Source organism: Rhizorhabdus sp. P4_G5, assembly GCF_056401065.1.
Genome location: NZ_JBFUKB010000001.1, coordinates 341669 through 397634 on the forward strand (window position 1 = coordinate 341669; position 55966 = coordinate 397634).

A 55966-nucleotide genomic window follows, 5' to 3' on the forward strand; every position below is an offset into this window, starting at 1 on the left:
CGACCTGGGCGTGATGGGTGACGAAGGATTCTCCGGTCCACAGATGAAGCGCGACGCCCGGCGCTTCGGCAACGATCATCGGGCGCTCGTCGGGGGTCTCCGGATCGAGCGGCGCCATTTCGAGCGCGACCTGTGGGGCGGTCGATGGAGCGACCGCGAGCATGCGGCCGCGCCACTGCGTCGTGATCGAGCGATGGATATGACCCGCGATCATCAGAACATTCGGCCGGTCGCCGATCGCCTTGTCCAGCGTTACAACCCATGGCTCGGTAGGGTGCGCGGTCATCCAGGGAATGCCGGTCTCGATCGGCGGATGGTGCAGGACGATCAGCACCGGCTTGTCGGGAGCTTCGGCCAGTCGCGCCCGCAACCAAGCGGCGCGGCGGCGGCAGAAGGCACCGCCATGGTGGCCGGGATCGAGGGTGTCGAGCACGATGATCCGCACTTCGGGCTCGTCGATCACATATTGAACGAAGCCGTCCTCTGCCGGCAGATCGGGGAAGACCTGTTTCAGCAGTCCACGGTCGTCATGATTGCCCACGCATAGGTGAACCGGGAAATCGCAGCTGTCGATCAGGCCTTTGAGACGCCGGTAACTGGCGAGGTCACCATGGTCGGTGAGGTCGCCGGTCAGGAACATGCGATCCGGTGGAACCGCCAGCCCCTTCACATAATCGATAGCCGAAGCGACGCGCCGAAAGTTGAGCTCATCGACGTTATCGAGATCGAAGCCGATATGCAGGTCGGTCAATTGCGCGATCAGCATAGCGAAGTTCCCATTACGCCGCCGGTTTCGATACCCGGCCCAACTCCAACGCCCAACATCTGATCATGGCCCCTGCACTATCGCTGTGATCTTCTCCACAGTGGGCGAGAAATAGCGGTAATCAAAGGTCAAATCCCGCCGCCTGCCCTTTCCATCGCCTTTTCGTCGATATGCTCGACCGCCTTGCCGCGGGCGCGGTTGTCGCGAACCATCAGCGGCGCGAATCCGGTGCGGTGATAATCGTGACACATCGCGCAGGATGACGGCACCGCCTTGTGGGCGTCCTGACCGCCGTGACATTCCTGGCACTTGGCGATCTTCGGCAGGTTCACGTCGGCAGCCCAGCGCGATGTCTTCACCGCGTGGCAGCTGGTGCAATTCTCCGTGTCATGCGCTGCGTGGTCGAACCAGCCCTTGGTCATATAGCGGCGGGTCAGCGACACCGGCGTCACCGCGAAGGGCGTGGTCGGATTGCCGGTGGCGCGGACCATATGGCAGTCGAAGCAGGCGCCTCCCTTCGAGAAGACCGCGCGGATCGCCTGCTCGGCATTGCCGATGTGCATCGCGCTGGTCTGCGCAAAGGCGGTTCGTTGTCCGGAGGAAGCGAAGTCGCCCGGCCGCCGTCGTTCCATGCCCTGGAATGCGCCGTTGCGGGGCGCTCCGGCTCGGTAGAAGGCGCGGATATCGGCGATCACCTGGGCGGGTTCGCCGTGGCGCAGGGTACGGATCGTGCCGCCGACTTGATCGAAGGCGAGCGAATGGCAGGCTCCGCACGAATTCTCCATCTTCACGGCGGCAAAGGTGGTGCCGGTGGCATCGCGGGTGTGGCAATTCGCACATTCGAGCGGCGCGCCGTAGCCTTCACCCTTGCCGAGCGTCTTCGCCATCTGCGCGACGCCGTTGGTAGTCGACAGGTGTAGATCGTGCGGGAATTTGAGGCCGCTGTCCTCCTTGGGGTTCGCATCGAGCGAGACGCGGCGGAACATCGGCACGCCGTCCGCGCCGGCGAAGCGGATCGTCGGCTCGAACTGCGGGTGATTGTCGCCGAAATCGGCGGCATTCTTGAGCGGCGTATCGATCCGCTTGCTCATGTCGCCATGGCAATTGGTGCAGAAACGCTCGTCCGTCACCGGCATCGCGGTCGTGCCCTGATGCTCGGTGTGGCACTCGACGCAGCGGCCGGGCTGGATGCCGAATACGCCGCCGACCAGCTGCTTAGTGGCTCCGACGATGCCCAGCGAACCCCGGGCGTCCGCCAGTTTCTTCGGATCGGCGTGATCATGAACCTTGGTGTGGCAGGCCGCGCAGGCGGTGTCGCGCACGGCTTCCCCGGCCTTCACATGACAGGCCTGGCAATTATTCTCGAGGGTCTTGTGGACCTGCGACAGCTTGCCCGACGTCCACAGTTCGTCGGCGTGGAAGGCGACCTTGCGGGTCTGGTCGATCGGCTGGGTGTGGATCGATACCAGCGGCCAGACGAGGAAGATGCCGAGCACCAGGATCGCCAGCGCCCAGGCCAGCGGCCGCTTGCCCGGTAGCACCGTAGCGAGCGAGAAGACATGCGCCTCCTCCTTGTCCTCGGACGCGTTGGAGATCGCACCGACGCGAGAGACGGTGACGATGACCGACCCTTTTTCCTCGCCCTCGCCCGGCTCGATCTCGAGCGAGTGGCTGCCGATGCGGACATCGGCGCCCTGCGCCGCGGAAAAGCGCTGGTGCTCGGTCGACTTGCCGTTGACCACCAGCGGCAGCCCTGCCGTCGCGACGACCTCGACATAGCCGCCTGCAACGATGCGGATTGCCGCATGGTTCAGGGTCACTGCCAGGTCAGGCAGGTGGATATCGCTCGAAGGGCTGCGGCCGACGCTCAGCTCGGCCTTGTCGAAGCTCTTGGGGCGAACGATGTCCCGCCCATCGGCGGTGCGCGCTACCGTGCGAACAATGAAGCTCATCTGCGCGTTCTCACCAGTAATAGAAGACGGCGACGACATGCACGAACAGTGCGGCGATCAGCGCGAAGGTCAGCGGTATATGGATGTAGAGCCAGACCTCGAGCAGCGCCTTCAGCCGCAAGTGCTTGCGGATGCGGGATAGCGAGGAGCGCCGGCGTTCGAGCAGCACCTCGACGTGATCGAGCGGATCGGCCTCGGCCTCTCCGCGCGACGGATGCGCGCGGACAGCCGCCAGCGCCGCACGGGTGCCGCACTTGCTGTAGCGGCCGGTCAGCCGTGCCACGAGGCCGCCGCCGAAAGGATCGTCGGCGAGCGCCATCTGGACGATCGCCGCGCCGTCTGCATCGAGCGGCTGCGCCGACTCGTTGAGCTGCCGGTCGAGCGTTCGCAGATTGTCGAGCATCTGGATCTGGGTCGTCTCGCCACGATTGGCGGATAGTGCCTGCGGCAGCGACGCATAGGCCGCGATGCCGAATACGCCGGAACCAATCACCAGCATCATAAGGACATAGGCGAGGGTGTGGATATTCCATCCGAAGTCGAACCCGGTGTGCAACGTCGCGACCACGATCAGCGACAGGCCGAGATAGACATGGGCGGATGTCCAGCTCTTCAGCGACCAGCGTCCCGGCGTGATCGCCCGCTTCCTTACGCCGAGCATCGTCAGCCACAGGATCAGCAAGATGCCTATGGTTCCAGTGGTATAGCCGTAGATCGTCCCACCATTGGGCTTGGGCTGCACGTCGTTGAAGGCGTATATCAGCACTGCGACACCGCACAGCGTCAGCGCGATCTTGAGCCACTTATAGCTCTGATAGCGCAGGAACCCTTCATGCTCGGAGGCGCGTTCGCGACCGGTGGTCGCCTGTCGAAGCGATTTGGTGGCCATCAGGCGTCGTCCCGCTGCAGCCGGGCGACCGTCAGAAATTCCTCGGGAGCAACGCGGATGGCCGCGCCGGTCGGACAGGCGCGCACGCAGCTCGGACCGCCCTCGATGCCCGAGCACATATCGCATTTCACCGCGCGCTTGGCCTTTTCGACACCCGGCTCGGCATTGGCATAGGCCCAGTCATGACTGGGTTCGCCTGGCCCCGGCCCCTGCCCGAACAGGAACCACTTCCAAAGGCTCGGCTTCTTCGGCGGCTCCTTCTCCATGCGGATCACGCCATAGGGGCAGTTGCGCTGGCAGTTACCGCAGCCGATGCAGGTGTTGTCGATATAGACCTCGCCATCCTGGCCGCGGTGGATCGCGGTCGGCGGACAATCGGCCATGCAATGCGGATGCTCGCAATGGCGGCAGCTGGTCGGCACGTGGAGGTTCGCGAAGGTACGACCCGCCTCGCGGTCGAGCCGCGATATGCCGTCATGACTGTCCGCGCAGGCCTTCTCGCAATTGTCACAGCCGACGCAGAGATTCTCGTCGATCAGCAGCACGTCGGTGGCTTCGCCGACGCCGTTGTCGACCAGGAAGTTGGCAACCGACGAATACATGTCGACCACAGTCGCGAAGCTGTCCTTCTTGGCCTCGATGAACGAGGCGAGATCCTCGCGCTCGCCGATCGAAACCTTTGCCTTTGCGAAAAACTGGGGCTTGGCCTCAAGCAGGCGGAGGAAGGCCGCGCCATCGAGCTTGATCACCTCGGACTTGACCGCGGCGCGCACGGTCTGCTTGCGGACGCCATTGTCGAACAGCTCCAGCTCGCCGACATAATTGCCGGCAGGGATATAGGAGAGGAACACCGGCTTGCCGCCGATCGACTTCTCGACAACGACCGAGCCCGAGCGGATCACGAAGACGTCATTGCCTTCCTCGCCCTCGCGGAAGATCACCTCGCCGGCGCGCACCGCCTTGATCTCGGCGGTTTCCAGGACCTCGGCGAGATCGGCGGACTGCAGGCCGGACTGCCACATCTGGAGCAGCTGGCGCTCAGTCGAGATGCGGGTCACGGCGCGCTTCACACCGGGCACCGAAGCCATCAGCTTGAGGATCGCGTTGCGCGGAATCTCGACCACTATCGTGTCGGCGATCGAGCGGATCGTCGAACCGCGGCGGCGGCCCGACACCAGGCCGACCTCGCCGAAGATCGAGCCTTCGGGAATTACGATGCCGGTCGAACGGCCATCGGGCAGCGGGATATCGACCGAGCCCTCGACGATGCAGAACAGCGACGATCCCGGCGCGTTCTTTTCGAAGATCGTCTGGTTCTTGCCATAGGCCCGCACATCGGAGTCGAGCATGAACTCGCGCATCTGCAGCGGCGACAGATCGTTTAGGATGGTGACGTTGGTGCGGATCAGCTCGAGCCACTCGTCGACCGACTTCTTCTTCGGGAGATTGACGAACTTGCCTTCCAGGATCGGCTCGTCGGCCGGCTTCAGGTCGAGATTGCCGTTGATGAACTCGACGATGTCATAGCCCTGGTTCATGCAGTGCTTGATCAGCGGATAGCCGGCCAGCGCACCGATCACGAAGATGCCGGGGTTGGTCGTCTCGAACTGGGGCGACAGCTTTGGGAAGGCCTCGCGGTCGGCGCTGGTGAACTCGATCCCGCATTCCTCGATGAACTTGCGCGGCGCCGCGGAGCCCATGCGAGCGATGACCCGGTCGCAGCGAATGCGCGCCTCACCGTCGCGGGTGTCGAGAATGATGTGGCCCGGCTCGATGCGGTTGGGCGACGTATCGGTGACGATGTTCATCCGGCCTTCGTCACGCGCCTGCATCAGCAGCTTGACGTTGGCGCTCTTCGCCCGGCTGAAATCCGCCGTGCGGTTGATGATCGTGACGACATTGCCCTGCGCCACGTCCTGCGCGAGGCCGAGCGCATTTTCGATGCCGGCATCGCCCGCGCCGACCACCATGATATGCTCGTCGACATATTCGCCGGGGTCGTCGAGCTGATATTGGAGCTGAAGATAGTTCTGGTCCGCGCCGGGCACCCGCAAAAGGTTGGGGTTGCCCTGGGTACCGATCGCCAGAATGATGTTCTCGGCCTTGATCTCGGTCTTGTCGGTCAGGGTGATCGTGAAATCACCCTTGGCGCCGGTGATCGTCTTCACCTCGCTCTTGAGGCGGACATTCACCTTGGCGGCGGCGATCTGCTCATCCCAGAGGCCGAGGATCTTCTCGCGCTTGCCGGCATCGAAATCCACGTCCGAGCGCAGCACGAGCTGGCTCGGCGTCGCCATGACGTGCTTGCCCTTTTGATATTTGTAGATGGTATCGGAAAGATGGTCGGTCTTTTCGAGAAGGATGTGCGGGATGCCGAGCTGCGCGGCATGGGCTGCCGCGCTAAGCCCCGCCGGCCCCGAGCCAACGATGGCAATCCGGTAGGTATCCGCCACTGGTTCCCCCTGCCCCGTCATCATCACCGCCACGCCCGCGGCCTGTTTGTAACGGCGAAAACGCCTCGCCGGCCCCTAAGACCAATGAGATTTCGCCGTCTACCCCGAACCCACTCTACCAGCTTCGACGCGTTCCGCTAGACTTTCGTTACATTTGGAGATCAAAGCCTATTACGCTCAATTCCGGAGAGAAATGTGACGAAGGACGGTGCCGTAGACAAGGGGTTTTCACTGCCATTTGCGCGCATCGCGCTCGTGCTGGCAGCGCTAATCGCCATCGCCGCCATAGCCATCGCGGTCCTCCGCTCGCGCGGTGACACCGGCGCATCCGCGCCGCCCGCGGCGACGCAGCCGGTCGGCGACATCGCCTCGATGATCGGCGGGCTCGAGAAGAAGCTGCGCGACAACCCCGGCGATCCCAAGGGCTGGAACCTGCTCGGCCTCGCTTATTACAATGTCGGCCGCTACGCCGACAGCGTGCAGGCTTATGCGAAAGCGGCCGCCCTCGATCCCGACAATGCCCAGACATGGTCGGCGCTCGGCGAGGTTCAGCTGCTCTCCGGCCCGGGCGGAATCACCCCCGAAGCAGAAGCTTCATTCCGCAAGGCCCTCGCGATCGACCCCGGCGATTTCCGCGCCCGCTATTTCATGGCGGTGAAGAAGAACGAGGGCGGCGATCACAAGGGCGCCGTCGACGACCTGATCGGCATATTGCGCGACAGCCCGCCCGATGCGCCATGGGCCCAGCCGGTGCGCGAGTTGATCTCGAGCATATCCACCAAGCACAAGATCGACATCTCCGGCCGCGTTCCGGCACCCGCCGCCCCTGCCCCTGCCGAGGACAGCGTCGTCACCGGCGGCATCCCTGGCCCGACCGCCACCGACCTGAAGGCTGCGACTGCGATGACGCCGTCGCAGCAGGACGAGATGGCGCGCGGCATGGTTGCCCGGCTCGCCGCCCGACTGGAGGCCAACCCGCGCGACGCCGACCGCTGGATCATGTTGATGCGATCGCGGATGCAGCTCAAGGATCCGGCCGGTGCCCAATCGGCGCTGGCCGGAGCGAAGGCCGCCTTCAAGGACGATGCCGCACAGCGCGCGCGGTTTGACGCGGCGGCGAAGGTGCTGGGCCTGCCCGAGCGCTGAGCTGGCGTGCCCTATCGCTGACTTCATGAAAGGTTCGGCTCTCTCGCACCCCATGCTCGGCGACAGATCGAAAGAATATCCATCACGCCGAAACTGGAAAGGGCCGCCCGGTGCCCGGACGGCCCTTTCAGCTTATCTGGCGCGCGGGATCAGGCGGCGTCGCCGCCAGCCTTCTCCTTGCTCTTCTTCGCGAAGACACGAACCGGGTCCTTGCGGCCTTCGACCACGTCCTTGTCGACGATGATCTCGTCCACGCCGTCCATCGACGGCAGGTCGAACATGGTGTCGAGCAGCAGCCCCTCGAGGATCGAGCGCAGGCCGCGCGCACCGGTCTTGCGGGTGATCGCCTTGCGGGCGACCGCGATCAGCGCGTCGTCGGTGAAACCAAGCTTCACGCCCTCCATCTCGAACAGCTTCTGATATTGTTTGACCAGCGCGTTCTTCGGCGTCGAGAGGATCTCGACCAAGGCGGGCTCGTCCAGGTCCATCAGGGTCGCGATCACCGGGAGACGGCCGACGAATTCGGGGATCAGGCCGAACTTCAGCAGATCCTCGGGCTCGCACTGCTGAAGCGTCTCGCCGGTGCGGCGCTCGTCGGGCGCCGCGACATAGGCGCCGAAGCCGATCGACTTGCCCTGCAGGCGATCACCGATGATCTTCTCGAGCCCGGCGAACGCCCCGCCGCAGATGAACAGGATATTGGTCGTGTCGACCTGCAGGAACTCCTGCTGCGGATGCTTGCGGCCGCCCTGTGGCGGCACCGAGGCGGTGGTGCCCTCCATCAGCTTGAGCAGCGCCTGCTGGACGCCCTCGCCCGATACGTCGCGGGTGATCGAGGGGTTGTCGGCCTTGCGGCTGATCTTGTCGATCTCGTCGATATAGACGATGCCGCGCTGCGCCCGCTCGACATTATAGTCGGAGGCCTGGAGCAGCTTCAGGATGATGTTCTCGACATCCTCGCCGACGTAGCCGGCTTCGGTGAGCGTCGTCGCGTCGGCCATCGTGAAGGGCACGTCGAGCAGCCGCGCCATCGTCTGGGCGAGCAGCGTCTTGCCCGAGCCGGTCGGCCCGACCAGCAGGATGTTCGACTTCGCCAGCTCGACATCGGCACCCTTGGCGCCATGGTTGAGCCGCTTGTAATGGTTGTGGACCGCCACGGAGAGCACGCGCTTGGCCTTGGACTGGCCAATCACATATTGGTCGAGATGCTCGCAGATCTCATGCGGCGTCGGAACGCCACCGTCCTTCTTGCTGACGAGCGCACCCTTGGTCTCTTCCCGGATGATATCGTTGCAGAGTTCGACGCACTCGTCGCAGATGAACACCGTCGGGCCAGCGATCAGTTTGCGGACCTCGTGCTGCGACTTGCCGCAAAACGAGCAGTACAGGGTGCTCTTCGAGTCGCCGCCGGTCAACTTGGTCATAAACTAGATCCTGACTCCACTGGGGATCGCCCATATCCTAAACATGTCCCCCCCGATCCCACAACCTTCTTAAGAAGCCATGAGCGATATCGGGGTCCCCCGGAATATGGGGAGGGCTCTGCGGCGAACAAGCCGCCCGCGGCCATAACGGGCGGCTGACCGATCAGGCTGCCATCGCCTCGTCAGCGGGGCTTGGCCGCTTGTCGAACACCTCGTCGATCAGCCCGAACGCCTTGGCTTCGTCGGCCTCGAGGAACTTGTCGCGATCCATCGCATGCTCGATCGCCTCGATCGGCTGCTTGGTGTATTTCGCGTAGAGCGAGTTGAGCCGGTGCCGCATCCGCAGGATCTCGCGGGCCTGGATCTCGATATCGGCGGCCATGCCCTGGGCACCGCCCGACGGCTGGTGGATCATGATCCGGCTGTTGGTCAGCGCCACGCGCATGCCGGGTTCGCCGGCAGCCAGCAGGAAGCTGCCCATCGAGGCTGCCTGGCCGATGCACACGGTGCCAACCCTGGGGCGGATATATTGCATCGTATCGTGGATCGCGAGACCCGCCGTCACGACGCCGCCCGGCGAGTTGATGTACATGAACACGTCCTTCTTCGGATTTTCCGATTCGAGGAACAGCAGCTGGGCAGTAATCAGCGAGGCCATGTGGTCCTCGACCTGGCCGGTCACGAAGATGATTCGCTCGCGAAGCAGGCGCGAATAGATGTCGAAGCTGCGCTCGCCGCGGTTCGACTGCTCGATCACCATAGGCACGAGAGCGCCCGTCTCCGGATTGAGGAATTGGCCGGTTTCAAACGGATTGTGCATGGGAGGTCTCGGTCCTTCGTGCTTTGCCTTGAGATGCCAACATCGGCCTTTGCCGCGGGGGTTTCAAGGGCCCATCGCGCGCATGGGCATCAGCCAGCGCTGCTTCGAAATTGTCTGGCGCGCGCTCCGTCGATCGGCAAGATGGTCCGATGGGGGATATGCATCGATGCTCAAGACGGCCGACATCCGCTCGCTAGCCTGCCGCGGCGGGCTTGGCGCGACCATCGCGCTGCCGATCGCGGCGCTTCTGTTCGCGCTCTTCTGTCTCGCGAACCTTCATGGCCTCGGCCGCGATCTTCCGGCAGCGGAGGCGAATGTGCGGGCCGCCTATGCCTCCGGGGTCCTGCAGGATGTCGACTGGCTGCCCGGCAACACGGACATCGGCCGGCACCAGTATAACGACTGCCTGATTCTCTACATGGCGCTCGACCAGCAGGCAGCGGCTGCGCAGCTCATGGCCAGCCCGATCAAGCCGGTGCAACGGGGCACCGAGACGATGTGCGGGGCGCTGCGCGCCTTTGCCGCAGGCGACAAGGAGGCGGGCCGGACCGGCCTCTGGTATCACCAATATATCCACGGCCACACTATGCTCGCGCGCTATCTGCTGCCGCTCATGCCGGTCGAGGCGATCCGCAACCTCTATCACAGCATCGAAACCCTGCTGGTGCTGGCAGGGATCATGATCACCACGCTCGCACTCGCCGGCAGGCGCCGGCCGACCGAAAGCCTGTTCTGGCTGATCCTGTTCCTTGCTTTCTCGCGGTGGTTCGGGCTCGAATCCTATGGCCAGTCATTGTCACACGCGCCATCGGACGCGATCATCCTGGGCTATCTGCTGTTCCTGGCGATGGCGGCGGCGCGTGGCGGGCTCGGCCGGTGGAGCGCGACCATCAGCGCAGCTGTGTTCGGAAGCCTCGTCGCGATCTTTGAGTTCCTCACCGGCGGAATCCCGCTCGGCCTCGCCATTGTGGTAGGCGGCCTGCCCTTTGCGCTGCGCGACGGTGATCCGCGGAAAGTGCTCGACCAGATCGTCGAAGCCGCCGCAGCCTTCTGCACCGCGATCATAGCCTGCCTTGCGCTGAAGATCCTGCTCGCCCTCTGGGTGTTCGGGATCGAGTCTTTCCGCGAAAGTGCGGCGCAACTCGGCGTGCGGATGGGCATGGGAGGCGATCAGCCCGATCTCGGGCCAATGCACATGGCGAAGTCCCTGGCCAAAGGTCTCAATTCGCTCGCGGCGGGCATGCATCTGATGGCCGGGGCGATCCTGCTGATAGCCGTGGTGATCGGCGCCTGGGGTGCGCGAACCTTGCTGCGGACACAGGATTCGGTGCTGCGCGCGCGGGCCCTGCACCTGCTGGTCTCGAACGGCGTAATCGTCGGCATGCTGATGCTGCTATGGCAGCACACGATCATCCACGCCTGGTTCATGGATCGGATCTTCGTCTGGACAATCGGCACGGGCTTCGCGCTGTTCGCCCTCGGCGTGACGGCTCGGGGCTCGCCCGCGACCTGATCGCGCCGCACTACGCCCAGCCGTAATTTGCGCGGAAGCCGGATGGCACGCAGGGGAGCTGGCTCGAGCGGAAAACAAAAGGGCCAGGCATTGCTGCCCGGCCCTCTATATCCCGATGCAAACCGGCAGGTTACTCGGCGGCGGTCGCCTTTTTCTTGGCAGGCGCCTTCTTGGCAGGTGCCGGCGCAGCCTCGCCTTGGGCCGCAGCGGCCGCAGCCTTCTTCGTCGGCGCTTTCTTGGGCGCGGGTGCCTCGACGGGCTTCTCGGCTACCGCCTCTTCAGCCGCAGGCTTGGAAGCCTTCTTGGCCGCCGGCTTCTTGGCAGGCTTGGCCGGCGCATGATCATGGTCGTGATCGTGGTGGTCATGGCCACAGTCAGGACCATGGACATGCCCCTTGCCGATCGTGTCGTCATCGGCTTCGATCGCGGCTTCCAGCTCCTCGCGGGTCACTTCGCGGTCGCTGATCTCGGCCTTGCCGAACAGGAAGTCGACGACCTTGTCCTCGTACAGCGGCGCGCGAAGCTGGGCGGCAGCCATCGGGTCCTGCTGGACATATTGGATGAACCGCTCGCGATCCTTGGGGCCATATTGCTGCGCAGCCTGCATGATCAGACGCTGCATTTCCTGCTGGCCGACCTCGACGCCATTCTGCTGGCCGATCTCGGAGAGGAGCAGGCCCAGGCGCACGCGGCGCTCGGCGATCGCCTGATAATCGGCGCGATCATTCTCCATCTCGGCGCGGGCGGCCTCGGGATCCTCCTCATGGCCCGCCTCATGCTCGAGCTGTGCCCAGATCTGCTGGAACTCGGCCTCGACCATCGAAGGCGGAACCGGGAAATCATGGCTGGCAGCGAGCTGGTCGAGCAGCTTGCGCTTCATATGGGTGCGGGTGAGGCCGTTGAGCTCCTGTTCGATCTGGCCCTTGAGAAGTTCACGCAGCTGGTCGAGCCCCTGCAGGCCCAGCGACTTGGCGAACTCGTCGTCGACCGTCGCTTCGCGCGGCACGCGAACGTCGGTGACGGTGACTTCGAACACGGCGTCCTTGCCGGCCAGCGACGCCTCGCCATAATCCTTCGGAAAGGTGACGTTGAGGCTGCGTGCCTCGCCCTTCTTGACGCCTTCGAGCTGCTCTTCGAAGCCCGGGATCAGCCGGCCCGAGCCGAGCTCGACCGACATGCCCTCGCCGGTGCCGCCCTCGAACGGAACACCATCGACCGAGCCGGCGAAATCCATGACGACCAGGTCGCCTTCGACCGCCGGATGGCCTTCCATCGCGTCGTCATATTGTTTTTGCTGGCCGGCGATGCGCTTCAGCTGCTCGTCGATCACATCTTCCGCAGCCGGAACAGTGAGCCGCTCGAGCTTCAGGCCTTCGATCGAAGGCGCCGGAACGTCGGGCAGCACTTCGAGCTCGACCTTGAGCGCAACGTCCTTGCCGGGCTCATAACCTTCGTCGAGCTCGACCGAGGGCTGCATCGCGGGACGGAGCTTCTGTTCGGCGAGCAGCTGCTGGATGCCATCCTGCACGGTCTTGTTGAGAACGTCCTGCTCGATCGCCGGGCCGTGCATCTTCTTGACGAGGTTGGTCGGCACCTTGCCGGGGCGGAAGCCAGGCATCTTGATCTGGGGCGCGATCGACTTGATCTCCGCCTCGACTCGCTTGGCGACGTCGTTCGCCGGAATCGTCACGGAATAGGCGCGCTTCAGGCCCTCATTGAGCGTTTCGACAGTCTGCATGGGTCGTCACAACCTCTATCTCGAGAAAGCTTTTTCGGGTCCCGCCTCGCGCACTGGGAGCGAAGCTGGTGCGGGCGAAGGGACTCGAACCCCCACATCTTGCGATACCAGAACCTAAATCTGGCGCGTCTACCAGTTCCGCCACGCCCGCAAATAAGGACCGCCGGTCGGCGGGCTCTATAACAGCATCGGGATCGAGTACAACCCGCGCGATTCGCGTGCCGCGTTTGGGGAAAGCCTAAGAGGCGTATGTCAGCCTTGAACGGCTTTAGCGGGATTGTTCGTCGCCTGAAGATAGACGAACCACCCGGTTCCGGCCGCATCGCCCTTTGCAAGTTCCCCGGCCTTTTTCTGCTCCCGCCAGTCGTTGGCCAGCGTCTGCGCAGCAACAAGATCGTCCCCGGTCTGGCCCAGCATGTAGCGCAACAACGAGGGCCCCGCGATAAGCTGGTCGAGCGCTTGCCCGTCTCGGCTGATCGTCCCACCATTGCCTTCATAGCTATCCCAGCCCCGGCTCCTGCCCCACAGCTCCACCAGCCCCGCATAGCTTCGCGGCAAACGCGTGACGTCTCCCGCAGCATGGGCGATATGCTCCGCGCTCCATATGCCCACGGTATAGTTGGAGCCGTCCATCGTCTGGAGGTTCGCGCCTTCCAGGATGCGGCCGACGATCCTTTTGCGGTGCATGGCGACGAGCCAGTCGAGCACGGCACCGGCCTTGGCCGATCCCCTGCGCACGGCCGCGTTGAACCCCATCTTTTCGGCCGCCGCCAGGGCGCTGAGCCAATAGCCGATGCTGAATTCATGCTGGAACAGACTGGAATCATTGCTGCTCACAACGCCGAAATATTGGGCCGCGGCATAGGTCGCCAGGCGCAGGTCGGGTCGACCGTCACGCAGCAGGTTGGCCGGCGGGTTCAGGAAACCCGGGCTGCTGGCATAATAGCGGTCGTGAAACAGTTCGAAATCGAACAGCGTGAAATCGAGCACTTCGGCTCGGCTATAGAGCCGGGGCGATCCCGCGCTTGCGGTCTTCCAGGMGAGCGCCGCGTGTAGGAAAGCCCAGGCGCCTTCGCGGCTAGACCATAGGCTGAGCCACTGATCGCCGATGATGTCGTTCGAATAGAGCCGGTTCTGATCCCAGAAGCGGTGGCCGAGAAAGGCGAATTCGGGCGTGCGGAAGATCAGGCTTCCCCAGCCCGGGAACTGGTGGCCGTGGAGCTTGTCGATCTGGAACGTACCGAAATAGGGCGTCGAGGGTGTGTCTCCGGCGTAAGGCACGGTGACTTCGAGCGGCGCCGTGCCGCGCAGCCAGTTCGGGACGCGGCCGCCTTGCTGATACCAGCCCTGCGTCTCCGGCAGCGCAGCATTCCCCGGTCCATAATAATGGTTGCGCGCCGCGATCGACCGCCGGGCGTTGCCCTTGAACAGCGGCACATTGCGCCCCTTTTCGAAGCCATGCACCGGATCGGAGGCATAGCCGGTCAGATAGTCCAGCGAGATCGTCCGCCAGGGCAGACCGTCGTGCGGGCGGACGCTGTCTGGCAGGCTCATATACCAGGCGACCGGCTCAGGGATGATCTGCCGATCGTCGCGCATCCCGCCGGTCCCCGTGACCGGCGAGCGGCCCTGCACGTTGAACGGCGTATATTGCAGCCAAAGCGCCGCATTGGCCGCCATCGAACTTGCCGAATAGAGCAGCGCCCCGAAAGGATCGCGGGTCCGCCCGGCGCTGCCGACCATCGTCCGATAGTCGCTCTGCTTCCATGGAATGACCCGAATATTGCCGAAGCCGTTGGCCTGGCCTTCATTGCCCTGCGCGCCGCTGAAGATGCGCAGGTCATAACCATTGACCGAATAGTCGATGTGGCAGCCGAACGGGATGCTCAGGTCGAAGAGCGGCACGGTGCGTCGTATAGCCGCCTGTTCATGGCTGCCGGGATCGCGGCTGCGCCAGATCACCGCCGAGCGCACCGTGCCATGCGGATACCAGCCATCCTCCTTGCTGATCATCGCGCAGCCGCGCGGATCGTGCTGGCCCGCGAACAGGAACGGCTTGTCTGCGCCGTTGAGCGGGCCGCCATCGGGCGTCTCAACGGTCGCGAGCAGCCGGTCCTGAGGATCGTAGATCAGCCATTTGTGCGGCACCATATAGCTGTGCTTGCCGGCCGGATCGCCGAACGGATTGGCGGGCATCGTTGCCGTGTCCCAGTCATAGCCGAACTGGAACTGAACATAATCGCCGCAACGGATCGCATCGCAGCGATAATCGATGCCATTGATATTGGGGACCGGCCCCTGTGGCAGGCACTCGATCCACGCCGGCTGCGCGGTGCCGAGCCATTCATCCTCGAACCGGCAATTCTGCGCCACGATCCGGGTCATGACCAGGGCGCGGGGGTGTGCCACCCCCTGCCCGCTCGACCAGTCGACCAACACCGCCTTATAGGCCTGCCCCGGCGCCACATCGAGCGGCCCGACGGTGATATCGAGCGTTGACACCGCGCCATCGGGTGCTCGCCAGGCGAGGGTTTTCGCCGGCTGCGGCGCCACGACGCCGCGCGCGTCGATCACAAGGTCGCGCAGCACCGCGGCGTCCACCGGTCCGCTCGCCACCGGTGGGTAGCTATAGTCGATCACCGGCCGATCGAAACCGATCCGCAACTCGCGCACGCGGAGTCCGTCGATGGCCTGCCGGGTGTTGCCGAGTGCCGCGTTGACGGAGAAATCCATCTCCGGCGTCACGCGCAGCTTCATCTTCGTCCGGAACGGCCCGCCCGCCGGCTTGCCATCGATGCTGAAGGCGATCGTTCCGCCCATGGCACCCGGGCTGTCGCGCCACTCGACTTCTAGAAGCTGCTCGACGCCCGGTTTGCGCATCACCGTGCTGAAGAAACCGCCCTCGGTCCGGTCGCCGCGACCGATCGCGCATTCGAGCTGATCGCTGCCATAGCGGGTCGAGAGCATGATGCTGCCAGCGCCCCACCCGACCATCTCGACGAGCAGCGCGCCATCGACATGCGGGGGAACGATTCCCCTGAAAGAACAGCGCAGCCGATGCGGGGTCTGCGTCGTCGCCGGATCGGTAGTCGTGCCGAAATCGATACCGAGCGGCCCGGACTGGAGAAAGCTGGCACGATCGAGCGCGACCATCCCCGCCGCGATGCCGGCGAGCCCTTCCACGCGGATCGGCACGGAGGCGGCGAAGGCGTCGCCGCTGCTCAGCACGGGAGCCGGGGTGGAAAAGCGCCAGCTCGCGCTTGCGGCCCGAAAACCCGGGGTGGCGACGCGGCGCGCGGCGGTCGGGCCGGGCGGGACCGATAGCTGATGCGTACCCGGCTCGGCGACGATGTTAAGCGGGATGATAGTGCCGGGATCGCCGTAGATCATGGCGGCTTATAGCGTGTAGCGAGCCGGAGGCGGAAGCGATCAGTTATGCGCGACGGCCGTCACTCCGGCAGAGGCCGGAGTCTGGCTGTGATCGCGCGCGCTGCTCTCCAGAGATTCCGACCTCTGCCGGAACGACGGCGGAGGTGGGGGCGGTTAGCCCAGCGCCTTCTTCAGCAGGTCGTTGACCACGCCCGGATTCGCCTTGCCCGCCATCGCCTTCATCGTCTGGCCGACGAAGAAGCCGAACAGCTTGTCCTTGCCGCCGCGATAGTCCGCGACCTTGTCGGCATTGGCGGCCATCACCTCGGCGATCACCGCCTCGATCGCGCCGGTATCGCTCGTCTGCTTAAGCCCGCGCTCCTCCACGATCCTGCCAGGGTCCTCGCCCGTTTCCAGCATGATCTCGAACACCTGCTTGGCCAGCGTGCCCGACAATGTCCCGTCAGCCACCAGGCCGAGCAGTTCGGCGCCCTGCCTCGGGCTGACCGGGCTTTGCTCGATCGACTTGCCGAGCCGGTTGAGCGCCCCGAAAAGATCGGAAATCAGCCAGTTCGACGCCGCGCGGCCGACATCGCCGGCAGGCTTCCCGGTCGCCTCGACCAGCGCCTCGAACCAGCGCGCGGTCTCGACATCGGCGGTGATCACCGCGGCGTTATAGGCTGGCAGGCCGAGCACGCCCTCGTAGCGCGCGCGCTTGGCATCGGGGAGTTCGGGCAGCTCGGCGGCACAGGCCGCGACATAGTCCTCGGTCAGTTCGAGCGGCAGCAGATCGGGATCGGGGAAATAGCGATAGTCGTGCGCGTCCTCCTTGGAGCGCATCGACCGCGTCTCATTGCGGTCGGGATCGTACAGGCGGGTTTCCTGGACGATCCGGCCGCCGGCTTCGAGCACGTCGACCTGGCGATTGGCCTCGCCCTCGATCGCCGCCATAACGAAGCGGATCGAATTGACGTTCTTGGTCTCGGTGCGGGTACCCAGATCGTCGCCAACCTTGCGCACCGAGACGTTGACGTCGGCGCGCATCGAGCCTTCTTCCATATTGCCGTCGCAGCTGCCGACATAGCGGAGGATAGATCTGAGCTTACGCAGGTAAGCCCCTGCTTCCGAGGGAGAACGCATGTCCGGCTTCGACACGATTTCCATCAGTGCCACGCCCGAGCGGTTGAGATCGACATAGGAGCGGGTCGGATGCTGGTCGTGCATCAGCTTGCCGGCATCCTGTTCGACATGGAGGCGTTCGATGCCGATCCGCTTTGGTTCGGTGATGCCAGATTTCTCGTCGGCATCGATGGTGATCGCGCCTTCGCCGACCAGCGGATGGTAGAGCTGCGAGATCTGGTAGCCCTGCGGCAGATCGGCGTAGAAATAATTCTTGCGGTCGAAGCGCGACCAGCGGTTGATCTCGGCGCCCAGCGCCATGCCGGTCTTGACCGCCTGGCGGATGCATTCCTCGTTCGGCACCGGCAGCATGCCGGGCATCGCCGCGTCGATCAGCGAGACATTGGCGTTGGGCTCGGCACCGAAAGTCGCCGAGGCGCCCGAGAACAGCTTGGCCTTGGAAACGATCTGCGCATGGACTTCGAGGCCGATCACGACCTCCCATTCGCCGGTTGCGCCCTGGATACGATAGCTGCTCATTTTGCCCACCAGTTCTGCGGCTTGGCGGTGAAACCCGCGCGCGCCTCGATCGCGAGGCCGGCATTGAGCACGCCCTGCTCGTCGAGCGGGCGGCCGATGATCTGCAGGCCGAGCGGCAGTCCCTTGGCGTCGAGGCCGGCAGGCACCGACATCGCAGGCAGGCCGGCAAGGCTCGCGGGCACGGTGAAGACGTCGTTCAGGTACATTTCGAGCGGATCGGCGCTTTTCTCGCCGAGCGCGAATGCGGCCGATGGCGCGGTCGGGGTCAGCAGCACGTCGACCTTTTCGAACGCCTGCTCGAAGTCCCGCGCGATCAGCGCCCGGACCTTCTGCGCCTTGGTATAATAGGCATCGTAAAAGCCTGCCGACAGCACATAGGTGCCGATCAGGATGCGACGCTTGACCTCGGGGCCGAAGCCCTTGGAACGGGTCGCGGCATACATATCCTGGAGATTGGCGCCATCCGGCAGGTCGCGCAGGCCGTAGCGGACACCGTCATAGCGGGCGAGGTTCGATGAAGCCTCCGCAGGCGCGATGATATAATAGGTCGGCAAGGCGTAGCGGGTATTCGGTAGCGACACCTCGACGATCTCGGCGCCGGCATCGCGCAGCCACTCGATGCCCTTCTGCCAGAGCGCATCGACCTCCGCAGGCATGTTATCGACCCGATATTCCCTGGGAATACCGACCTTCTTACCCTTGAGATCACTCGTTAAAGACTCTTCCCACTTCGGAACGGCGACATCGAGCGAGGTCGAGTCCTTCGGATCGAAACCCGACATCGCCTCGAGCAGGATCGCGCTGTCACGAACGTCCTGCGCCATCGCACCAGCCTGGTCGAGCGAGGACGCGAAGGCTATGATCCCGAAGCGCGAGCAGCGGCCATAGGTGGGCTTGATCCCCGCGATACCGGTGAACGCCGCCGGCTGGCGGATCGAGCCGCCAGTGTCGGTGCCGGTAGCAGCGGGCACCAGCCGTGCCGCGATGGCCGAAGAAGAACCGCCCGACGAGCCGCCCGGCGCCATTGGCGCATTGCCGCCGTCGTTGCGCCGCCATGGCGAGACGACATTTCCGAACGCGCTGGTCTCGTTCGACGAACCCATCGCGAACTGGTCCATGTTGAGCTTGCCGAGCATGCCCGCTCCGGCCGCGAACAGCTTGGTGGTGACCGTCGACTCATAGGTCGGCGTGAAACCGCCGAGAATATTGCTCGCCGCCGTGGTCTGATAACCGGCCGTGCAGAACAGGTCCTTTATGCCGAGCGGCACGCCCGACAGCGGCAGCAATTCTCCCGCCGCGCGCGCCTTGTCGGCGGCTTCGGCCGCCGCGATCGCATGATCGGGCGTCTCGATGATGAACGCGTTGAGCGCCTTGCCGCCCGCGACAGCGTCGTTGAAGGCATCGGCCACTTCGCGCGCCGAGAAGTCGCCGGCGCGGAAGCCGTCGCGCAGGCCCCTGATGCCCAGATCGGTAATCGCGCTCATTATTCTATCACCTTGGGCACGGCGAAGAAGCCGTGTTCGGCCTGCGGCGCGTTGGCCAGCACCTTGTCGCGGATATTGCCGTCGGTGACGACATCGCTGCGCAGGCGCTGATGGTTGGGAATCACGGCTGCCAGCGGTTCGACACCATCGGTGTCGACCTCGCCCAGCTGTTCGATCCAGCCAAGGATATTGTTGAGCTCGGGCACCATCGCGTCGACATCGCCATCGGTAACGGCAATCCGGGCGAGGCTCGCGATCTTGCGGACGGTAGCGGCATCGACTGACATGGCGGGGCGGCTAGCATCCGACGCCGCCCGCTTCAAGGTCGACGTCATCTACTCCTGGCCATTGCACGCAAGGTCGATTGCCCGCTACGCACTTGCCTGCACGCATGTTCATGCTGCACTGCACAATCGGAGTTCATCGTGCTGGCTCGCCGTTTCCTCTATGTGATCGCGGGGTTGATCGTGCTTACCTTGGCCGCCGGAATCGGCTGGAACCTGTTCCAGGACCAGCTCATGCGCCTGGCCTTCGTGCCGGGCGGCAGGTTCGATGCCGCCGCGGCCGGGCCGGCGCCCCATTATGGCCAGGCGTCATCCTGGTTGTCGCGCCCCGACCTTCCCGACGATCCCGCACGCTGGCGGCCGGCCGGCGAGGCCGGTGGCGGCCCGACCGATGTCGCTGTGTTCTACGTTCCTCCGACGACCTATTTCACCAAGGCCAGCTGGAACGCGCCGCTCGACAATGCCGATTCGCGCAGATGGCTTCGCGTCTTCGGATCGAGCGAGGCGAGCGCCTTCAACCGGATCGGCGCGATCTGGGCACCGCGCTATCGCTCGGCCACGCTCGGGGCATTCCTGACCGACACAGCCGACAGCCAGAAGGCGCTCGATCTGGCCTATGGCGACGTGCTGCGTGCTTTCGACGCTTTCATGGCGCAGCTGCCGGCCGCTCGGCCGATCATCCTGGCCGGGCACAGCCAGGGCACCCTCCATCTCATGCGACTGATGCAGGAACGGGTCGCCGGCAGGCCGATCGCGCGCCGGATCGTCGCCGCCTACCTGATCGGCTGGCCGATCTCCATCGAGGCCGACGTCCCGGCGCTCGGGCTGTCCGCCTGCGAGGGCCCGCGCCAGACCGGCTGCGTCCTGTCCTGGCAGAGTTTCGCCGAACCCGCGGATCCACGGCTGATCCACGAAATTTTCAACCACTCCGCCGGCCTGACCGGCAGGCCGCGGCGCGGCACGCATATGCTGTGCGTCAATCCGCTCAGCGGCGCACCGGCGACAGCGGCCCTGCCCTCGGCCAATCTTGGTTCGCTGGTGCCGCGCGCCGATTTCCAGGGCGCCGACCTGCGCGCCGGTGCCGTCCCCGCACGGTGCGATCCATCCGGGCTGCTGCTTATCGGCGGGCCTCCCAAGGATTTCGACCGCTATGTCATGCCGGGCAACAATTATCATGTGTTCGACTATGCCCTGTTTTGGGGCAATATCCGCGCCGATGCGGAAGCGCGCACCAAGGCCTGGCTGACCAAATGATCTTCGCCTCATCGCTGGATTTTCGGGCCGCCCTTCCCGATCGCGGCCGGCTGGCCGGGCTCGACGTCGGCACGAAGACGATCGGCGTGGCGATATGCGATGCGGGATGGGTCATCGCCAGCCCGGCGGAGACCATCGCCCGCGCCAAGTTCAGCGTGGACGCCGCCAAATTGCGGGCGCTGCTGACCGCGCAGTCGATCAGGGGCGTCGTGGTCGGCCTGCCGCTCAATCTCGACGGCAGCGATTCGCCGCGCACCCAATCGGTGCGCGCCTTCGCCCGCAACATCGAGGGCTTCGGCCTTCCGATCCTGCTGTGGGACGAACGCTGGTCGACCCAGGCGGTGACCCGCACGCTGATCGACGCCGACGCGAGCCGCGCCCGCCGCGCCGAGCTGGTCGACAAGCTGGCCGCCGCCTATATCCTGCAGGGCGCGATCGACGGGATGATCTGATCCGCTTGAGCTTCCCGTCACACCCGTCTATGGCGCGGCTTTAATGCCTTTGCCCTTCCCGCACCGCCACCTGACCGGCATCTATGGGCTTCAGCCGCACGAGATCATGTTCCTGCTCGACGAAGCCGAGCAGTGGATCACGCTCAACCGCGCAACGACCAAGCATGATGACCGGCTGTCAGGCCTGACCCTGATCAACGCCTTCTTCGAGAATTCGACGCGAACATTGCTGTCGTTCGAGATCGCCGGCAAGCGGCTCGGCGCCGACGTCGTCAACATGAACGCGGCGCAATCGAGCGTGAAGAAGGGGGAGACGCTGATCGACACGGCGGTGACGCTCAACGCCATGCGCGCCGACATGATCGTTATCCGTCACCAGTCATCCGGCGCGGTGCAGTTGATCGCGGACAAGGTCGATTGCCCGGTCCTCAACGCTGGCGACGGCCGCCATGAACACCCGACCCAGGCGCTGCTCGACGCGCTGACCATTCGCCGCCGCAAGGGCCGCATCGCCGGGCTGTGCGTGGCGATCTGCGGCGATGTCCTGCACAGCCGCGTGGCCCGATCCAATATCCTGGCGCTGACCGCCCTGGGAGCGGAGGTGCGCGTCATCGCGCCGCCGACCCTGATGCCGGCGGCGATCGAGCGGCTCGGTGCGATCCCGTTCACGGACTTCGATGCCGGACTGGATGGCGCCGACGTGGTGATGATGCTGCGCCTCCAGAACGAGCGGATGGACGGCGCCTATCTGCCTTCGCCGCGTGAATATCACGCGCTCTACGGTCTCACCCCGAGCCGCCTCGAGCGCGCCGCTCCCGATGCGCTGGTGATGCATCCGGGGCCGATGAACCGGGGCGTGGAGATCACCAGCAGCGTTGCGGATCATCCGACCCGCTCGGCGATTACCGAACAGGTGGAGATGGGCGTTGCGGTGCGGATGGCCTGCCTGGACGTGCTGACCCGCGGCCGGCGCGGCGTCGAGGGCTGGGCGTGATCGCGCCGCTCGCCATCATCAACGCCACGCTGGTCGATCCGGGCGCGGGAACGGTTGCCCCGGGCGGCTTGCTGATCCGCGACCGCCATATCGCGGCGGTCGGCAGCTTCGACATCCCCACCGATATCGAGACAATCGATGCGCGCGGAGCGCATGTCGCTCCGGGCTTGATCGATGTCGGAACCTTCGCGATCGACATGCCCGCCTTCACCGCCGGCGGCATCACCCGGGCGGTGCTGATGCCCGATCAATCGCCGCCGCTCGACCATGAAGCGCTGGTCCAGCGCGCCGCCGCTTCGGGCAAGCCCGATGTGTGGATCCATCCGCTCGCCGCGGCGACCAAGGGCCTTGGCGGCCAGGAGCTTGCCGAGATCGGGCTGATGAAGGCCGGCGGGGCATGCGCCGTCGCCACCGGGCGCAGCTGGATCCGCGATTCGGGCGTGATGCTCCGGCTGCTGGCTTATGCCCGGGCGCTCGACCTGCTGGTGATCAGCCATGCCGAGGACGGCGGCCTGACAGCCGGCGCCGTCGCGACAGAGGGCGAATATGCCACGCGCATGGGCCTGCCCGCTGCGCCCGCCGCCGCCGAGGCGATGGCGGTGGCGCGCGACATCATGCTTGTCGAGCAGACCGGTGCACGGCTGCATTTCCGCCAGCTGTCCACGGCCCGCGCCTTCGATCTGGTCCGCGCCGCCAAGCAGCGCGGACTGCCGGTCAGCTGCGGGATCAGCCCCGCGCATCTGCTCCTGTCGGACATCGCCATCGGCGGCTTTCGCACCTTTGCCCGCCTATCGCCGCCACTGCGCAGCGAGTATGACCGCCGCGCCGCACTGGCGGCGATCGCCGACGGCACGATCGACCTGATCTGCTCGAGCCATGATCCACAGGGGCCGGAAGCCAAGCGGCTCCCCTTCGCGGACGCCGAGGCGGGTATGTCGGGCGCGGAGACGCTGCTGACCCTGTCATTGACGCTGGTTCGCGATGGCGTCGTCGATCTGCCGCGACTGATCGCGCTGCTGTCCGCCGCCCCCGCCCGGCTGCTCGGCCTTCCCGGCGGCACGCTGGCGATCGGCGGTGAGGCAGACCTGGTGCTGTTCGATCCCGACCGGCCCTGGCGGATCGATTCGGATCGGATGGCTTCGCGCGCGGGCAACACGCCGTTCGATGGGCTGCCCGTTCAGGGCAAGGTGTTGCAGACGATCAAGGGCGGTGTCGCGCTAGGCTGAGCAAGGCGAGGCTGGCGGCGTCAAGCGCTACCGGCAGTGCCGTTGCGCTGCGCCCATCGGATGGGCCTCTCGCCGGCCGAAGCCCGCACGAAACATGCTCCGCCGACGGCCTTGATGCTCATGCAGAGCCGGATCGCGTCGCTCCGCCTGGCAAAGCCGCTGACCGAGAGCCGATACAGCATCGCCCTGCCCTGGCGGAAGCCGGAGCCGGTCGGCACATGTGTCTTGAGGAACTGCGCTCGCCGGCCAAGGCCTGTCCAGGCGGCCTCGATCCGGCCCGCCGAGGTGAACGCCCCGAGCTGCACGGCCCAGCTTCCCCGGGGTGCCTTTTCCGCCGCGAGGCGCGCCGGTGGCGCGACCGATGTGGAGAGCTTCGCCTGAACAGGCCGAGGACCAACAGAGTGCGTGACCGGTTGTAGAGAGGCGGCCTGAGCCACGGCTGGCGAAAGCGGCGATGGAGTCGATTCGGCGGCAGTCGCGGGCGCGGCCTGTATCGTCGGGATGGCGCTCGCCGGTTCGGCCATTGCCGTCGCCGGCACGTCCGGAGCGTTCGGCGGCGTCGAGAGCGCCAGAGCGAGCGGCTGTCCGCTGTCCTCGGCCGGCATGACGCCGAGCAGAGCGCCAACCTGCATGGCCGGATCGGCCTTCAACTGCGTCACCCTGGCCCAGCGGCGAAGGCGTTCCGCCAGCCTGTCGGCAGGCACATCCTGTGCGGCGATGGTCGTCGCGTCGTTCCAGCGGCCCTCGATCGCGCAGGCGAAGGCGAGGTTCTGGCGGGTGCGGGCATCGGCACCAGGCATCCGCGCCGCGGCCAGCAGCCGCTCGCGGGCTTCGTCGGCATGGCCGAGCAGCGCCAGCGCGAGCCCGATCTCCGCTTCCGGAGCCAGGCCGTTCGCGGTTTCGAGGGATGCGAGCGCTGCTTCATTTCGGCCCAGCGCGATCTGCGCAAGAGCCCGGTTGACGGCGATGCGACCCAGCGACGGATCGAGCGTCAATGCATCGCGAAGTGCGGTTTCGGCGGAAGCGAAACGGCCGGCGCCGAGGTAGGCGCGCCCCAGGAAAGCCCGTGTTGCCGCATCGCGCGGCAGCATCAATGCCGCCGCCTCGGCATCGCGCACTGCCATCGTGGCATTGCCCTGGGCGAGCGCATCGCGAGCCGACGCGACGAGCAACGCCGCGCGCTGCTCTGCTGATGCGGGGCTCGGCCGGGCCGCTACGGCGGCCGGCGCAGCGCCCGCCATCATGCCCGCAAGGCCCAGCCAGACACACCCCGCGGTCACAAATCCTGCCCAACTCTGTCGCACAGCAAGGTCCCCATGTCGCGCAGATCGCGCGCTATCCTGCCGGGTTTGCCATGGCCCCCGCTAAGCTTTGGTTAACGACATCTGTTAATATCCGCCGGGAATTCGCTATCGCCGTAGGAAAGCGAACGCGCTATCAACCGGCAAATTCATGCCGATGTCTCGGGGGCGGTAGAGTATGAGAAGCTTGTTCGTCGGTTGCGCCGTGATTGCTACCGTCATCGCCTTGCCGGCTGCAGCGGAAACCAAGGCCGGCGTCGATGCGTGGCTGGCCGGCGACTATCCCAAGGCGGTCGCCGAATGGCGCGGGCCGGCCGCGGCCGGCGAGCCCGATGCACAGTTCAACCTCGGCCAGGCCTACAAGCTCGGGCGCGGCGTGCCGGCGGATGCTGCCGCGGCGCTCGGCTGGTATCGCAAGGCCGCTGCGGCGGGACATGAGCAAGCCCAGGCGACCCTCGGCCTCCAGCTGTTCCAGAGCGGCCAGCGCGAGGAAGCCATGATCTGGCTCAAGAAAGCCGCTGACCAGGGCGAAGCGCGGGCGCAATATGTCGTCGGCACGGCCTATTTCAACGGGGATTCGCTGCCCAGGGACTGGGCGCGCGCTTATGCCTTGATGACCCGTGCCAAGGCATCCGGCATCGGCGCGGCCACAACGAGCCTGGCCCAGATGGACCAGCTCATACCCGAGCAGCAACGTCTCGCCGGGCTCGCGCTGGCGCGCGAAATGGAGAGGACTGCGGCCCTGCGCGCAAGCGATGCCTCTGAACCGGGTGCGCCGCTGACCTTGCGGACCGAGCGCACGCCGCAACCGGTTGGCCAGGCCAGCATCCCGCCGTCGACGCCGCCGTCTGCCGCCAGCCCCGCCGCAACGGCCGCGCAAGCGTCCAGCCCGCCCTCGAAAGCGCCCGTGGCTGCGCCCGCCGCGAAGATCACCGCGGCGACGGCCAAGCCCGCAGCCAGGCCCGCCGCACCGATCGTCGCGGCAGCCGGCGGTGGATGGAAAGTCCAGCTTGGAGCCTTCTCGAGCCCCGACGGGGCACAGGGCGCCTGGTCGACGCTGTCGGCCAAGACGCCTGCCATCAGGGCGCTCCGTCCCAGCTACGTCGCTGCAGGCAATTTCACACGGCTGCAGGCGGGGCCGCTCGGTTCGCGCTCGGCTGCCGACCAGGCATGCGCCGCGATCAAGTCGGCGGGTTCGGCCTGTTTCGCGGTGGCGCCCTGATCGGCGGTCGACCTTAACGCTATCTTGGTGTTTCCGGGCGATAAAGCTCGCCGGAACAGTTGCGGATGGCGTGGATGACGGTGTGGCGGCGTATAGATCGGCCCGAGGCTATGGCGAGCCGCTGGCGGCGCAGGCAAGTCTGTGAGTTATTGGCCGAAGGACAGGCTCAGGCGGTCGCACTGCGGGACATATCCGGCACCGGCGCGACGCTCGATACGAACCGTCCGCCCGTGCTCGGCTCCAAAGTAGAACTGCGCCACCCCCATGCAGGATCAATCTGCGCGCGGGTCAGCGAGATCGGCGAAAGCGGGATCAGGGTCAGCTTCGATGGCCGGGAAGCGGCCGTCGCCTTCGCGCTGGGCGCGATCGCGGCTGACATGACCCGCGACTGAGCGGGCGCCTCAGCCACAGCTACGAGCTTATAATAGTACATCCATATAAGACTCAGTTTACCCAGTCTTTTTTTGGATAGCCCTGGGCGTAGAGCAGCGCAGTAAGATCGCAATGATCGATCCGCGCCGCTGCCGCTGCCGCCGTCTTCGGCTTGGCGTGATAGGCGACCCCCAGCCCGGCGGCCTCGATCATCGGGATGTCATTGGCTCCATCACCGACGGCGAGGCACTGTTCCGGAGTGATGCCGTGCGCCTCCGCCTCGGCCAGCAGCGTCTCCCGTTTGGCCGCCGCCCCGATGATGGGCCTGGCTACCGTTCCGGCCAGCTTTCCACCGCTGAACTCGAGGATGTTCGACAGCGCGCGGGTAAAGCCGATGTCCGCCGCGACCCGATCGGCGAACAGGGTGAAGCCGCCCGAAACCAGATAGCAATCGGCTCCATTCGCCCGCATCGTCCGCACCAGTTCGCGCGCCCCGCCCATGATGACCACGCGTTCGGCGTGGCAGCGGTCTATCATCGACGCGTCGAGCCCCTTCAGCAGGCCGACGCGCGCATCGAGAGCGCCCTCGAAATCCAGTTCGCCCCGCATCGCGCGCTCCGTGATCTCCGCGATCTGCGGCTTTATCCCGGCATAATCGGCGAGTTCATCGATGCATTCGATCGTGATCATGGTCGAATCCATATCCGCGACGAGCATCCTTCGACGCCGGTTCGCGGCACGCTGGACGATCACATCGACGCCAGGAAATGCCCCCTCAAGCGCCGCGCGTGCCGCCATCGGATCATTTTCGAAGTTCAAATCACAGGCAATATCCTGCTCTATCCAATTGTACCTATTGGATTTGATACCGGCATCGGCGAGAAGTTCGAGCGCCGTGGAAATATCCGCCGCTTGCAGGCGCTCCGATGCTATCAGCGTCGCGATGAACAAGACCGTCTCCCCGTCGAAAAAACCGATCGCGCTTATTGCGGGACCGACCGCCAGCGGCAAGTCCGCATTGGCGACGCGGTTGGCCGAGATCGCCGGCGGCGTCGTGATCAACGCCGATGCCAGCCAGGTCTACGCCGATCTGCGCATCCTTTCGGCGCGCCCCGACGAAGCCGAAATGGCGCGCGCGCCGCACCGGCTGTTCGGCTATCGCGACGCCGCATTTGCATGCTCTGCGGCCGAGTGGGCCGAAGACGCGCGCAAAGAGATCGCCTCGGCGCACGCCGCCGGCCTGCTGCCCATCATCGTCGGCGGTACCGGGCTTTACCTGCGCACCCTGCTCTATGGCATCGCCCCAATCCCCGACATCGATCCTGCAATCCGCGCAGAAGTGCGTGCGATGTCCGTCGGACGCGCCGCGGTGATGCTGCGGCGTGAAGACCCTCAGGCGGCGGCCCGGCTGAAGCCGCAGGACATCACCCGGATCAGTCGGGCGCTTGAGGTCATCCGCTCGACAGGAAGATCATTATCCGTTTGGCAGCAGCAGCTTGAAGGTGGAATATCAGATCAGGTCTCGATTGCGCCAGCGATCCTCCTGCCGCCGCGCGCGTGGCTGTACGAACGCTGCAACGACCGCTTCGCGGCCATGCTCGAGAAGGGCGCAATCGACGAGGTCGAGGCCCTTCGCGCGCGACGGCTCGATCCCAGCCTGCCTGCCATGCGCGCGATCGGGGTGCGCGATATCATCGACTGGTGTGAAGGGCGTACCGATCATGATATGATGATCGAGCGCGCGCAGGCTGCCACCCGCCAATATGCGAAGCGGCAATATACCTGGTTCCGGCATCAGCTTCCCGAAATCTGGGAACGGCACGACGCGCAACTCGATGACAATAATATTGCCGATATAGCAATAAAATTACGTTATATGGCGTTGACAGAGTAGTTTGTTACATATAGGGCACGCCGCTTCATGAAAGGGCACGTCGCCCGCAACAAGGACATGACCATGACTGCCGAAATGACGGGAGCCGACATATTGATGCAGGCGCTGAACGATCTCGGCGTCGAGGTCATCTTCGGCTATCCGGGCGGCGCCGTCCTCCCCATTTACGATGCTCTGTTCAAGCAGAAGCGGCTCCGCCATATTCTGGTGCGGCACGAAGCCGGCGCCGTTCACGCCGCGGAGGGCTATGCACGCTCGACGGGCAAGCCTGGCGTCGTTCTGGTGACATCGGGCCCGGGAGCCACCAATGCCGTGACGGGGATCGCCGACGCGCTGATGGACTCGATTCCGCTGGTGATCGTGACCGGCCAGGTCGGCACGCCGCTAATCGGCACAGACGCGTTCCAGGAGTGCGACACGGTCGGCATCACCCGCCACTGCACCAAGCATAATTATCTGGTGAAGGACCCGGCACAGCTTGGCGACGTCATTCATGAGGCTTTCCATATCGCGACGTCCGGCCGGCCCGGCCCGGTGGTCATCGACCTGCCCAAGGACGTGCAGGTCGCGACGGCGCCCTATCGCAAGCCCTCGATCCAGGCGCTGCCACACAAAGGCTATCGCCCGCAGGTGAAGGCGGACACCGCCCTTATCGAAGCGGCGGTGGAGATGATGGCCGCTGCCGAGCGTCCAATCCTCTACACCGGCGGCGGCATCATTAACGCGGGCCCGGCCGCAAGCCAGGTGCTGCGCGATCTCGCGCGGATCACGGGCGCGCCGGTGACGTCGACGCTGATGGGTCTCGGCGCCTTCCCGGCCTCCAGCCCGCAATGGCTGGGCATGCTCGGCATGCACGGCACCTATGAAGCCAATATGGCGATGAACCGAGCCGATCTGATCGTCTGCCTCGGCGCGCGCTTCGACGATCGGGTGACGGGCAGACTCGACGCTTTCTCGCCGCATTCCAAGAAGATCCACATCGATATCGATCGCTCTTCGATCAACAAGACGGTGCGGGTGGATCTCGGCATTGTCGGCGATGTGGGCCGCGCAATGGAAGACATGATCAAGCTATGGAAGGCGCGCCAGCACCAGCCGCAAAACCTGGCGCCGTGGTTCGGCCAGATCGGCGAGTGGCGGGCGCGCAACAGCCTCAAATTCCCGGCATCGATCAAGGAGATCATGCCGCAGCATGCCATCCGGCGGCTGTGGGAGGCCACGCACGCCAAGAAGCCGATCATCACCACCGAGGTTGGCCAGCACCAGATGTGGGCGGCCCAGCATTTCGACTTCGATGGACCCAATCAGTGGCTCACCTCGGGCGGCCTCGGCACGATGGGCTATGGCCTGCCCGCCGCGATCGGCGCGCAGCTCGGCAACCCCAACGCACTCGTCATCGACATTGCGGGCGAGGCCTCGATCCAGATGAACATCCAGGAGCTCGGCACCGCCACGCAATTCCGCCTGCCGGTGAAGGTGTTCATCCTCAACAACGAATATATGGGGATGGTCCGCCAGTGGCAGGACTTGACCTACGCCGGCCGTTATTCATCGTCTTATAGCGATGCCTTGCCAGATTTCGTGAAGTTGGCGGAGGCTTATGGCTGGAAGGGCCTGCGGATCGAGGACCCTGCGGATCTCGACGACGGGATCGCGGCGATGATCGCGCATGACGGGCCGGTTATGGTCGACTGCCGTGTGGCGAAGCTCGCCAACTGTTTCCCGATGATCCCCAGCGGCGCGGCGCATACCGACATGATCCTCGAACCCGACGAGGTGGTCGGCGAGATGGATGACGAGGCCAAGGCGCTTGTCTGAACCCGCTGCCGCCCTGACCGTCCTTCGACCAGAGAAAAGACAGATGCATATCAAGCAGGAAGCCACCGATCGGCACACCTTGTCCGTGACCGTCGACAACGAGTCCGGGATCCTTGCCAGGATCGCCGGCCTGTTCTCGGCGCGCGGCTACAATATCGACAGCCTGACGGTGGCCGACGTCACCGAGGACGAGAAGATCAGCCGGATCACCATCGTCACCACCGGTACGCCGCAGGTAATCGACCAGGTCGTCGCCCAGCTTGATCGCATGGTGCCGGTGCACAAGGTCACCGACCTCACCGTGCTTGGGCCGCATGTCGAGCGGGAGCTGGCGCTGGTGAAAGTGGTCGGCACCGGCGATCATCGGATCGAAGCGCTTCGGCTCGCCGAGGTGTACCGCGCCCGCGTCGTCGACTCGACCATCTCGAGCTTCATCTTCGAGGTGACCGGCGGCACCGAGAAGATCGACAAGTTCCTCGAGCTGATGCGTGAAGTCGGCCTGGTCGAGGTCGCCCGCACCGGGGTGGCAGCGATCGTCCGGGGCAAAGAGGCGCTTTAGGGCCTTGCTATAAAGCAGGGGGTCGACGGACGGGCGCTTGCCCGTTACGGGGCCCCGACGAATTTCAACCAAACGGCCTTCATCGCAACCGAATGTCCGGCCGCGCCACAGGGAAGCAAGCTATGCGCGTCTATTATGATCGTGATGCCGACATCGGCCTCATCAAGACCAAGAAGGTCGCCATCCTCGGTTATGGCAGCCAGGGCCATGCCCATGCCCAGAACCTGCGCGATTCGGGCGTTGCCGACGTGGCGATCGCGCTGCGTCCGGGTTCGGCCACCGCCAAGAAGGCCGAAGGCGCCGGGTTCAAGGTGCTGTCGAACGCCGACGCCGCAAAATGGGCCGACATCATCATGGTGCTGGCCCCCGACGAGCATCAGGCGGCAATCTATGCCGACGATCTCGCGGCCAATCTCAAGCCCGGCGCGGCACTCGCCTTCGCCCACGGCCTCAACGTCCATTTCGGGCTGATCGAGCCGCGCGCCGACATCGACGTGTTCATGATCGCGCCGAAGGGCCCCGGCCACACCGTGCGCTCCGAATATCAGCGCGGCGGCGGCGTCCCCTGCCTGATCGCCATCGCCCAGGATGCCAGCGGCAACGCGCATGACATCGCCCTGTCCTATGCCTCGGCGATCGGCGGTGGCCGCTCGGGCGTGATCGAGACGACCTTCAAGGAAGAGTGCGAGACCGACCTGTTCGGCGAGCAGGCGGTGCTGTGCGGCGGCCTCAGCCACTTGATCATGGCGGGTTTCGAGACGCTGACCGAAGCCGGCTATGCTCCCGAGATGGCCTATTTCGAGTGCCTTCACGAGGTCAAGCTGATCGTCGACCTGATGTATGAAGGCGGCATCGCCAACATGCGCTACTCGATCTCGAACACCGCCGAATATGGCGACATCCACACCGGCCCGCGCATGATCACCGCGGACACCAAGGCCGAGATGAAGCGGGTGCTCGACGACATCCAGACCGGCAAGTTCGTCAAGCGCTTCGTGCTCGACAACCGCGCCGGCCAGCCCGAACTCAAGGCGAGCCGCAAGCTCACCGCCGAGCATCCGATCGAGAAGGTCGGCGCCGAGCTGCGCGCGATGATGCCCTGGATCGGCAAGAACCAGCTGGTCGACAAAGCCAAGAACTGAGGCTGGGCAACCGATCGGCGGATCCCGCCGAAACGGTGCGTTTCGCTATTGTGGCTTGTGGGAGGAGCGGCACACCCTAGTGTGCCGCTCCAGCCATATTAGGAGAATGTCGCATGAAACGCACCGCCGTCCTGCTGGCAGGCCTGTCCATCGGCACTGCCCTGCCCCTGTTCGCCCAGATGCCGACCACGCCTCCCGGCGCTCCGGACACTTCGCGCGTCGCAGCAGGGAGCTACACGGTGGATCCGGCGCATAGCCAGGTCGCCTTCACTGTCAATCATCTAGGCTTCAGCATGTACCGCGGGCTGTTCGGCGAGGTGACGGGCACGATGACGCTCGATCCCAAGGCGCCGGCTGCTGCTAAAGTGTCGATCGACATCCCGATCAGCGGCATCACCACGACTTCGGCCAAGCTCAACGAGCATCTCCAGGGCGCAGACTTCTTCGATGCGGCAAAATACCCCAGCGCGCACTTCGAATCGACGAAGGTCGAAGTGTCGGGCAAAAAGGCCAAGATCAGCGGCAACCTGACGATCAAGGGCGTCACCAAGCCCGTCGTCCTCGACGCCCATTTCATCGGTGCGGGCACGATGATGGGCAAGCAGACCATCGGCTTCGAGGCGAAGACCGCGGTCAAGCGAAGCGATTTCGGCGTCAGCTATGGCGTCCCGCTCGTGCCTGACGAGGTACCGCTCGACATCAGCGTAGCCTTCGAGCGGCCCGCCGCCAAGTAGAGGCTCGGCTCAGGCGGCGCGGCGCTTCGCGCACGCGAAGCTGCGGAACAGTTCGCGACTATTGGCGTCGGATATGCTGGCGATGGGCGCATCGTCGCCTCGATCATCGATGCCCGACATTCCTTCATGTGTCGGATGCGGTGCGATTCCGGCCTATGGACAGCCGGAGCATCGCTGATCCATCATCGGACGATGAGCCAGCCAGAACCCGTCTCCGAAACCGGCCGTATCGAGGCGTTCTCGGACGGCGTCATCGCGATCATCATCACGATCATGGTGCTCGAGCTGCGGCCGCCGGAGCATCCGACGCTCGAGGGCCTGGTGCGGCTCTGGCCCGTCCTGCTCGCCTATGCGCTCAGTTTCGTCCAGGTCGGCGTCTACTGGGTCAACCATCATCAGTTGCTCGACCGCGCCGAGGTGTCGAGCAACGCTCTGCGCTGGGCCAACATGCTGTGGCTGTTCTGCCTGTCGCTGATCCCCTTCGGAACCGCCTGGTGGGGCGAACATCCCCATGAACCGATCCCGACGGCGCTCTATCTGGTGACGCTGCTGCTTCCGGCGCTGGTCTATCCCTGGCTCGAGGCCGAAGCGCTCTGTAACGCGACCGCGGCCGATACGACCGCACAGCACCGGATACAGCAGCGCAAGGCCATCATGTCGCTGGGCATCTACGCCGTCGGTATCGCCCTTGCCTTCGTCAACAGCGCGCTGAGCATTGCCTGCACCTTCCTCGTGTCGATCTTGTGGATCCTGCCAGGAAGCCGCATCGACCGGCTGTTCGAAACGCGAATCTAGACCAGCGCATCCAGCAATCCGATCAGCGGGCGATCCGCCGGCGGCATGTCGAGGCGGTGCAGCTCGACCGGTCTCACCCACTGTATCGCCGGGGCCTCCAGCGCCCGCGGAATTCCCTGCCATTTCCGGCAGATGTAGAGCAGCAGGATCATGTGCCGGTCGCCGAGCGCCTCGCTGGCGAAGCAGGCTGGTGCGAGGCATGCGTGCTGGACGTCGATGCCCAGTTCCTCATGCAGTTCCCGGATCAGCGCGGCTTCGGGAAGCTCGCCAGCCTCGACCTTGCCCCCGGGGAACTCCCACAGACCGGCCATCGCCTTGCCCTGGGGACGCTGCTGGACCAGAATCCGCCCGTCGGAATCGATCAATGCCGCCGCGACGACGATCAGGAGCTGGGGCGTTTGCATGGTCGTCGAACTCTTCAGAGATTTTTAATCCGGCACGCCTACGGAATAAAACGCTTCAGATCAAAGCGATTGGCCGTTCCCGTTCGCTTGAGGAAGGACATATGAGAGGCACCAACAGATCAGGACCGCGCCGGCTTTGCCAAGATCATAGCGGCGCCAGCGCCGTCGAATATCGATTGATCCTGTCACTGGTCTTCCTCGCCCTGAGGCGCGCCGGGCAATTTCTTCAGGGCGGACTGGGGCGGCATCGTCGTCGGGCTGCGGCCGCTTGGCAGAATCTCCGCGCGTTAACCTTTCGGCAGGGACTCGTCGGCTAGGATATGATTGTTGGCCCAACGCGAGTGAGGTCAGCCGGGCCGAGAAACCCCGTGGTCGGGTAGTGGGAGTTAGAGTTATGAAGTTCGTTGCCAAGCTGCTGAAGAACAACAAGGGTGCAACCGCGATCGAATATGGTCTGATCGCCGCCCTTATCGCCGTTGCCGCGATCACTGCGATGACCAGCCTCGGCAATCAGCTCCAGAAGACGTTCACGAACGTCTCGAACAACATGAAGGCTAGCTGAGCCTAGCTTTCGACACGGCTGAAGGCTGGCTTCCAAGGGTGGCGGATGAAGGTCCGCCGCCCTTTTTGGCGTCTACTGCCGCACAATCACCTTCACCCTGTCCCCCACTCGCAGCTTTGCGCCCTGGCTCAGACCATTGAGCACCAGGAAGCGGTCAACCGGACTGTCCGGAAATGCCATCTGGCGGGCGAAGCTGTCCACCGTGTCACCGGCTTTTACCCTCAGTACGCGCACCCGCAGCGGCTTGGCGGCGGCGGCTTCATTCGGCGCCATGCGGCGCATGCTTTCGACCAGAGGCTGGAACGGCCCGATCCCCTGTCCGGCACGCGTCAGGGTAACGAAGCTGAAGGCCTTGGTGCCTCCGTCCGGGCGATAGGCGAACACGCCGACATCAAGCTGGCCGGCATTGCTGCTCGCCTCACCGAACGCATAGCGGAAGTCCACGCCCTGGGCGCGTCCGCTCTGGATCTGGCCGTAGCGGATGTTGGCGCTCAGCTTCGAGAAGACCTGGCCGACATAATCATCCAGCCCGCCGAGTCCCACCCGCCCCCCGGTGAAGCTCGCCTGGCCGCCTGATCCGCTGATGGTCACGGCCTCGTCGCTGTTGACCAGGCCGTACCCGCTCGGCGCCGTGAAGGCGAGCCGCTCGGTTGGGAGCTTGAACTCCCGGCCCTCGACGAATCCCTTTGACGGATCGTCGCCATAGGGAAGGCCGTCAATGGCATCGAGCAGCGCATCGCGGTTGCGCGCACCATGACCGGCGGCACCGGTCTGCGCGGCCTTGTCGCGGGCTCGCTTGACCCGGTCGGCCGAATTGGGGTGCGTGCTCGCCCAGGTCGGCAACGAACTCTCCTTGCCGCTGACCCGCGCTTCCAGCGCACTCTGCGCGCCGAGGATCCCCAGCATGTCCGACGAGGCCAGCGGATCATAGCCCGCGCTGGCGAGATAGCGCACGCCCAGATCGTCGGCCTGATATTCCTGAGCGCGCGAAAAACCCTTGGTGATCAGGTCCGCGCCGACGCCGGCACCCTGCCCCACCAGATTGCCGACCCCCGAACTGCCTGCCACGGCGCCGACGATCCCCGCCAACACCTGGGTGATCGTCGCGGTCCGCTGGCGCTTGGCGGCGTGGCGCGCGGCGACATGGCCGACTTCGTGCCCGAGCACCGATGCGAGCTCGGCCTCGTCGTTCATCGACGCGAGCAGGCCGCGGGTCACATAGACATAGCCGCCGGGTATCGCGAAAGCGTTGTTGATCGGTGAATCGAGCAGCGTGACGGTGAAGTCACGCTCGGAATTGGACAGGCCCGACTGGACCGAGATCTTGCGGCCAACGCGCGCGACATATTCCGCCATGGCCCCCTTCATCGCGCCGCCGAACTGCTGAACCAACTGGGGATGCGCCTCTGCGCCGGCGCGCTTGTCGCTAGCCGAGATCGCCTGCGCCTGGGCAAGGGCCGGAGCCGGTGGCAGTGCGAGCAGCAGGCTGGCAAAAATCGCGACCTTCTTCATGCGGATCCTCTCGATGAAGGCTTAAAGCGAAGATTACCCGATCGGTTCCGTTACGGCACCGCGATCACCCGATGGCGAGGAACTTGTCACGCCGTGCGGCGCGGACCGTCGCGGGTTTCTTGCCGGCCAGCTTGTCGAGCTCCTCGCCGATCGCCGCGCCGAGCGAAGCTATCGCCGCGCCAGGGTCGCGATGCGCGCCGCCCATCGGCTCCGGGACGACCCGGTCGACCACGCCGAGCCGCTGGAGATCGGCGGCGGTCACCTTCATCGCTTCGGCGGCCTCAGCGGCCTTGTCGCCGGTACGCCACAGGATCGAGGCGCAGCCCTCGGGTGAAATCACCGAATAGACGGCATGCTCGAACATCAGCACCTTGTTCGCGGCGGCCACCGCGATCGCGCCGCCCGAGCCGCCTTCGCCGACGATCGCCGCAACCATCGGGACACCCAGCGCCAGGCACTGCTCGGTCGAACGGGCGATGGCCTCGGCCTGGCCGCGCTCCTCGGCCTGGACGCCGGGGAAGGCACCCGACGTGTCGACGAGGCTGACAACCGGCAGGCCGAAGCGATCGGCGAGCTGCATCAGCCGGATCGCCTTGCGATAGCCCTCGGGCTTGGCCATGCCGAAGTTATGGCGCAATCGCGAGGCGGTGTCGTCGCCCTTCTCATGGCCGATCACCACCACCCTGCGGTCGCCAAGCCGGCCAAATCCGCCGATGATCGCCTGGTCATCGGCAAAAGCGCGATCGCCGGCGAGCGGCATGAAATCGGTGATGAAACCGGCGACATAGTCCTTGAAGTGCGGCCGGTCCGGATGACGCGCGACCTGCGTCTTCTGCCAGGGGCTCAGCCTCGCATAGATGTCGCGCAGCAGCTTTTCGGACTTGGCCTCGAGCTTCGAGACCTCGCTGCCGATGTCGAACGACCCCGCATGCGCGGTCGAACGCAGTTCGGCGATGCGCGCTTCGAGCTCCGCGATCGGCTTTTCGAATTCGAGATAGGCAACCATCGGCCCCGGTTAGGCGGGCGCGCCGCGCCAGTCAACGAAGGCTTGGGCGACCTCTTGAAGGCAGTGGCGTCGTTACTATCTCGATCGCGTCAACCGTTGCCAGTTGGGACGGCGGACACGGCCCGGCGGCAACCCCGCGGGCCCTCATGGTCAACATCGCTTATATAAGGAAACAGATCCATGCGTAATCTGGACTTTGCTCCGCTTCTCCGGTCTTCGATCGGGTTCGAGAACCTCAACCGCCTCGTCGATTTCACCCGCGGCGAAAGCGACAGCTATCCGCCCTATAATATCGAGAAAACCGGTGACGGCGCCTATCGCATCCAGATGGCACTGGCCGGCTTCACTCGCGAAGAGATCGACGTCACCGTGCAGGACAACATGCTGATCATCATCGGCCGCGCGGGCGAGACCGAAGGCGAGCAGCGCGAATATCTGCACCGCGGCATCGCCAAACGCGCATTCGAGCGCCGCTTCCAGCTCGCCGACACCATCAAGGTGACGGGGGCGGGATTCGAGAACGGCCTGCTCAATGTCGAGCTGGTGCGCGAGATCCCCGAACATAAGAAGCCGCGCCGCATCGCCATCGACGGCGTCGAACCGCAACAGGTGATCGACGCCGAGCCGGCGAAGGCCGCGTAACCCATCACGGGAGCGATCCTTCCAGATCGCCGAGGAAAGCCGGGCCGCGAGGTCCGGCTTTCTGATTCCAGGCCGCGTTCCGGCCCGAAATCGGACGATGGAAGCCAAGCTTTATCGCGACACGCTATCTTTTGGCCCCTCCGCCTTGCATCCTCGGGGCACCCCTGCTAACCGGCCCGCGACCGATGCAGGGACGCCTTACAGCGCCCCCTTTTTCGCATGGGACGACATCCATTTGGGGGACGAGACGCGCGTGGAGAATTCCGGCGGTATTCAGGCTAGCCTCAGCGGACGTTATGCGACCGCGCTGTTCGGGCTCGCCCGTGACGAGAAGGCGATTGACGCGGTTTCGGCCAGCCTTGCGAGGCTGAAGGCCACCCTCGCCGAGTCGGACGATCTGCGCCAGCTGACGACCAGCCCGGTCGTCTCGCGCGCCCAGGCCGCGCAGGCCATCGCCGCCGCGGCGGGGGCGATGGGGCTCGATTCGCTCACCACCAAGTTCCTCGGCGTGCTCGCCCAGAACCGCCGGCTCGGCCAGCTGGGCGCAGTGATCCGGGCCTATGGCCAGCTTGCCGCCGCGCACCGCGGCGAGACGACTGCCGAAGTCACCTCGGCCCATCCGCTGTCCGACGATCAGGTCGCGGCGCTGAAGGCCAAGCTCAAGACCCAGCTCGCCCGCGATGTCGCGGTCGACCTCACCGTGGATCCCTCGATCCTTGGCGGACTGATCGTGAAGGTCGGCTCGCGCCAGGTCGATGGTTCCATCCGCTCCAAACTGAACACCCTCGCGATTGCGATGAAAGGCTGAACATGGACATCCGCGCCGCTGAAATCTCCAAGGTCATCCGCGACCAGATCGCCAGCTTCGGCTCCGAAGCGCAGGTCACCGAGGTCGGCCAGGTGCTGTCGGTCGGCGACGGCATCGCCCGCATCCACGGCCTCGACAACGTCCAGGCCGGCGAGATGATCGAGTTCTCGAACGGCATCAAGGGCATGGCCCTCAACCTGGAAGCCGACAATGTCGGCGCCGTGATCTTCGGCTCGGACGCCCAGATCAAGGAAGGCGATGTCGTCAAGCGCACCGGCACCATCGTCGACGTGCCGGTCGGCAAGGGCCTGCTCGGGCGCGTGGTGGACGGCCTCGGCAATCCGATCGACGGCAAGGGCCCGATAGTCAGCGACCAGCGCAGCCGCGTCGAGGTCAAGGCGCCCGGAATCATCCCCAGGAAGTCGGTCCATGAGCCGGTGCAGACCGGCCTCAAGGCGCTCGACGCGCTCGTGCCCGTCGGCCGCGGCCAGCGCGAGCTGATCATCGGCGATCGCCAGACCGGCAAGTCGGCCGTCGCGATCGACACCTTCATCAACCAGAAGACCGCCAATGCCGGCACGGACGAGAGCAAGAAGCTCTACTGCGTCTATGTCGCCATCGGCCAGAAGCGCTCGACCGTCGCACAGCTCGTCAAGACGCTCGAAGAGAATGGCGCAATGGAATATTCGATCGTGGTCGCTGCGACCGCGTCGGACCCCGCCCCGCTTCAGTATCTCGCGCCCTATACCGGCGTCGCGATGGGCGAGTATTTCCGGGACAACGGCATGCACGCGCTGATCGTCTATGACGATCTGTCGAAGCAGGCCGTCGCCTATCGCCAGATGTCGCTGCTGCTGCGCCGCCCGCCGGGCCGCGAAGCCTATCCGGGCGACGTCTTCTATCTGCACAGCCGCCTGCTCGAGCGCGCCGCCAAGCTGAACGACGCGAACGGCAACGGATCGCTGACGGCGCTGCCGATCATCGAGACCCAGGCGGGCGACGTGTCCGCCTACATCCCGACCAACGTGATCTCGATCACCGACGGCCAAATCTTCCTCGAGACCGACCTGTTCTACCAGGGCGTCCGCCCAGCCATCAACGTCGGCCTCTCGGTCAGCCGCGTCGGCTCGGCTGCGCAGACCAAGGCGATGAAGAAGGTCGCCGGCTCGATCAAGCTCGAGCTCGCCCAGTATCGCGAAATGGCTGCCTTCGCGCAGTTCGGCTCGGATCTCGACGCCTCGACCCAGCGCTTGCTGAACCGCGGCGCGCGACTGACCGAGCTGCTCAAGCAGCCGCAATTCCAGCCCCTGCCCTTCGAGGAGCAGGTCGCATCGATCTTCGCCGGCGTGAACGGCTATCTCGACACTGTCCCGACCCGCGACGTGACGCGCTTCGAAGCCGCCTTCCTGTCGGAAATGCGCTCCAAGCATGCCGACCTGCTGGCTTCGATCCGCGACACCAAGGACCTGTCGGCCGACACGACCGCGGCGCTCAAGTCGACGCTCGAAGCCTTTGTGAAGACCTTCGCATAAGTAACCGTCATCCCAGCGAAAGCTGGGATCTCACTGCCTTCCGCTACGAAGAAAACCGAGATCCCGGCTTTCGCTGGGATGACGATAAAGGAAAGACGGACAGTAAATGCCCAGTCTGAAGAGCCTCAAGGTCCGCATCACTTCGGTGAAGTCGACCCAGAAAATCACCAAGGCGATGAAGATGGTCGCCGCGGCCAAGCTGCGCCGCGCGCAGATGGCGGCGGAAGCCGGCCGTCCCTATGCCGAGCGTCTCGACGCGGTGATGGCCAGCCTCGCCTCGAAGGTGACGGTCGGGCCGCAGAGCCCAAGGCTCCTGGCCGGCACCGGCAGCGATCAGGTTCACCTGCTCGTCGTCGCCACGTCGGAGCGCGGCCTGGCGGGCGCGTTCAACACCAATATCGTCCGCGCCGCGCGCAAGACCGCCGACAACCTGATCGCACAGGGCAAGACGGTGAAGTTCTACCTGATCGGCAAGAAGGGCCGCGCGGTCATCTCGCGCCTGTTTCCGGGCAAGATCGTCCACCAGGTCGATCAGACCCACATCAAGAACGTCGCCTTCTCCGATGCCCATGAAGTATCCGAAGACCTGATCCACCGCTATGCGGCGGGTGAATTCGACGTGGCGCACCTGTTCTTCGCCAAGTTCCAGTCGGCACTGGTCCAGGATCCGACCGAGATCCAGATCATCCCCGTCCCGCTGGCGCCGCGCGGCGGAACCCAGGCGGCCGGCGCTTCGGCAGCGGTGGAATATGAACCGGACGAGGAGGAGATCCTCGCCGAGCTGCTGCCGCGCAACGTCGCGATCCAGCTGTTCCGCGCGATGCTGGAGAATGCCGCATCCGAGCAGGGAAGCCGGATGACCGCGATGGACAACGCAACCCGGAATGCGGGGGAGATGATCAACAAGCTGACGATCCAGTATAACCGGACCCGCCAGGCCGCGATCACCACCGAGCTCATCGAAATCATCGCTGGCGCTGAAGCGCTGTAGCATCACGTAAGCACTGGCGCGAAGCGCTCCAAAGAACCCGAGGCAGGAAACGAACCATGGCTACCACCACCAACAATGTAGGCCGCATTTCGCAGGTCATCGGCGCTGTCGTCGACGTGAGCTTCGACGGTGAGCTGCCGGCGATCCTCAACGCGCTCGAGACCCAGAACAACGGCAACCGCCTTGTCCTCGAAGTCGCCCAGCATCTCGGCGAAGGCACCGTCCGCACCATCGCGATGGACGCCACCGACGGCCTGACCCGCGGCCAGGAAGTCACCGACACCGGCTCGCAGATCCGCGTTCCGGTCGGGCCGCAGACGCTCGGCCGCATCCTCAACGTCATCGGCGAGCCGATCGACGAGCGCGGTCCGGTGAACGCGACCCAGACCGCCCCGATCCACGCCGAGGCCCCGCTGTTCGTCGACCAGTCGACCGATGCCAGCATCCTCGTCACCGGCATCAAGGTCATCGATCTGCTCGCGCCTTACGCCAAGGGCGGCAAGATCGGCCTGTTCGGCGGCGCCGGTGTCGGCAAGACCGTGCTGATCCAGGAACTGATCAACAATATCGCCAAGGGCCATGGCGGCACCTCGGTGTTCGCCGGCGTCGGTGAGCGTACCCGCGAGGGCAACGATCTCTATCACGAGTTCCTCGACGCAGGCGTCATCGCCAAGGATGCCGACGGCAACCCGACCCCGGAGGGTTCGAAGGTGGCGCTGGTATTCGGCCAGATGAACGAGCCGCCCGGCGCCCGTGCCCGCGTCGCGCTGTCGGGCCTGACGATTGCCGAATATTTCCGCGATGTCGAAGGCCAGGACGTGCTGTTCTTCGTCGACAACATCTTCCGCTTCACCCAGGCGGGTTCGGAAGTGTCGGCGCTGCTCGGCCGTATTCCTTCGGCGGTGGGCTATCAGCCGACCCTGTCGACCGACATGGGCGCGCTGCAGGAGCGGATCACCTCGACCAACAAGGGTTCGATCACCTCGGTGCAGGCGATCTACGTGCCTGCCGACGATCTTACCGATCCGGCGCCGGCCACGTCCTTCGCTCACTTGGACGCGACCACCAATCTTAACCGCGCCATCTCGGAGCTGGGCATCTACCCGGCGGTCGATCCGCTCGACTCGACCTCGCGCATGCTCGAGCCGCGCATCGTCGGCCAGGAGCATTACGAGACCGCCCGCGCCGTCCAGGAGACGCTGCAGAAGTACAAGTCGCTGCAGGACATCATCGCGATCCTCGGCATGGACGAGCTTTCCGAAGAGGATAAGCTCACCGTGCAGCGCGCCCGCAAGATCCAGCGTTTCCTGTCGCAGCCGTTCCATGTCGCCGAGGTGTTCACCGGCATCTCCGGTAAGTTCGTCTCGATCGAAGACACCGTGAAGTCGTTCAAGGCCGTGGTCGAAGGCGAATATGACCATCTGCCGGAAGCCGCCTTCTACATGGTCGGCGGCATCGACGAAGTCGTCGAGAAGGCCAAGAAGCTGGCTGCCGAAGCGGCTTGATGAGCACCGGCCTGCGCCTTGAGGACGCGGTCAACGAAAGCTGCCCCTGGTCGGGTGATCCGATCGCGGCAGATTCGCTGACCCTCTACAAGGGCGCGGTCGTCGGCTTCTGCAATAGCGGCTGCCGGGACAAGTTCGAGAAAGCCACCAAGGCGTTCGATCTTGCCCTCGCGGCGAACCAGGATTGATCATGGCAGACCTGCACTTCGAACTCGTCACCCCGGAAAAGCTCCTCCGCTCGGAGGAGGTCTATATGGTCGTGGTGCCCGGCACCGAGGGCGACTTCGGCGTGCTGGCGGGCCATGCACCCTTCATGTCGGTGGTCCGCTCGGGCGAATTGTCGATCTATTCCGGGCCGAACACGGTAGCCGCGCGGATCCATGTCGAAGGCGGCTTCGCCGAGGTCAACGAAAAGGGCCTGACGGTGCTGGCAGAGCAGGCCAGCGAAGCCTGATCCCCTGCCCCTCAACTGAAGAAGAAGGCCCGGATCGCACCAGCGGCCGGGCCTTTTCCTTGACCCTCACTCTTCGACGAACGCCTTCAGCCTCCCCAGCGCGTCGTCCCATTGCGCCGCCACCCGGTCCAGATAGGCACGGGCAGTCTCCAGCGTTTGGGGGCGGCAGGTGAAGCGGCTCTCGCGGCCGTCGCGCACGCTTTCGACCAGCCCGACCTGCTCCAGCACGCGCAGGTGCTTCGTCACCGCCTGACGGGTCAGCCGGCTATCGGCGGACAGCATGGTGATCRAGCGCCTGCGCCCATCGCTGAGCGTCATCAGCAGCGACAGCCGCGTCTGGTCTCCCAGGGCGGAGAACAGTGCGGCAGGATCCGCAATCGCCCGCGGCTCAGCCCTCGACATGCGCGCGGATATTTTCGGCCTGGGCCGTCCAGCCATTGCCGTTCATGCGCAAGGCCTCGTCCCGGCGGTCAGCCGGTATCCTGTCGAAACCCGACTCGGTGATCATCAGATGGGTTCGCGCGCCGTTCGGCTCGAGCCGGAATTCGACCAAAGTCGGCTCTTCGTTCGAATAATCGATGTCCGGATCGATCGCATAAGGATGCCAGCTAAAGGCAAAACGATGCTGTGGTTCGATCGCCACCGTCCGCACTGTCCAGCGGACATGTTCATATCCGGGGTGGGTGATGGTGCCGCTGCTAAGCTCGCCGGGCACGAAGGGCCCTTCGAGCGCGACCCGAAACCATCGGCCAAATTCCTCATGATCCGTAAGCGCACGCCATACCCTGTCGACCGGAGCGGCGATGTCGATCGTCCTGATGATCCTGTCCATATCGGCAACCTCCTTGTTGCAGGTTTAACAACATTCTCCTATTAAGGCAACCAGTTGGTTGCACTTTTATCCTGGGGCGACGGAAATCATCTGAACCGGATCAAATTAAGCTTGAGTCCAAGTGGAGATGGTAAAGTCTGATCTCCAAAGGGGTGAGCATGACGTCGATCAATTCCACTCAAGAGCAAGAGGTGACATACCTCTCGGGCATCACCGCTAGCGGCACGCTGGCGAGCCAGAGCTTCTGGACCTGGAATGAAGATGACCCCGCCACCTATGATTCCGGGGAGAATTTCACCGCAAAGTTCGGCGCGGGGATTGCAGGCACGGGTGCAACCATCACCTACAGCTTCGATACGGCATCCAATTGGACGGCCGTCGAACGCGCTGCCTTTTCGGCAACGGCGGCGCTTTGGTCGGCTGTGGCGAATGTTACCTTCACGGAAGCTCCCGGGTCAGCCCGAGTGCTGTTGACCCGCGGGACCGACGGCAACGCGTCGGGAGGGCAAACGAGCCTGCAGCGCCTTGGCATCACCGGCACGACCAGTGTTGGCGTAGCCCTCAAGGGCGACATCGAAATCGATAGCTCGGTTTCGGGCTTCGGCCCGATCGGGAGTACTTTAAATGACTATGGAGGCTATCCTTACACGACGCTGATCCATGAATGGGGTCATGTCCTCGGTCTGGGCCATAGCGGTCCCTATGACGAGGGGCTGGTCGATGCTTCGCTCTATACCAGCTTCGACCTCGATGCATGGACGGTGATGTCGTACAATGACGGCGAGTTGTACGGTGATTTCAGTTGGGGCACGTCAGTTGCCGGCAACGGTCTTCGCTATGGCAACACGCCGACGACGCCGATGCCGCTCGACATTGTCGCTATCCAGAGAATGTATGGCGTTGCCGTCACCACGCCGCTTTCCGGCGGCCAGATCTTCGGCTTCCACAGCAACATCGGCGGCGAGATCGGGAAGTTCTTCGACTTCACCCTAGATCCAAAGCCGGTCGTCACTCTTTGGGACAAGGGTTTGAACAACACGCTCGACCTGTCGGGCTTCAACGCCGGATCGACCGTCGACCTCCACGACGGCGCGTTCAGCAGCGCAGCCAGCATGCGCAACAATATTGCAATCGCCTACGGCACCCGCATCGATACGGCCATCACCGGCCCCGGCAACGACACCATCACCGCCAACGATAACAGCGACTTCGCGATGGGCGGCGCAGGCGCCGACTCGATCATCGGCGGCAGCGGCAACGATCACCTCTATGGGGCGGCCGCGGTGGCGGTAAGCGGCGACGGCGCGGATTCGATCAATGGCGGCAGCGGCGGCGATTATCTGCAGGGCAATGCCGGAGACGACATGCTCGACGGCGGCGCCGGATCGGACCGGATCCAGGGTGGCCAGGGCAATGACAGGATAGCCGGTGGGACCGACAATGACAGCGCCAACGGCAACCTCGGCAACGACACGATCGACGGCAACGAGGGCAACGACTCGCTTCGCGGCGGCCAGGGCTCCGACAGCATCTCAGGCGGGACCGGCAACGACCAGCTGCTCGGCGATCTCGGCGCGGACAGCCTGGCCGGCGGCACCGGCATCGACACATTGACCGGTGGCGGCGATGGCGACCTCTTCAGCTTCGCGGTCGGCGAGGCGCTGTTCGCCTCGGGCGGCCCGACCGACGTCGTCACCGACTTCACCGCTGGGACCGATCACATCCACATCAGCTTCGGCATACCGGTGCAGGTGCTGCACGGTGCCGTTTACGCCACGCTCGGAGAAGCGGCCAGCACGGCGCAACTGCTGTTCAACGCGCAGGGCGGAGGCAGCAAGGTGGCGGCGCTACAGGTCGGCGGCGACAGCTATATCTTCTACGATGCCGGACCGTCCGATCCGCTCGAGGCTTTCAAGCTGCTCGGTTTCGCGAACGCCGCAGCGATCACCTCGGCGGATTTCGCCTAGGCGGGCACCAGCCCTGCTTCGATTGGCGTTGTATGAGATGACCGGCGGCGACAGCCGTGCCGCCGGCGCCGGGGCAGCCGGATCATATGATGAAATCTTGGAAGCTAGACAGCGCGCCCTGCGCCATATCGCGAAAGGCCGGTTAACTGTTTTTGAGGGCTTTAGCGTTACTGGATCATGGTTGGGCCGGAGTTTGGCCCGCGGGGATGAGTTTGCGATGAGTGCATTCGGCAAGCGTGGAGCAATGACGCATGGTGCGAAGCCCGCCTTTGGCGTGGCGCGGCCAATGCAGGGTGATGCGCCCCCCGGCCCGTTGACCGGCGGCCTCCAGTTCCCGCCGATCGAGCTCTCGCCGCTCTCCAGCGGTGCGGACCCGTTCGCGGGCATGCCCAGCTTCGACGATCCGATCGCGGTCGACGAGGATCAGGTCGAATTGCCCAAGCATGCCGACGCGATGGCGCGCCTGGCGGTCCGCGAAGCCGCGTCGGGCGATGCCGGCAATTCCAGGGTCGAAGGCTTCGAAGCCTCGATCCACAAGATCAAGGAACAGGTGCTGCCGCGCCTGCTCGAACGCGTCGATCCCGAAGCCGCCGCCTCGTTGAGCAAAGACGAACTGGCCGAGGAGTTCCGGCCGATCATCGGCGAGGTGCTCGCCGAATTGCGGATCACCCTGAACCGACGCGAGCAGTTCGCGCTGGAAAAAGTGCTGGTCGACGAACTGCTCGGGCTCGGTCCGCTCGAGGAACTGCTCGGCGATCCGCTGATCACCGACATCATGGTCAACGGACCCAACCAGACCTATGTCGAGCGCAAGGGCAAGCTCGAGCTCGCCAAGATCAATTTCCGCGACGAGGAACATCTGTTCCAGATCGCCCAGCGCATCGTTTCGAAGGTGGGTCGGCGCGTCGACCAGACCACCCCGCTCGCCGATGCCCGGCTGCTGGACGGCAGCCGCGTCAACGTCATCGTGCCGCCGCTGTCGCTGCGCGGCACGGCGATCTCGATCCGCAAATTTTCCTCCAAGCCGATCACCCTCGACATCATGGCGCGCGGCGGGTCGATGAGCGAGAAAATGGCTACCCTGCTCAAGATCGCCGGCGCGAGCCGCTTCAACGTGGTCATCTCCGGTGGCACCGGCTCGGGCAAGACGACAATGCTCAACGCGCTGTCGAAGATGATCGACCCCGGCGAACGCGTGATCACCATCGAGGATGCCGCCGAGCTGCGACTGCAGCAGCCGCACTGGCTGCCGCTCGAAACCCGCCCCGCCAATCTCGAGGGGCAGGGCCAGATCTCGATCCGCGACCTCGTCGTCAACGCGCTGCGCATGCGCCCGGATCGCATCATCCTGGGCGAGATTCGCGGATCGGAGTGTTTCGACATGCTCGCGGCGATGAATACCGGCCATGACGGATCGATGTGCACGCTCCACTCCAACAGCCCGCGCGAAGCGCTGGCGCGTATGGAGAACATGGTCATGATGTCGGACATCAAGGTCCCCAAAGAAGCGATTTCCAAGCAGATCGCCGACTCGGTGGACATGATCGTGCAGGTAAAGCGCCTGCGGGACGGCTCGCGTCGCGTTACCAGCATCACCGAAGTGCTCGGCATGGAAGGCCCGGTGATCATCACGCAGGAACTCTTCAAGTTCGAATATCATGCCGAGGATACCGATGGGAAAATCATCGGCGAGTATATCTCCTCGGGACTCCGTCCCTATTCGATCGAGAAAGCACGCCAGTTCGGTTTCGACCAGCCGCTGCTGGAGGCCTGCCTGTAATCAGGTCCTTCTGGTCAAGAGCCCGATCAGCCTCCGCGCAGCCACATAGCAGCACATATGGCGACCGCTATCAGCGCAAGCACGGCGATCAGCGGCCAGGGAACCCAAGCCGCGCGCGCGGCAGCGCGACGAGCGTCGCGGCGATTGTGCCGCCACCAATCCGCCGCCAGCGAGAGAATTGCCAGCAGGGCGAAAAAGATCGTCGGCCAAGCGTAATCCGATTGCACCTCGCCTCCACTTCGTCATCATCCCGGCATAGCTCAATATCCGGAGATGCACGTTGCGCCACCTGCTTATCGCCGCCGCCCTCGTCATGGTGGCGCCCGCCGCCGTGAGCCACGCGGCCAAGGTCGATCCCGCCATCGCCAAGGCCATTGCGGATAGTCGCAGGCCGGAAGCGCAGCGCGCGCGCGACGTCTACCGCCATCCGGCCGAGACGCTCGCCTTCTTCGACGTCCATAACGGCCAGACGGTGGTCGAATTCTATCCCGGCGGCGGATGGTACACGCAGATCCTGGCCCCTGCGCTCAAGGGAAAAGGCCGCTATATCGCGATGCCCTCCGCCTCGGAAAAAGCGCTGGCCGCGACCAGGGCGATGCTCGAGAAGAACAAGCCGTGGTTCGGCAGCGTCCAGGTCGTGCCGTTCAGCCCGACCGAGCCATCGACGATTCCGCCCGGCACGGTGGATCGGGTGCTGACCTTCCGCAATGTCCACAACCTGATCATGGCCGGCGATGCCGTTGCGGCGAAGGCGTTCGGCGACTTCTATGCGGCGCTGAAGCCGGGCGGCATATTGGGTGTGGTCGACCACCGGCTGCCCGAGGATATGGACAGCGGCCGGGAGAAATCGAGCGGTTATCTGAAACGATCGACGATCATCCGCCTGGCGACAGCGGCCGGCTTCAGGCTTGCTGCGGAATCACCGATAAACGCCAATCCGAAAGATACACATGACTGGCCCGAAGGCGTCTGGACCCTGCCACCCACCTATCAGCGCGGGGAAGCAGACAGGACCGTCTATCAGGCGATCGGCGAAAGCGATCGAATGACCCTCAAGTTCGTGAAGCCTTGAGGCTGGAAGATGCGTCATGCCGGATGGGTTCCGGCTGACGCTCAGGCTGCGGCAATCTCCGCCATCAACCATTCCCTGAACGCCTTCACCTTGCCCGCATTGTAACGATGTTCGGGACAGACGAGCCAGAAGCTGCTGCCACCGCCGATATGCGGAAAGAGTTGCACGAGGCGGCCGGTGGCGAGCTCGAAGGGCCAGAAGCGCGGCGTCAGCATGGCGACGCCCTCGCCGGCAATCGCCGCCATCCCCTCGATCACCTGCGAATCGACATGGATCGAATTGCGGGAGAAATCCTGGGGAATCTCGACGCCGACCTGTGAGAACCAGGCGCGCCACCAGATGTCGTCGGAATTGAGCCGCAGTACATTCAGTAACGCCGCGGGCTGCTCGAACGGCCCCATGCGCTCGATATAGGCCGGGCTGCACATCGGCGTGAATTCGGCAGGAAACATCTCGACCGCACGCAATCCCGGCCAAGTGCTGGTGGTGAGGCCAAGGCGGATGCCGACGTCGACCTCATCGCGGGTGAAGTCGACGAGTTCATGCGCCGCAAGCAGCCGGATGGCGATCTCGGGTCTCGCAAGCTGGAAGCGGGCCAGGCGCGGTCCGAGCCAACTCGCCGCGATCCCGGGCGCGGCACTGATCGTCAGCACGCCGCTCTCGATCTCGCGGACCTTGCCGAAAGCCTCGTCCATCATATCGAATGCCGCGGATATCTGGGGCGCGAGCCGCTGCCCTGCGGGGCTGAGCGCCACCCGCCGCCCCGAGCGCACGAACATGGCCGTACCCAGGCGATCCTCGATCATCTTGATCTGGTAGCTGACGGCCGCCTGGGTCATCGCCAGCTCTTCCGCAGCGCGCGTAAAATTGAGGTGACGCGCAGCGGCCTCGAACACGCGCACTGCACTAAGAGGAGGAATCTGTCGCGCCATATCGATAAACCCACCTTATTTATAGGGACGGATAACCGATTGGTGCATTCTAGGAAACATCCATATTTATGTTGTCGTCCTGACGATGGAGGCGACGATGCAATCGATAAAGACATATGATGGCTCACCCTTGCCTGAAAGCCGCCTGTCCACTCTGCGTCGGCACATTGGTGCCGGCCTCAAATGGTGGGCGGAGCATCAGGCATGGCCGGCGACCGACGAAATCCGCGTCGATCGTCACCGCTCGACCTGCGGGTGAAGCCGGTGCTGCAGGGGTGACGAACCGGTCGGCAGGCGGCATGGTCGGGTCATAAACAGATCCGGATATGCTCCTCGATGCGTTCGCACCCCCTGCTCTTCCTCGTAACGCTTGCACTTGCCGCATCCTCTCCGGCCGCAGCGATGGATTTGAGTCGCCCGCAGCCATTGGCGATCGAGCGGCATGTGCCGGTCGCGCAAGACACCGCCTACCCCGGCACGATCGTCTTGACCGTCGATGCAACCGATGTCGCCCGCGGGATCTTTCGCGTCAGGGAGAGCATTCCCGTCTCCGCCCCTGGCCGCATGACCCTGCTCTACCCGCAATGGCTGCCCGGAAATCACGCACCGCGCGGACCGATCGACGATGTCGCGGGCCTCACCATCTCCGCCGACAACAAGCCGCTCGCCTGGAAGCGCGATCCGGTCGATGTCTATGCAATCCAGATCGACGTTCCGGACGGCGCGCGCGCGATCGACCTGGCCTTCGATTATGTATCGCCGGTCAATCCCGCGCAGGGACGGGTCGTCATGACGCGAGAGATGTTGAGCCTGCAGTGGAACCTGACGGCCTTCTATCCCGCCGGCTACTTCACCCGCCGGATCATGGTTTCGCCCAGCGCGATTCTGCCGAAAGGGTGGGGCTATGGCACGGCGCTCGAGCCGCTGGGTTCGCGCGCTGGCGCCGCAGTCGCCTTCCGCTCCGTCGATTTCGAGACTTTGGTCGACAGCCCGATGCTTGCGGGCAGCTATTTCCGGCAGATCCAGCTCAGCCCGAAGGTCCGGCTCAACATCGCTGCGGACCGCCCGGAGGAGCTTGCCGCCAGCGACGCGCAGATCGCTGCGCATCGCCGCCTCGTCGAGCAGGCGGTCAAGCTGTTCGGTGGCGAACATTATGACCATTACGACTTCCTGTTTTCGATCAGCGACCGGCTCGGCGGCATCGGTCTGGAGCATCAAAGGTCGAGCGAAAACGGGGTCGCTGCCGGCTACTTCACGCATTGGGACGAGCAGACCGCGCGGCGCAACCTCCTGCCGCACGAATATACCCATAGCTGGAACGGCAAATATCGGCGCGGCGCCGATCTCTATACGCCCGACTACAGCGTGCCGATGCGCAATTCGCTGCTTTGGGTGTACGAAGGACAGACCCAGTTCTGGGGTTATGTCCTGCAGGCGCGGTCGGGACTGGTCTCCGCAGAGGACACGCTGTCGGGGATTGCGATGATCGCCGCGGCGCTCGATACCCGGCCCGGACGGCAATGGCGGCCGCTGATCGACACCACCAACGATCCGATCATCGCCGCACGCCGGCCACAGCCATGGACCAGCCTCCAGCGGTCCGAAGACTATTACAACGAGGGCTTGCTGGTCTGGCTGGATGTCGACATGCAGTTGCGCGAATTGAGCCGGGGCAAGCGTTCGCTGGACGATTTCGCTCGGGCCTTCTTCGGCATGCGCGATGGCGATTGGGGCACCCTCACCTATCGGTTCGACGATGTCGTAAGCACCCTGGACGAGATCGCACCCTATGACTGGGCGAGCTTCCTGCGCAGCCGGGTCGAGCAGCCGCAGCCACACGCGCCGCTCGGCTGGCTAGCCAAGAGCGGCTACCGGCTTGCCTATAATGCCAAGCCAACGAGCTACTGGGCGACCGACGAGCGCCGGCGCAAGGTCGCGGACTTCAGCTATTCGCTCGGGCTGGTAATCGACGCAGGAGACCGCAGCGTCGATCAGGTGATCTGGGACAGCCCCGCATTCGAGGCCGGCCTCACCAATGGCGATGTCCTCATTGCGCTGGACGGCGAGGCTTTCGACAGCGCACGGCTTGGCCAACGCCTCGACAGCGCCCCGGCGACGCGGCAGCCCATCGAACTTCTGGTGCGCCGCGGCGAACAGTTTCGATCGGTGACGATCCCCTATTTCGGCGGTAACCGCTATCCGCGCCTGGAGCGGACGAACAACGCTCCAAGCTGGCTCGACCAGCTGCTGCAGCCGAGGAATTAGCGCCGCCGCCGATTGGGCAAGGCGATTTTCCAACCACGAATAATCGTCGGCCTCACCGGTCCCCAAGCGAGCGTCCGCCGTCGGAGCTGCCAGTCGCCTGCCCGGCGCCTGCCGGTCCCGAAGTCCCTGTTCCGGGCGCCGAGGCTCCGACTGGCTGCGGGTCGACGGCTGTCGCACCCGAACCAGCATCCGCTGCCGCGCCATTGCCGGCAGGCTCCGCATCGACAAGCCGAGTGCTCGGTATCGCCCTGCTCGGATTTTCCTCGATGCTTGCCGGGTTGCTGTTCGCGCCATCGCACGCGCCAGTCAGGCAAAAGACCGACAGCAGCGCCGCCTGCTTGTATCTCATCGAGTTTGTCCGCGATATGCGAGCGGCGCCCGTCACGAGCTACCAGACGACTTGCCGCCGCCGCTCTTGCTGCCGCCGGAGCGACCGCCGCCGCCTTTGCCGCCGGTCGCCTTGCTCTTCGCAGTCGAGCCGGGATCGCCGCCCTTGGCCGCCGTTGCCCCGGTGTTACCACCTGCACCTTTCTGAGCCACCTCAACCTCCATCATCGCGAGGCTCAGCCAACGTTGCCGTCGAGCCGCAGTTCCAAAGGATGATCTATGTAAACGCATAGAAATGGCGCGGGATTGCTGCTTTCCGTACAGGTTGTTCGGCCGCGCTCATCCGATCAGCATCTCAGCGTTCAGCTAGGGTGGAGGCCATTCATCTCCAGCATCGCCACGGGCATGCTCTGGCGTGGGGGCAGCGAATAATCCGCAAGCAGGGCGAGCTCCTCGACATCGCACACACGGACCACGCCCGACTTCATCTCGATCAGCGCGGCTCGTTTCAGCTGCGACAGCACCCTGTTCACATGAACGAGGCTCAGACCGAGCAGATCGCCCAATACCTCCTGCGTCAGGGGCATGGGAAAGCATCCGCCCTGCACGAATCCGATGGCCCGGGACCTTTGGTAGAGTTCGAGCAGACAGTGGCCGACACGCTGAACCGCAGTCTGGCGGCCGAGGCGAACGACATGGTCGATCAGCTGTGCTTCCGCCATGCGGCTAAGCTGCCCGACTGCGTCGGCCAGCGCGCCGTACTGGATCGGATCGCGCGCTATCGCCGCGAAGATCGGGCGCGCGCTTATCGTTCGGACATTCGTGAGCGCCACGACCGGCGACATCTCGAGCGGCCGCCGGTCGCCGCCGTCGCCGATGATGTCGCCTGGCAGCTGGATCGAAAGCATCTGACAGCGGCCATCCGGCAATATTCGCGGCCGGCAAGCCCAGCCTGTAACGATGATGCGCGGGCAGGCAATACCATCGACGTCAGGCGTGACATGCGAACCTGGGCCGTGGTTCTTGGCTTTCTGCAGGGATAAGACCAGCTCAACTTCTGCGGAGCTCAGAGGCGTGACCCTCTGAAGCCTCCTCAGCAGCAGCTCGCCACTGAAATTGCCGCTCAAGCCCTGCCTGCTCATACCAGCCTCTATGGCGTCGAAATGCGGATGGTTTCGTGAGAAACCGGACCTCCGGATCATCGAGAATGGACCGAGAAATGAGATCCTGCGCATGACGTCATGACCCGGCGCGTGACGTGTGTCGCATGTCATCCTCCCCGGTTGATGCGATCGTGCAGCCAAAGACATTGCCTCGGCATGGCAGTTCATATCTAAAAAATAACGACAATCAGGATGACGAAAACCACTTAAACTCTATACAACATTTGTTATGTTTGTGATGATATTAAAGTATTAACTTAGGTTTATTTCGATAACTTGGCCGTACTACCGAATAACTAATGCAGTAATTTTCGAACATAGCAAATCTTTCGCGCGCGCAGGCTTTAATATCTTGTGACCATTGGTGTCCGCCAGGGCGATATCGCCGCGGATAGCGGGCCTGCGAGTCAATGCGAGTTCGGGCGCCGGAACGGAGCAGACAGGCGCAGGACCAGTTGCCCCCTCCTTGCGGGCGGCCATCTGTTACGGACCCAGCGCGCAATAATCGCCGTTCGAAAGGAAGCAGACCCGCAGTGGATTGGCGAGGGGGGAAGGTGACGATCGGGGGATGTGGCCGGGGGAGCCATCATCGTCACGTTCATCCTCTCCACTGCGGGGCTGCCAGATCCCGATAGGTTGCGCGATCACGCCCGACTTTCGCATTTGTTGAAGGACGGCAAATTTTTGTCCCTGCTCCTCAATATCCACCTGCCGCCTGAGACTTGGGAACTGAACAGAAGTGCCAAGACTTAGCGGCTACGCGACGGAAATCGGCTGTCTGCTAACCTGAAATAATATCCCACAGTGGTGAAACGGCTAGGCCACCTGCGATGCAACTGGCAAAGAGGGAAACTGTGCGCGACGGAAAGCGAACTGTGCCGGATTTCATCGATCGAGCAAAACTGTTCGAATTAATCATTGAGAGCGCGACGGATTTTGCGATCTTCACGAAGGACGTGGATGGCGCCATAACCAGCTGGAGCGAGCAGGCTGGACTCGGGGTATTGGAGTGGCGGAAAAGCGGTGTAGTCACACCCCAAGGCGAGCATGCCCGGCACAGGGGATATGGTGCGGAACTCTTGACACGCGCGCTGCCCTACCAGCTAAAGGCGCCGGCGGAGCTCATCTTCGGTGCTGATGACGGCGTCAGTTGCACGATCGCCATACCGGTCAAGACTCGAGGCAGATCGCATGACTGACGAGCACAGCAGCCCCATTTCCGGCTGCCGCCTTCTCCTCGTCGAAGACGATTATTTCATCGCGTCCGATGTCGCGCTATGGCTCGAAATCAACGGGGCCAAGGTGCTCGGCCCGGTCGGGACCGTCGGGGAAGCGCTGGATACTCTTGCCGGAAACCCGGGCGGCGTCGACATGGCCGTGCTCGACATCAACCTCGGCAGGGAGCGGGTCTTTCCCGTCGCGGACGTCCTGACGACGGCGAAGCTCCCATTCCTGTTCCTGACAGGTTATGACAAGGAGGCGATTCCCGAAACCTATCGCCATGTTGCACGCTGCCCCAAGCCGCTCGACCGGGATCTCTTGATCCGGATGATTGCTGCCGCCCTGGAGATGTGATCTGCGGTTTAGCAATCATGCCGAAACAGTCGGCAGGTCATGGAAACAAAACCCGTCCGTGAAACAATTGGCACAGCGACGCTTTTCCGGCGTTGTTCTGTTCTGGTTAATTGCCAGGAAGAACACATGCATGAACGCCCGAAGATAGTTGCCGTTGGTCTCCTGACGCAGAAGGATTTGAACGTTCTCGGCAGCGGGTTTCGGAATGCGTTTCCTATCGTCGAGGGCCCCGACTTCGACGATCTGCTTCGGTCCATCGACGAAGCAGTCCGCCTCAGCGCTGCGCGGGAGCATGAGCAGCTAGGCCGCGACCGACGGGATCATTAATTCGGCCGCGATCGCAAGCGCATCACGCGCCGCCGATCCCTGCGATCACCGTCCCGGACCCTCCGCACATCGGGCAGGTTTTGCGGTCAATCCGCCCGTCTCTTGTCCCATCATCTTTTAAGATGAAGGCTATTCCTGATCAATATAATCGATCATTTCTTCAAACTATCTTGATGGTATTTCATCAATCGGCGGCGAGCCGCTCGGCTAACATATAGGCGTCAGCGGTCAGGCGCAGCGGCTCCACGTCGATATGGCTTTCCTGCGTCCGCACAAGTTCCTCGAAACGCGCGTAGAGCGCCGGATATTCGCTGCCCGCGCCGCGCCGGGGGTGGCCGTCGCCGATGCGAAGCACCGCGCCCCCTTCCGAAAGCACCAGCCGGGTGCCCGCGCGGGTGGTGACCTCGATGGTCCAGCGCTCTTCGCCCTTATGGCGCCAGTCCAGCATTGCTTCGATCGGTCCGGTGGCGCCGGAGCTTTCCATCGTCAACCTCGCGGCGATCGGCTGTTGCCCGCCCTGGTGGAGGTGCATCCGCGCCTTGCGCAGCAAGAGCACCGACGGGCTGAGCAGCGTCGCGATCGATAGGGCATTGATGCCGGCGTCGAAGACGCCAAATCCGCCCGGTTGCCAGATCCATTGCTGTCCGGGATGCCATTTCTCGACATTCTCGAACCAGTCGATCCGCAGCGAGTGAAGCCCCTCCTCCGCGACGCGCCGTGCCGCTTCGCCCACGCCTTCGTTATACTGGGCGTGCCAGGTGGTGAAGAGGCTGACGCGCCGCGGCTCGCACAGCTTTGCGAGATCCATTACCTCGCCCAGCGTGACGCCGGGTGGCTTTTCGAGCAGGACATGAACGCCGAGATCGAGACAATCGCGCGCGATCGCGTGGCGCGGCCCCGGCGGCGTGCAGATTGCCACCGCATCGGGGCGTATCTGGCGCAGCATCTCGCCATGGTCCTGGAAGACCGGGACGTCGACGCTCGGCGCCGCACGTGGCGAGACCGCTGCCACAAGCTTGAATGCAGCGTTTGCTGCAATAGCCGGGACGT

The 55966-nt window shown here is 64.4% G+C and carries 53 protein-coding genes and 1 tRNA gene (2 of these 54 cut by a window edge); 29 read left to right on the forward strand and 25 right to left on the reverse strand.

Annotation, left to right across the window (positions count from 1 at the left end; translation table 11 throughout):
• The 4 genes from AC1DQK_RS01620 to AC1DQK_RS01635 all read right to left on the reverse strand — a co-directional run.
• Window positions 1-766, reverse strand: the 5' portion of a protein-coding gene (locus tag AC1DQK_RS01620; protein ID WP_477866676.1) for a metallophosphoesterase. 104 nt of this gene lie to the left of the window's left edge; 766 of the gene's 870 nt are visible here — the first part of the coding sequence; the start codon lies at window positions 764-766; its stop codon lies beyond the left edge, outside the window.
• A 128-nt stretch (window positions 767-894) separates the two neighbouring features.
• A complete protein-coding gene (locus tag AC1DQK_RS01625) occupies window positions 895-2718 on the reverse strand; it encodes a cytochrome c3 family protein (RefSeq protein ID WP_477866678.1) in 1824 nt (607 codons plus the stop codon).
• A 10-nt stretch (window positions 2719-2728) separates the two neighbouring features.
• On the reverse strand, window positions 2729-3607 hold the full coding sequence (locus AC1DQK_RS01630) for a hypothetical protein (RefSeq protein ID WP_477866680.1): 879 nt from the start codon (window positions 3605-3607) through the stop codon (window positions 2729-2731).
• Entirely contained in the window at window positions 3607-6081 is a 2475-nt protein-coding gene (locus tag AC1DQK_RS01635) for a cyclic nucleotide-binding domain-containing protein (RefSeq protein WP_477866985.1), read from the reverse strand. Before AC1DQK_RS01635 ends, AC1DQK_RS01630 begins: the two co-directional genes overlap by 1 nt.
• A gap of 174 nt (window positions 6082-6255) precedes the next feature.
• On the opposite strand from AC1DQK_RS01635, the gene AC1DQK_RS01640 reads away from it, so the two are divergent.
• Window positions 6256-7206 carry a tetratricopeptide repeat protein gene (locus AC1DQK_RS01640; RefSeq protein WP_477866682.1) on the forward strand — a complete coding sequence of 317 codons (951 nt, stop codon included), beginning with the start codon at window positions 6256-6258 and terminating at the stop codon, window positions 7204-7206.
• A gap of 149 nt (window positions 7207-7355) precedes the next feature.
• Here AC1DQK_RS01640 and clpX read toward each other — a convergent pair whose 3' ends face one another.
• Both clpX and AC1DQK_RS01650 read right to left on the reverse strand, forming a co-directional pair.
• Window positions 7356-8630, reverse strand: coding sequence for an ATP-dependent Clp protease ATP-binding subunit ClpX (clpX, locus tag AC1DQK_RS01645; RefSeq protein ID WP_477866684.1), 1275 nt, complete (start codon window positions 8628-8630; stop codon window positions 7356-7358).
• 163 nt (window positions 8631-8793) lie between these two features.
• Window positions 8794-9450: an ATP-dependent Clp protease proteolytic subunit gene (locus AC1DQK_RS01650; protein WP_340315544.1), complete on the reverse strand. Its 657-nt coding sequence runs from the start codon at window positions 9448-9450 to the stop codon at window positions 8794-8796.
• Window positions 9451-9616: 166 nt separating this feature from the next.
• On the opposite strand from AC1DQK_RS01650, the gene AC1DQK_RS01655 reads away from it, so the two are divergent.
• Window positions 9617-10963, forward strand: coding sequence for a hypothetical protein (locus AC1DQK_RS01655; RefSeq protein WP_477866686.1), 1347 nt, complete (start codon window positions 9617-9619; stop codon window positions 10961-10963).
• Between the two features lie 130 nt (window positions 10964-11093).
• On the opposite strand, the gene tig is transcribed toward AC1DQK_RS01655, so the two are convergent.
• From tig to gatC, 6 genes are all read right to left on the reverse strand, one after another.
• Entirely contained in the window at window positions 11094-12701 is a 1608-nt protein-coding gene (tig, locus tag AC1DQK_RS01660; RefSeq protein WP_477866688.1) for a trigger factor, read from the reverse strand.
• A gap of 66 nt (window positions 12702-12767) precedes the next feature.
• Window positions 12768-12852: transfer RNA gene (locus tag AC1DQK_RS01665), tRNA-Leu, on the reverse strand.
• Between the two features lie 101 nt (window positions 12853-12953).
• Window positions 12954-16091 (reverse strand): hypothetical protein, encoded by a 3138-nt coding sequence (locus AC1DQK_RS01670; RefSeq protein WP_477866690.1) that lies wholly within the window; start codon window positions 16089-16091, stop codon window positions 12954-12956.
• A gap of 153 nt (window positions 16092-16244) precedes the next feature.
• Complete coding sequence (gene gatB / locus AC1DQK_RS01675; RefSeq protein ID WP_477866692.1) at window positions 16245-17729, reverse strand: Asp-tRNA(Asn)/Glu-tRNA(Gln) amidotransferase subunit GatB; 1485 nt, start codon at window positions 17727-17729, stop codon at window positions 16245-16247.
• The gene (gene gatA, locus AC1DQK_RS01680; protein ID WP_477866694.1) at window positions 17726-19213 is read right to left on the reverse strand and encodes an Asp-tRNA(Asn)/Glu-tRNA(Gln) amidotransferase subunit GatA; all 1488 of its coding nucleotides are present in this window, start codon (window positions 19211-19213) and stop codon (window positions 17726-17728) included. The genes gatB and gatA overlap by 4 nt, the downstream gene beginning before the upstream one ends.
• Window positions 19213-19500 (reverse strand): Asp-tRNA(Asn)/Glu-tRNA(Gln) amidotransferase subunit GatC, encoded by a 288-nt coding sequence (gatC, locus tag AC1DQK_RS01685; RefSeq protein ID WP_477866987.1) that lies wholly within the window; start codon window positions 19498-19500, stop codon window positions 19213-19215. The genes gatA and gatC overlap by 1 nt, the downstream gene beginning before the upstream one ends.
• Window positions 19501-19638: 138 nt before the next feature.
• On the opposite strand from gatC, the gene AC1DQK_RS01690 reads away from it, so the two are divergent.
• From AC1DQK_RS01690 to AC1DQK_RS01705, 4 genes are read left to right on the forward strand one after another with little or no spacing between them, the layout of a single operon-like run.
• Window positions 19639-20751 carry a DUF3089 domain-containing protein gene (locus AC1DQK_RS01690; RefSeq protein WP_477866696.1) on the forward strand — a complete coding sequence of 371 codons (1113 nt, stop codon included), beginning with the start codon at window positions 19639-19641 and terminating at the stop codon, window positions 20749-20751.
• Entirely contained in the window at window positions 20748-21203 is a 456-nt protein-coding gene (ruvX, locus tag AC1DQK_RS01695) for a Holliday junction resolvase RuvX (RefSeq protein ID WP_477866698.1), read from the forward strand. The genes AC1DQK_RS01690 and ruvX overlap by 4 nt, the downstream gene beginning before the upstream one ends.
• Window positions 21204-21246: 43 nt before the next feature.
• Entirely contained in the window at window positions 21247-22197 is a 951-nt protein-coding gene (locus tag AC1DQK_RS01700; protein ID WP_477866700.1) for an aspartate carbamoyltransferase catalytic subunit, read from the forward strand.
• Entirely contained in the window at window positions 22194-23423 is a 1230-nt protein-coding gene (locus tag AC1DQK_RS01705) for a dihydroorotase (RefSeq protein WP_477866702.1), read from the forward strand. The genes AC1DQK_RS01700 and AC1DQK_RS01705 overlap by 4 nt, the downstream gene beginning before the upstream one ends.
• 20 nt (window positions 23424-23443) lie before the next feature.
• Here the strand turns inward: AC1DQK_RS01705 and AC1DQK_RS01710 are convergent, their stop codons facing one another.
• Window positions 23444-24703 (reverse strand): SPOR domain-containing protein, encoded by a 1260-nt coding sequence (locus AC1DQK_RS01710; RefSeq protein WP_477866704.1) that lies wholly within the window; start codon window positions 24701-24703, stop codon window positions 23444-23446.
• A gap of 199 nt (window positions 24704-24902) precedes the next feature.
• On the opposite strand from AC1DQK_RS01710, the gene AC1DQK_RS01715 reads away from it, so the two are divergent.
• Window positions 24903-25946, forward strand: a complete 1044-nt coding sequence (locus AC1DQK_RS01715) for an SPOR domain-containing protein (protein WP_477866706.1) — start codon at window positions 24903-24905, stop codon at window positions 25944-25946.
• 65 nt (window positions 25947-26011) lie between these two features.
• Complete coding sequence (locus AC1DQK_RS01720; RefSeq protein WP_477866708.1) at window positions 26012-26338, forward strand: PilZ domain-containing protein; 327 nt, start codon at window positions 26012-26014, stop codon at window positions 26336-26338.
• A gap of 52 nt (window positions 26339-26390) precedes the next feature.
• Here AC1DQK_RS01720 and serB read toward each other — a convergent pair whose 3' ends face one another.
• Entirely contained in the window at window positions 26391-27269 is an 879-nt protein-coding gene (gene serB, locus AC1DQK_RS01725) for a phosphoserine phosphatase SerB (protein ID WP_477866710.1), read from the reverse strand.
• Between serB and miaA the strand changes: the two genes are divergently transcribed.
• The 6 genes from miaA (at window position 27262) to AC1DQK_RS01755 (ending at window position 33260) form a co-directional block, all read left to right on the forward strand.
• On the forward strand, window positions 27262-28212 hold the full coding sequence (gene miaA / locus AC1DQK_RS01730) for a tRNA (adenosine(37)-N6)-dimethylallyltransferase MiaA (RefSeq protein WP_477866712.1): 951 nt from the start codon (window positions 27262-27264) through the stop codon (window positions 28210-28212). The genes serB and miaA overlap by 8 nt on opposite strands.
• A 63-nt stretch (window positions 28213-28275) precedes the next feature.
• Entirely contained in the window at window positions 28276-30030 is a 1755-nt protein-coding gene (locus AC1DQK_RS01735) for an acetolactate synthase 3 large subunit (RefSeq protein WP_477866714.1), read from the forward strand.
• A gap of 43 nt (window positions 30031-30073) precedes the next feature.
• Window positions 30074-30589, forward strand: coding sequence for an acetolactate synthase small subunit (gene ilvN, locus AC1DQK_RS01740; protein ID WP_477866716.1), 516 nt, complete (start codon window positions 30074-30076; stop codon window positions 30587-30589).
• Between the two features lie 122 nt (window positions 30590-30711).
• A complete protein-coding gene (gene ilvC / locus AC1DQK_RS01745; protein ID WP_477866718.1) occupies window positions 30712-31731 on the forward strand; it encodes a ketol-acid reductoisomerase in 1020 nt (339 codons plus the stop codon).
• A gap of 113 nt (window positions 31732-31844) precedes the next feature.
• The gene (locus AC1DQK_RS01750; RefSeq protein ID WP_477866720.1) at window positions 31845-32465 is read left to right on the forward strand and encodes a YceI family protein; all 621 of its coding nucleotides are present in this window, start codon (window positions 31845-31847) and stop codon (window positions 32463-32465) included.
• Between the two features lie 192 nt (window positions 32466-32657).
• Window positions 32658-33260: a TMEM175 family protein gene (locus AC1DQK_RS01755; protein WP_477866722.1), complete on the forward strand. Its 603-nt coding sequence runs from the start codon at window positions 32658-32660 to the stop codon at window positions 33258-33260.
• Here AC1DQK_RS01755 and AC1DQK_RS01760 read toward each other — a convergent pair.
• Window positions 33257-33664 carry a (deoxy)nucleoside triphosphate pyrophosphohydrolase gene (locus AC1DQK_RS01760; RefSeq protein ID WP_477866724.1) on the reverse strand — a complete coding sequence of 136 codons (408 nt, stop codon included), beginning with the start codon at window positions 33662-33664 and terminating at the stop codon, window positions 33257-33259. The genes AC1DQK_RS01755 and AC1DQK_RS01760 overlap by 4 nt on opposite strands.
• 394 nt (window positions 33665-34058) lie before the next feature.
• On the opposite strand from AC1DQK_RS01760, the gene AC1DQK_RS01765 reads away from it, so the two are divergent.
• Entirely contained in the window at window positions 34059-34226 is a 168-nt protein-coding gene (locus tag AC1DQK_RS01765; RefSeq protein WP_340315579.1) for a Flp family type IVb pilin, read from the forward strand.
• Between the two features lie 72 nt (window positions 34227-34298).
• Here AC1DQK_RS01765 and AC1DQK_RS01770 read toward each other — a convergent pair whose 3' ends face one another.
• Together AC1DQK_RS01770 and AC1DQK_RS01775 are read right to left on the reverse strand one after the other, a co-directional pair.
• Window positions 34299-35738: a M48 family metalloprotease gene (locus AC1DQK_RS01770; protein WP_477866726.1), complete on the reverse strand. Its 1440-nt coding sequence runs from the start codon at window positions 35736-35738 to the stop codon at window positions 34299-34301.
• Between the two features lie 64 nt (window positions 35739-35802).
• Window positions 35803-36744, reverse strand: a complete 942-nt coding sequence (locus AC1DQK_RS01775; RefSeq protein WP_477866728.1) for an acetyl-CoA carboxylase carboxyltransferase subunit alpha — start codon at window positions 36742-36744, stop codon at window positions 35803-35805.
• Window positions 36745-36924: 180 nt separating this feature from the next.
• Between AC1DQK_RS01775 and AC1DQK_RS01780 the strand changes: the two genes are divergently transcribed.
• The 7 genes from AC1DQK_RS01780 to AC1DQK_RS01810 all read left to right on the forward strand — a co-directional run bounded on the left by AC1DQK_RS01780 (window position 36925) and on the right by AC1DQK_RS01810 (window position 42676).
• Window positions 36925-37386 carry an Hsp20 family protein gene (locus AC1DQK_RS01780; protein WP_477866730.1) on the forward strand — a complete coding sequence of 154 codons (462 nt, stop codon included), beginning with the start codon at window positions 36925-36927 and terminating at the stop codon, window positions 37384-37386.
• A gap of 253 nt (window positions 37387-37639) precedes the next feature.
• Window positions 37640-38194, forward strand: a complete 555-nt coding sequence (locus AC1DQK_RS01785; RefSeq protein ID WP_477866732.1) for a F0F1 ATP synthase subunit delta — start codon at window positions 37640-37642, stop codon at window positions 38192-38194.
• Between the two features lie 2 nt (window positions 38195-38196).
• Window positions 38197-39726: a F0F1 ATP synthase subunit alpha gene (gene atpA, locus AC1DQK_RS01790; RefSeq protein ID WP_340315587.1), complete on the forward strand. Its 1530-nt coding sequence runs from the start codon at window positions 38197-38199 to the stop codon at window positions 39724-39726.
• 106 nt (window positions 39727-39832) lie between these two features.
• The gene (locus AC1DQK_RS01795; protein ID WP_477866734.1) at window positions 39833-40717 is read left to right on the forward strand and encodes a F0F1 ATP synthase subunit gamma; all 885 of its coding nucleotides are present in this window, start codon (window positions 39833-39835) and stop codon (window positions 40715-40717) included.
• A gap of 56 nt (window positions 40718-40773) precedes the next feature.
• Entirely contained in the window at window positions 40774-42222 is a 1449-nt protein-coding gene (gene atpD / locus AC1DQK_RS01800) for a F0F1 ATP synthase subunit beta (protein WP_477866736.1), read from the forward strand.
• Window positions 42222-42410, forward strand: coding sequence for a glutathione S-transferase (locus AC1DQK_RS01805; protein ID WP_477866738.1), 189 nt, complete (start codon window positions 42222-42224; stop codon window positions 42408-42410). Before atpD ends, AC1DQK_RS01805 begins: the two co-directional genes overlap by 1 nt.
• Window positions 42411-42412: 2 nt before the next feature.
• Window positions 42413-42676 (forward strand): ATP synthase F1 subunit epsilon, encoded by a 264-nt coding sequence (locus tag AC1DQK_RS01810; RefSeq protein WP_477866740.1) that lies wholly within the window; start codon window positions 42413-42415, stop codon window positions 42674-42676.
• Between the two features lie 66 nt (window positions 42677-42742).
• On the opposite strand, the gene AC1DQK_RS01815 is transcribed toward AC1DQK_RS01810, so the two are convergent.
• A complete protein-coding gene (locus tag AC1DQK_RS01815) occupies window positions 42743-43078 on the reverse strand; it encodes an ArsR/SmtB family transcription factor (RefSeq protein WP_477866742.1) in 336 nt (111 codons plus the stop codon).
• On the reverse strand, window positions 43065-43508 hold the full coding sequence (locus AC1DQK_RS01820; protein WP_477866744.1) for an SRPBCC family protein: 444 nt from the start codon (window positions 43506-43508) through the stop codon (window positions 43065-43067). The genes AC1DQK_RS01815 and AC1DQK_RS01820 overlap by 14 nt, the downstream gene beginning before the upstream one ends.
• Before the next feature lie 191 nt (window positions 43509-43699).
• Between AC1DQK_RS01820 and AC1DQK_RS01825 the strand changes: the two genes are divergently transcribed.
• Window positions 43700-45475, forward strand: coding sequence for a M10 family metallopeptidase C-terminal domain-containing protein (locus AC1DQK_RS01825; RefSeq protein WP_477866746.1), 1776 nt, complete (start codon window positions 43700-43702; stop codon window positions 45473-45475).
• A 217-nt stretch (window positions 45476-45692) separates the two neighbouring features.
• Window positions 45693-47255 (forward strand): CpaF family protein, encoded by a 1563-nt coding sequence (locus AC1DQK_RS01830; RefSeq protein ID WP_477866748.1) that lies wholly within the window; start codon window positions 45693-45695, stop codon window positions 47253-47255.
• A 26-nt stretch (window positions 47256-47281) separates the two neighbouring features.
• On the opposite strand, the gene AC1DQK_RS01835 is transcribed toward AC1DQK_RS01830, so the two are convergent.
• Window positions 47282-47482 (reverse strand): hypothetical protein, encoded by a 201-nt coding sequence (locus AC1DQK_RS01835; RefSeq protein ID WP_477866750.1) that lies wholly within the window; start codon window positions 47480-47482, stop codon window positions 47282-47284.
• Window positions 47483-47535: 53 nt separating this feature from the next.
• On the opposite strand from AC1DQK_RS01835, the gene AC1DQK_RS01840 reads away from it, so the two are divergent.
• Window positions 47536-48327, forward strand: coding sequence for a class I SAM-dependent methyltransferase (locus AC1DQK_RS01840; protein ID WP_477866752.1), 792 nt, complete (start codon window positions 47536-47538; stop codon window positions 48325-48327).
• A 41-nt stretch (window positions 48328-48368) separates the two neighbouring features.
• Here AC1DQK_RS01840 and AC1DQK_RS01845 read toward each other — a convergent pair whose 3' ends face one another.
• On the reverse strand, window positions 48369-49229 hold the full coding sequence (locus tag AC1DQK_RS01845) for a LysR substrate-binding domain-containing protein (RefSeq protein WP_477866754.1): 861 nt from the start codon (window positions 49227-49229) through the stop codon (window positions 48369-48371).
• 127 nt (window positions 49230-49356) lie between these two features.
• Between AC1DQK_RS01845 and AC1DQK_RS01850 the strand changes: the two genes are divergently transcribed.
• Both AC1DQK_RS01850 and AC1DQK_RS01855 read left to right on the forward strand, forming a co-directional pair.
• Window positions 49357-49518, forward strand: a complete 162-nt coding sequence (locus AC1DQK_RS01850; RefSeq protein ID WP_477866756.1) for a hypothetical protein — start codon at window positions 49357-49359, stop codon at window positions 49516-49518.
• Window positions 49519-49595: 77 nt separating this feature from the next.
• Complete coding sequence (locus AC1DQK_RS01855) at window positions 49596-51524, forward strand: M61 family metallopeptidase (protein ID WP_477866758.1); 1929 nt, start codon at window positions 49596-49598, stop codon at window positions 51522-51524.
• A 381-nt stretch (window positions 51525-51905) separates the two neighbouring features.
• Here AC1DQK_RS01855 and AC1DQK_RS01860 read toward each other — a convergent pair whose 3' ends face one another.
• On the reverse strand, window positions 51906-52064 hold the full coding sequence (locus AC1DQK_RS01860) for a hypothetical protein (RefSeq protein ID WP_477866760.1): 159 nt from the start codon (window positions 52062-52064) through the stop codon (window positions 51906-51908).
• A 149-nt stretch (window positions 52065-52213) separates the two neighbouring features.
• Window positions 52214-53182 carry a Crp/Fnr family transcriptional regulator gene (locus tag AC1DQK_RS01865; RefSeq protein ID WP_477866762.1) on the reverse strand — a complete coding sequence of 323 codons (969 nt, stop codon included), beginning with the start codon at window positions 53180-53182 and terminating at the stop codon, window positions 52214-52216.
• Window positions 53183-53844: 662 nt separating this feature from the next.
• Between AC1DQK_RS01865 and AC1DQK_RS01870 the strand changes: the two genes are divergently transcribed.
• Together AC1DQK_RS01870 and AC1DQK_RS01875 are read left to right on the forward strand one after the other, a co-directional pair.
• The gene (locus tag AC1DQK_RS01870) at window positions 53845-54213 is read left to right on the forward strand and encodes a hypothetical protein (protein WP_477866764.1); all 369 of its coding nucleotides are present in this window, start codon (window positions 53845-53847) and stop codon (window positions 54211-54213) included.
• Complete coding sequence (locus tag AC1DQK_RS01875; protein WP_477866766.1) at window positions 54206-54589, forward strand: response regulator; 384 nt, start codon at window positions 54206-54208, stop codon at window positions 54587-54589. Before AC1DQK_RS01870 ends, AC1DQK_RS01875 begins: the two co-directional genes overlap by 8 nt.
• 15 nt (window positions 54590-54604) lie before the next feature.
• Here AC1DQK_RS01875 and AC1DQK_RS01880 read toward each other — a convergent pair whose 3' ends face one another.
• Together AC1DQK_RS01880 and AC1DQK_RS01885 are read right to left on the reverse strand one after the other, a co-directional pair.
• Complete coding sequence (locus tag AC1DQK_RS01880) at window positions 54605-54883, reverse strand: hypothetical protein (RefSeq protein ID WP_477866768.1); 279 nt, start codon at window positions 54881-54883, stop codon at window positions 54605-54607.
• Between the two features lie 217 nt (window positions 54884-55100).
• On the reverse strand, window positions 55101-55966 hold the 3' portion of the coding sequence (locus tag AC1DQK_RS01885; RefSeq protein ID WP_477866770.1) for a Gfo/Idh/MocA family protein. It continues 55 nt past the right edge of the window; 866 of the gene's 921 nt are visible here — the last part of the coding sequence; its start codon lies beyond the right edge, outside the window; the stop codon is at window positions 55101-55103.

Excerpts from the sequence above, each read along its gene's own strand:
- AC1DQK_RS01625 (WP_477866678.1), bottom strand. The coding sequence starts at position 2,718 with ATGAGCTTCATTGTTCGCACGGTAGCGCGCACCGCCGATGGGCGGGAC.
- AC1DQK_RS01630 (WP_477866680.1), bottom strand. The coding sequence starts at position 3,607 with ATGGCCACCAAATCGCTTCGACAGGCGACCACCGGTCGCGAACGCGCC.
- AC1DQK_RS01635 (WP_477866985.1), bottom strand. The coding sequence starts at position 6,081 with ATGACGGGGCAGGGGGAACCAGTGGCGGATACCTACCGGATTGCCATC.
- clpX (WP_477866684.1), bottom strand. The coding sequence starts at position 8,630 with ATGACCAAGTTGACCGGCGGCGACTCGAAGAGCACCCTGTACTGCTCG.
- AC1DQK_RS01650 (WP_340315544.1), bottom strand. The coding sequence starts at position 9,450 with ATGCACAATCCGTTTGAAACCGGCCAATTCCTCAATCCGGAGACGGGC.
- AC1DQK_RS01655 (WP_477866686.1), top strand. The coding sequence starts at position 9,617 with ATGCTCAAGACGGCCGACATCCGCTCGCTAGCCTGCCGCGGCGGGCTT.
- tig (WP_477866688.1), bottom strand. The coding sequence starts at position 12,701 with ATGCAGACTGTCGAAACGCTCAATGAGGGCCTGAAGCGCGCCTATTCC.
- gatB (WP_477866692.1), bottom strand. The coding sequence starts at position 17,729 with ATGAGCAGCTATCGTATCCAGGGCGCAACCGGCGAATGGGAGGTCGTG.
- gatA (WP_477866694.1), bottom strand. The coding sequence starts at position 19,213 with ATGAGCGCGATTACCGATCTGGGCATCAGGGGCCTGCGCGACGGCTTC.
- gatC (WP_477866987.1), bottom strand. The coding sequence starts at position 19,500 with ATGTCAGTCGATGCCGCTACCGTCCGCAAGATCGCGAGCCTCGCCCGG.
- ruvX (WP_477866698.1), top strand. The coding sequence starts at position 20,748 with ATGATCTTCGCCTCATCGCTGGATTTTCGGGCCGCCCTTCCCGATCGC.
- AC1DQK_RS01700 (WP_477866700.1), top strand. The coding sequence starts at position 21,247 with ATGCCTTTGCCCTTCCCGCACCGCCACCTGACCGGCATCTATGGGCTT.
- AC1DQK_RS01715 (WP_477866706.1), top strand. The coding sequence starts at position 24,903 with ATGAGAAGCTTGTTCGTCGGTTGCGCCGTGATTGCTACCGTCATCGCC.
- AC1DQK_RS01720 (WP_477866708.1), top strand. The coding sequence starts at position 26,012 with ATGGCGTGGATGACGGTGTGGCGGCGTATAGATCGGCCCGAGGCTATG.
- miaA (WP_477866712.1), top strand. The coding sequence starts at position 27,262 with ATGAACAAGACCGTCTCCCCGTCGAAAAAACCGATCGCGCTTATTGCG.
- AC1DQK_RS01735 (WP_477866714.1), top strand. The coding sequence starts at position 28,276 with ATGACTGCCGAAATGACGGGAGCCGACATATTGATGCAGGCGCTGAAC.
- ilvN (WP_477866716.1), top strand. The coding sequence starts at position 30,074 with ATGCATATCAAGCAGGAAGCCACCGATCGGCACACCTTGTCCGTGACC.
- ilvC (WP_477866718.1), top strand. The coding sequence starts at position 30,712 with ATGCGCGTCTATTATGATCGTGATGCCGACATCGGCCTCATCAAGACC.
- AC1DQK_RS01750 (WP_477866720.1), top strand. The coding sequence starts at position 31,845 with ATGAAACGCACCGCCGTCCTGCTGGCAGGCCTGTCCATCGGCACTGCC.
- AC1DQK_RS01755 (WP_477866722.1), top strand. The coding sequence starts at position 32,658 with ATGAGCCAGCCAGAACCCGTCTCCGAAACCGGCCGTATCGAGGCGTTC.
- AC1DQK_RS01760 (WP_477866724.1), bottom strand. The coding sequence starts at position 33,664 with ATGCAAACGCCCCAGCTCCTGATCGTCGTCGCGGCGGCATTGATCGAT.
- AC1DQK_RS01765 (WP_340315579.1), top strand. The coding sequence starts at position 34,059 with ATGAAGTTCGTTGCCAAGCTGCTGAAGAACAACAAGGGTGCAACCGCG.
- AC1DQK_RS01770 (WP_477866726.1), bottom strand. The coding sequence starts at position 35,738 with ATGAAGAAGGTCGCGATTTTTGCCAGCCTGCTGCTCGCACTGCCACCG.
- AC1DQK_RS01775 (WP_477866728.1), bottom strand. The coding sequence starts at position 36,744 with ATGGTTGCCTATCTCGAATTCGAAAAGCCGATCGCGGAGCTCGAAGCG.
- AC1DQK_RS01780 (WP_477866730.1), top strand. The coding sequence starts at position 36,925 with ATGCGTAATCTGGACTTTGCTCCGCTTCTCCGGTCTTCGATCGGGTTC.
- atpA (WP_340315587.1), top strand. The coding sequence starts at position 38,197 with ATGGACATCCGCGCCGCTGAAATCTCCAAGGTCATCCGCGACCAGATC.
- AC1DQK_RS01795 (WP_477866734.1), top strand. The coding sequence starts at position 39,833 with ATGCCCAGTCTGAAGAGCCTCAAGGTCCGCATCACTTCGGTGAAGTCG.
- atpD (WP_477866736.1), top strand. The coding sequence starts at position 40,774 with ATGGCTACCACCACCAACAATGTAGGCCGCATTTCGCAGGTCATCGGC.
- AC1DQK_RS01805 (WP_477866738.1), top strand. The coding sequence starts at position 42,222 with ATGAGCACCGGCCTGCGCCTTGAGGACGCGGTCAACGAAAGCTGCCCC.
- AC1DQK_RS01810 (WP_477866740.1), top strand. The coding sequence starts at position 42,413 with ATGGCAGACCTGCACTTCGAACTCGTCACCCCGGAAAAGCTCCTCCGC.
- AC1DQK_RS01820 (WP_477866744.1), bottom strand. The coding sequence starts at position 43,508 with ATGGACAGGATCATCAGGACGATCGACATCGCCGCTCCGGTCGACAGG.
- AC1DQK_RS01830 (WP_477866748.1), top strand. The coding sequence starts at position 45,693 with ATGAGTGCATTCGGCAAGCGTGGAGCAATGACGCATGGTGCGAAGCCC.
- AC1DQK_RS01850 (WP_477866756.1), top strand. The coding sequence starts at position 49,357 with ATGCAATCGATAAAGACATATGATGGCTCACCCTTGCCTGAAAGCCGC.
- AC1DQK_RS01855 (WP_477866758.1), top strand. The coding sequence starts at position 49,596 with ATGCGTTCGCACCCCCTGCTCTTCCTCGTAACGCTTGCACTTGCCGCA.
- AC1DQK_RS01865 (WP_477866762.1), bottom strand. The coding sequence starts at position 53,182 with ATGAACTGCCATGCCGAGGCAATGTCTTTGGCTGCACGATCGCATCAA.
- AC1DQK_RS01870 (WP_477866764.1), top strand. The coding sequence starts at position 53,845 with ATGCAACTGGCAAAGAGGGAAACTGTGCGCGACGGAAAGCGAACTGTG.
- AC1DQK_RS01875 (WP_477866766.1), top strand. The coding sequence starts at position 54,206 with ATGACTGACGAGCACAGCAGCCCCATTTCCGGCTGCCGCCTTCTCCTC.
- AC1DQK_RS01880 (WP_477866768.1), bottom strand. The coding sequence starts at position 54,883 with ATGCTCCCGCGCAGCGCTGAGGCGGACTGCTTCGTCGATGGACCGAAG.